The organism is Limnobaculum xujianqingii (assembly GCF_013394855.1).
GTDB classification, from domain to species: domain Bacteria; phylum Pseudomonadota; class Gammaproteobacteria; order Enterobacterales; family Enterobacteriaceae; genus Limnobaculum; species Limnobaculum xujianqingii.
Window position 1 is genome coordinate 114,581 of sequence record NZ_JABMLK010000002.1, and the last position, 57,671, is coordinate 172,251.

The following is a 57,671-nucleotide window of genomic DNA, read 5'->3' on the forward strand; positions in this document are numbered from 1 at the left end:
ATGTTATTACAAGGTTCTTATTAACGAATACTGTTATAAGTATCAATCGCGCTGTTAAAGTCTTTCACCAGATTATTAGCATAAGAGCCCGGTTTCTTTCTGGCATCGCGATAGGTACCGACAAATTTAACCAGACGGTCGTTAACGCGAGAGTAGCCTGAGTCGACTTTTTTACCTTCTTCTTTTGCTTTGTTGTATTCAGCAGTTTGCAGCTCTAATTTTTCTTCCAGCTCTGCCAGATACTTGTTTGCCTGATCAATTTTAGCTTTATCTTTATAATCTTTAAGGGTGGAGAATTGTCCCACGATAGAACGGGCTAGCTCCAGAGACTCTTCGGTATACAGCTCCAGCAGACGACCTTCTTTTTTATAATTTTCAATGCGTTTCTGTTTCATCTCTTCACTGGCAACGCGAATTTCAGCTTCCAGCGCTTTGTATTGTTCATTCACCTGATTAAAACCAGGGGTGAAGACCTCCATCAGCTCTTTACCTTTAGCGCCATTGTCATCTTCATACTTCTTCATTTTGTTGTACTTCTCAAGCTCTTCCCATACCGGAAGCAGCTTGTCGATAGAGGCCACAATGGCTTCAGCTTTAGGGTCAATATTGTCAATATTCACTTCAGTAACCTTCAGCGCTTTTTTCAGGTTATTGCTTAAGCTGCTGTAAGGACGAGAGCTGAAATAGAGCCAGGATTCGATAACGCGATAATCCTTTTTCTCAATACCGGCTTTGACCTTTTTCTCTTTGTCAGGCCAGGATGATGTACCGTCAAGAACCCCACCACCATAAGCATTGGTGGCTTTTACATAATAAGAGACTTTTTCAGATAGCTTATAAGCTGCCTTTTCATCGCTGATGGCAGGTTTTTTAGCTTCTGATTTATTGGCTTCTGGTGCAGACGATTTTTTAGCGGATGTTGAATTTTGAGTGGTTGGAGCGCCAGGTGAGGCTTTAGGTGCTTCTGGTTTGTCATCACAACCTGCCAGTAATGCAGTATTAAAAACCAGCGTACCAAATAGTAATGCTTTACCTATCTTTTTCATTATATTCCCTTATAAGTTACCAGCACTAAATTATTCAAGAATGAATTATTTAGTATTTTCCATTTAAATCAATGCGTTTTATGGTAATTATTTTGGGAGATTAAGTAAATGCTGAATTTTATGATTTTTCAGGATTATGGCGTGTTTGTGATTTTTATTTATTGATTTATATCTGTTTTTTATCCGGCCGGGATAGGTTTGTTATTGTCTGTGATCCAATACTTTTATGGTTATTATCGGTTGGTAATATAATCTTGTTACATCAGCCATCCTGTTAGTGTTTTTTTGTTTGGTGTTAGTTAATTATTAGGGGTAAATAGATATATCATGTTGGAAATATGATGTATCAATCTACATTGAATTTAATACTGTTAAATCGGGCGCTATTCGTCGCAGTATAAAGCACAGTATGTTGAATATTGCGGTGACCAAGATAATCCTGAATCAGACGCGTATCCTTTCCCGCATCCGCTAAAGAGAAGCCACAGGCATGACGTAACATATGGGGATGCGCCTTAATATCCAGCTTTGCTGCCATACCATATTTTTTGATTAATTCATAAAACTGCTGGCGGGATAGCGGGTTGCCATGTTGGGATAAAAACAGCCATTGGGTATCACTGTTAAGCCATGCTTTACGCTGTTTTAACCACAGACTAATGGCTTCCTGCTCGCATTTTTGTAAAGGATGAGTGGTGGATAACCCTCTTTTCAGACGAGAAATAAAAATATGTTCTCCTTGAATATCGGTAATTCTCAGGCGACATAATTCACTGGCCCGTAATCCGTGGAAATAACACATCATAATTAAACAACGATCGCGATAATAATTGGTGCCCTTAGGAACGGCGTTAATCATGGCTTCGACTTCGTTAGCACTCAGGTATTTTCTCTGTGACATTTTTTCACTCTCATTAAGGGTTCTTACATGTGAACCGGGAACGAGTTGCAATTTACAGGGGGAACTGGGCTAAGGGTATCCTCTATGGCGGAAACTCACTTTCTGGAAATAAGAAAGCGTTTTTTAAACAATGGACTATGATTTAAATATGTGTTTTTTCTTGCCGGAATAAGTATGCAATCAAAATTGGATCTAAATCTTGCCCGTATTCTTTATGAGATTATTGATAGTGGTTCAGTTTCTGCCGCAGCGGAAAGCCTGAAGATGAATATATCTGCTATAAGCACCGGACTAAATAAGTTGCGAAGCTACCATAATAATGTTCTTTTTTTCAGACAGGGAAATGGTATGCAGCCGACCGCATTAGCGTTGGAGTTATATAAGTTTTATCGACCAGCATTAAACCTGCTTGATGAGGCAGACAAACTAAAAAATAGTACCTTACAGGTAGCCACTTCACCAAAATTGCGCATTGCGACCATACCTTTGTTAGATCTATTTCTTGCGGATAAATTTCTTGATGAACCGAGTTTTTGTGATGGAAGTAACTGGGATATTATTTCAATTCCCCGAGATCCTGATATGCGCGTAGAACATTTACGTAGAAAGCAAATTGATATTGATATTGGCGTTGGATTGCCCAAAGATAAATCGCTTCTTAGTTACCTGCTTTTTGACTGTGGCTGGGTAATGGTATGTAAAAAAGATCATCCGCGAATTAAGCAACGAATAACATTGGAGCAATATAAGCAGGAATCGTTGTTAGGTTTAATTTCTGCAGGTGAAAAATTTGGCAAAGAGTTACCAATATTCCAGTATGAGGATGGTTCTCTCCTGATTAAACGTTTCCGTTCTTCCTCTATGGTTACTGTGCTGCTTCAGGTTTCTACCAGAGAACTTGTTACTGTAGTTCCTACGGTCTTCGCGCCCTGGGCTTGTAAAAGGTTTAATTTACGTACAGTTGAATATGATTTTTTTATTAATGATTTTGTCGCGATGTATGCATATATTCATCATTCAGAAAAAAACAATTTGATGTTAAAGAAAATAATTAAATTTTTCTCTGATTTAAAATAAATTTTATATTTGAATTCTTCTTCATTTGAAAAGTTCAAATGCATTTAATCATCTCCAGTATATACTTAATGAGTACGGAACAAGGTCATGCCTGTAAATGAGGTATGATTATCTATTGATATAAATAAGGATATTTACGCGCTCATACTGTTTTTATTGAAGAGGTCTCTATGACAAACCGCAAATATCTTACTGCCAGTGAGATTGAACGCCTGTTAGATGTATCCCGACAGGGTTCTAATCCGGAAAGGGATTATTGTTTAATCCGAATGTGTTTTATCCACGGCTGTCGAGTCAGTGAAATTAACAGCTGGCGTCTTTCAGATATTGATTTAGCCCATAACCGAATATTTATCCGGCGATTAAAGAACGGGCTTTCTACCATTCACCCCCTGTATGAACTTGAACGTGATGCATTATCTGCCTGGTTAAATGTACGCGCCCGGCATCGCTATACGGCTAAAGAGTGGCTGTTTTTATCGCAGAAGGGCAATCGACTTTCACGCCAACGAATTTATGAGATTTTGCGTGACTGTGGTCGCCGGGCAGGGTTGGATGTGAATGCACACCCGCATATGCTGCGGCATGCCTGTGGTTATGCCCTGGCAGATAAAGGTATGGATACGCGGTTAATACAGGATTATTTGGGGCACCGTAATATTCAGCATACGGTACTTTATACCGCCACAAATGCTCAGCGATTTCTGCGGGCCTGGTAATTAACTTAAAAGGAGAATACTAACTCGGAAGGTGTGTAAGCGTTTGTAACGCTCTGGACAAATTGTTCCAAACTGAACGCAATATTAATTACTAATAATTTTCTTGTCAATCTCCGCTATTTATCTAAATGTAGAAATATATTTATCAGTTATAAATCAATTCATTGTATCTGTTTCAGCCAATAACCCATTCTGTTTACCCACTTAATATTTTCATCTTTTTAACAAAGAGAAAATATTAGCTAGTGACTTTGTTAAAAATGAAATTGAAATAAAAAACTGTCTGCCCTTAAAAATACAGTCAAAAAAAACAGAGAATCACTAACTCATCAGGCTAATCCAGCGACAAACACCAAACCAGTCAATTTGGAGCATAATGACCAGTTAGTTGCTCATTTGTTAACCAGACAAACCAAGGAATATATGCATATAAATGCATATTTATCAAATAGATGCTTGCATCTTAATATAAAGGAAGAGTTAAATGAAAAAGAATCTGATTGTTGCTGCTCTGGTTGCTACTGTTTCAATGTCTGCTGTTTCTGCATTTGCTGCTGACAGTAAAATCAACTTTGTTGGTTCGATTACCGATGATGCCTGCACCATCGTTAACGACATGAGCAACCCACTGACCGTGACGCTGGGTACTGTATCCAGCAAATCGTTCAAAGCCGCTGGTGATGTTGCAGCACCAACCAAATTTACTATCGCTCTGAAAAACTGCCCGGCTACCGCAACTTCTGCAGTAGTGAAGTTTGACGGTACTGCTGATGCTAACGTGAATACCATTCTGGCCCTGACTCAGGAAACCGGCGTGGCAACTAACGTGGGCATTCAGTTAACTGACAGCAAAAACATCGTTGTTCCGTTATACACCGCATCTTCATCTTATCCGCTGAAGACGGGTGATAACAGCCTCGACTTCGTTGCCCGTTACTATGCTACTGCCGCCACGGTAACTGCAGGTCCGGCAAACTCTACCAGTAACTTCACTGTCGTTTACAACTAATCCGTTGTGGCTTCCCGTTCTTCTGGAATGGGAAGTTCTTTCTAACAGGCCAGCTTTGGCTGGTCTGCCTTTTTTGGAGCATTGCGTTTTTATGAATATCTGGTTTAAAGCCCTTTTTATCCCGCTGTTATTGAGCGGTACGCTGGTTCAGGCGGCCGAAACAGGTGGCGTTACCGTGGGTGGTACCCGCGTGATTTATAACGGTGGCAAAAAAGAGGCTTCACTAAGCGTCAGTAATACGGATACCAACCCTTATCTCATTCAGTCCTGGGCAGAAACCCAAACCAGTGGCGCTGAGAAAGCCCCTTTCATTATTACCCCTCCGCTATTTCGTCTGGAAGGGAACCAGCAGAACGTGCTGCGCATTGTACGCACCGGCGGCAACCTGCCGGAAGATCGCGAGTCACTTTACTGGCTTAACGTGAAATCAATTCCGGCTGGTAGCAAAAACGGTGCGGCGAATACCCTGCAAATTGCAGTGAAAACCCGCATTAAGCTGATTTATCGCCCACAGGATCTGAAGAGTGTACCTGAGGATGTGACTAACAAACTGACCTGGAGCCAGCAGGGGAACCAGCTGACCGTCAATAACCCGACACCGTTTTACATGAACTTTAATCAGGTGAAAGTGGGCGGGCGTGAAGTGAAAGACGTGACCTATGTGGCACCGATGAGTCAGGCCACCTTTACCGCACCGGCAGGCGCATCCGGCTCCGTAACCTGGAAGATTATTTCCGACTACGGCGGTGTGGGTGACGAACATTCTCCTGGAAAATAAATAAGTTAACCCTACGACAAGGAATAAGGGAAACCGCAGAGTTTTCCTCAGGCAACGGAGCAATTAAGGATGAAGAATACTAAAAGTGGCAGTACAGGACTGCGTTTAAGCAAAATAGCCTGTTTTGTCGCTGCCCAACTGGTATTGCCAGCAGGAACAATGATAGATGCTCAGGCACAGGATTACTTCAACCCTGCTCTGTTGGAGCTGGGTACGCAGGGGCAAAAGGCCGTTGACCTGTCAGCGTTTGAAAACAAAGGGGGGCAGATACCGGGTACCTATATGGTGGATGTCTACCTCAATAATGAAAGAATGGAAACCCGCAACGTTGAATTTCGCATGATTAAGGATGCGAAGGGCAACGAGAGCTTACAACCCTGTATTCCGGTGGACGATCTGGAGAGCTGGGGGGTATTAACCAAAAAGCATCCTGAAATTGGTGCGCCGGGCAGTGCCTGCGGTGACTTAACCGCTATTCCTCAGGCCAGCAGCGATTTTCGCTTTGATCGTCAACTACTGCTGCTGAGCCTACCTCAGTCAGCGGTGAACAACTCCGCCCGCGGCTGGGTGGATCCAAAACAGTGGGATCAGGGGATCCCGGCGATTTTGCTTAACTATAGCGTAAGCGGCGCCAATAACTATGCTAAAGACGGCAATGGCTCTGACAGCAACAGCCAGTACGTTAACCTGCGTCCGGGGGTCAATATTGGTGGATGGCGGCTGCGTAACTACACCACCTGGAGCCGTTCAGCCAGTGATGATGCCAACAGTGAAACCAAAGATAAGTGGGATACGGTGTATACCTATGCCCAGCGCGATATTACCGCACTTAAAAGCCAGCTGACGGCGGGAGACAGTACCGCGCCGTCCGATGTGTTTGACAGTATTCCGTTCCGTGGTCTGCAACTGGCATCCGATGATGACATGTTACCCGACAGTCTGAAGGGCTATGCGCCGATTGTGCGCGGTATTGCCCGTACTAATGCTCAGGTCACCATTCGCCAGAACGGCTATGAGATCTATCAAACCTATGTATCGCCGGGCAGTTTTGAAATTACCGATATGTACCCTACCGGCGGTTCCGGTGACCTGCATGTCACCATTAAAGAGTCTGACGGTAGCGAACAATTGCTGATTGTTCCTTATGCAGCACTGCCGGTTCTTCAGCGGGAAGGTCGCCTGAAGTACAGCATCACCAGCGGGGTATACCGCGCCTATGATTCAAGTATCGAACAAACGCCGCTGACAGAAGCCACCGCCATGTATGGCCTGCCAGCGGGATTTACCCTCTATGGTGGCGGTCAGTTCAGCAGTAAATATCAGTCGGTTGCGGTGGGTGTGGGTAAAAACCTGGGTGATTTAGGTGCCGTATCGGTGGATGTGACTCAGGCCTGGTCGCGCAGAAATGACCAACCGTGGTCGGCTTCAAATCAGGATCATAAAACCCGCGAAAGCGGTCAGTCATGGCGCATTCGCTACAGTAAAAACTTTGTTGAGACCGGCACTAACTTCGCCATTGCCGGTTACCGTTATGCCACCGATGGTTACTGGGGCATGCAGGAAGTACTGGATACCTACACCAGCGGCAGCAGCTATCGGGTGCAGGAACGTCGGCGCAATCGCGCTGAGCTGACCATGACGCAGGATCTGTGGCAGGGCGGCGGCAATATTGCATTAAGTGCAGTACGTGAGGATTACTGGAATACCGAACAAAAGATGGAGTCTTACGGTGCCAGCTATAACAACTCGTGGAACGGTATCAGCTATGGCCTCAGCTATACCTATAACCGAAATTCTAATGTCAATTATGGTGCAGACAACAGCAACGGCAAACGTATTTATGATAACGACCAACTGTTCGCTTTCAACGTCAGCATTCCGCTGAATTTGTTTGATAACAAACATCCGACCTATGTCAACTACATGCTCAATACCAGCAAAAATGGTAATACCACCAATAACGTCAGCGTGGGTGGCACCTTGCTGGAAGACAACAACCTGAGCTGGAGCGTTCAGCAGGGCTATGGTTCACAGGGGCAGGGTAACAGCGGCAACGTTAATGCCGACTGGCGGGCCACTTACGGTGAACTGACCGGCGGTTATGCTTATGACGATAACAGTCAGCGCCTGAACTACGGTTTACAGGGTGGCATCATTGCTCATGGCGATGGCATCACTCTGAGCCAGCCATTTGGTGAAACCGTGACGTTGGTTGCCGCGCCGGGCGCGCAGGGCGTGAATGTGCAGGGCCAGACCGGGGTGAAAACCGACTTCCGTGGCTACACCGTAGTGCCGTATGCCAGCCCGTACCGTAAAAATGATGTCACGCTGAATACCGAAACCTTTGGTGATGATACCGAAGTGGCGATTACCACTCAAACCGTGGTGCCAACCCGGGGTGCGGTCGTCAAAGCCAGCTATCAGACCAGCGTGGGTGGTCGGGTATTAATGACATTACTGAGAGCCAACGGACAGCCGGTGCCATTTGGTGCCATGGTGGTGGATTTAGCCGCTAAAAATGAGCAGGGCTTTATTGTTGGTGATGCCGGGCAGGTCTATCTGACCGGGTTGGATGAGAGCGGTCAGCTTAAAGTGCAGTGGGGCAGTGAGTCGGATGAACAGTGCCATGTGAGCTATAACCTGCCGCAGAATGAAAATGGCATTGTGAATATTAATGGACTGTGCCAGTGAGGAACAATGGAATGAGAAAAACATATATTATTAAAATAGTGATGCTTATTTTCTTTAGCATCTCTGGTCAATCAGTTTGGGCTTCTTGTACTTTTATGTCTTTATATAGCGCCAATATAAATTTAGGAAGCCATGTAGTACAACGAGACTTGCCTGTAGGTAGTATCATTGCCACTATTACCGATCCTGGCAATCCTTCCCAGTATATAGGGTACTGCGCCAGCAAATCAGGGGGAGCTTATAATTTATTCTCCTATCCAAATTCATCCCTTACAGGAATTAGTAACGTCTATTCAACTAATATACCAGGGGTAGGTATTTCAATATCAAATAGCACCGGAATCTATTATTCTAATCCACCAAGCTATTCGTATAATACGACTACATATGTATATCCATATCCCAGAATTATAAAAATAGTTAAAACAGGTCCAATTACATCAGGTTCTTTTCAATTGGGATTGCTTGGAAGAAGTTATTTAGATGGAGATGGACGAGATGCAATGCAATATCGTATTACAGGTGGAAGCGTTACACAGGTTGCATGCTCTATAACAACACCGAATGTTAATGTTCCTTTAGATTCCGTGTTAGCAAGTAGCTTTACCGGTGTTAACTCCACCAAAGGTGATAAACCTTTTACCATCGGCCTTAACTGTGATGCAGGCGCCCGTATTAATGCCTCATTAAGTTTCGACCAAAATACTGATACCTCTAACACCAGCGTTATCAAATTGACCGGTGCCGGTAGTGCTGGCATAGCCACCGGCGTTGGTATTCAGTTGTTATATGGCAGCACGCCATTGCAGCGTAATACCAATATTGTGCTTAAAACCTCCACCGGTGGTCAGGAATTTCCGACGGGATCTTTTACCGCCCGCTATTTCCAGACCAAAAGTACGGTGACCACTGGTGATGCTAACGCTACAGCAACCCTCAATCTGACTTATCAATAAACACAACTGGCCAATTAATTTAATTGGCCTACTAAACTACACGTTCAAAAATAAGGATATTTATTATGTCGACTTTATCTAATTATAAAAAAGGATTAATCACTCTGGCGGTTATTGGTGGATTAATCAGTAGTAACGCATTTGCCGATCCGGTAACCATTAATATTACCGGTAAGGTGACCGCAGCAGCCTGTACTATCGATAACAGCGGGACCTATAACGTGGTTATGCCTGATGTGACTGCTGCAACCCTTAGTAGCGCCAACACATATGGTGACTGGAAAACCTTTGATGTGACTTTGAGTAACTGCCCTGCCGGTACCACCTCAGTGACCGCCAAATTTAGCGGTACCGGCTATGCCACTAACGTATCGGTTCAGGTACAAAACCGTTCAGGCACCGCTGCCGATAAAGGTAATAACAGCACCATGACGGTGAATGTTGATGGTAGCAGAAAGGCGACTTTTGACCTGCAGGCACACCCATACAGCACATCAGGCGGCGCTACGGTAGGTAATATCAAGACCGTGGCATTAATGGATTTCACCTATAACTGATACTTCAGTTAACTGGCGGGAGAGCCATTATGTTAAAGCGCGTTTTTCTTCTCAATATGCTGCTTTCAGTCCTGGCTGTTTTATCGGGGCCGAAAGCATATGCCACCGATGTCAATATTAGCGGCAGGGTTACGGCCTCAGCATGTACCGTTAGCCCGATCCTTGCTGCCGGGCAGGAAGTTAATCTTGGCTCAGTGGGAAGAACGAAATTCCAGAATGCGAATGATACGGGCGACTGGAAAAGCTTTACCCTGAACTTAACCAACTGCCCGGCAGGTACCACCAAAAGCACAGTCACTTTTAACGGTACGCCGGACGGTACCGATAACACGCTGTTTGCCAATACCGAACCAGCAACCAGTGCGGCCACCCATATGGCCGTACAGCTGGCGCAAGATGCTGACCATAATGTCATTTTGTCCAACAACAGCACCATGACGGTCAACATTGACGCTGGTAGCGCGACATTTCCGCTGGCAGCCCGGTTGTATACCCCTTTGGGAACGGCTGGCGTAGGGCAGGTATCCAGCAGCGTGTTGGTTAATTTCACTTATCAGTAATGCACTAATACCGCTGGCAGGAGTCAGGCGTTTCCTGCCAGCGAGTACAGAAAGATTTAACAGGAACATGATGATGTCGTTAATAAAGAAAGATGCCGATAATTATGCTCACACCATTCTGGTACTGGAGCCTTGCGATCTGGCCTGGTTTGGTATTCAGCAAATGCTTCAGGCATTGCCAGAAAACAATATGATACTGATACGTATCCACGATACGGATAAACTGGCCGATGCGCTCTGTCAGCATCATGAGGCGGATACTTTACTGCTGACTAATATTGGTCGCGGCACCGATACTCTGGTGTTATTGCAACAGCTGACAACCATCGCCACCTGTGAGCAGAAAATTCATATCGCAGCCTATTTATCTGACACCGTCTCTTATCTGAAGGATTTATTAGTCGGATTTGGTGTTAATGAAGTGTTCAGTATGCCGGCCGGCCCGGAGGAGTTTGTTGAGAGCATTATGCTGCGTAACAAGAAAGGGAGAGCTGCGGTTCTTAGTCCTCAGGAACGTTATATTACACAGGCATTGCTGGCTGGGTTGAGTGTGGGAGACGTTGCCCAGCTATCTGGCAGGGATGTGCGCACTATCAGCACCCAAAAAAAATCGGTGATGAACAAGTTACATATGGCTAATCCCGGTGAGTTACAGGTATTAGGAGGACGAATGATGGCCAGAGAGATACTGATATAATGGAAAGTATTACCCCCGGTGGTAAAAAAAGGCATTGTAATGCACCCTTGCCCATTAGTTCGCCATGGACTACTGCATATTCTCAATACCTGTATGCCAGAGATAATCTTTCAGGCGGTAGAGTCTTTTAGCGTTATGGCTCGTACTCCCGGATTAGTTGAAGCGGATCTGGTGGTAAGCGATATTCGGGATAACGAAAAAGAGGCTATTGATGGCGTGGACTGGTTATTGTGGCTGCAGTCGATACGTAGTGATAAGCCAATGTTAGTTATTACAAATTTATTGTCTGATGAGCAGATTAATAAATTATGCAAACAGCCTTTGATATCGATGTTAGCGTTGCAAACGCCGGAAACACAATTGCGTCAGCAAATTGAGAGCGTGTTATCCGGAGAGCTGGTAATTAGCCCGCTGCTCTACATGTCATCGACAGTCGCCAGCATTGATTTGACCGTGGAACCGCTTACTGATGCAGAGCAACGAGTGCTAAAGCTGATGTATCAAGGATATAGCATTGTGCAGATAGCTGAGCAGCTATGCCGCAGTGCTAAAACTATCAGTACCCATAAATATCATCTGATGCGTAAACTGCGGGTCAGAAATGAAGTTGAACTATTTGCCCGAGTGGGGGCGTTGCATTAGTAAATTGTTTTTTGAAAGTGAGTATTTGCTTTTAAGTACATTCTGAATGTCCAAAAGCCGAAAATGCCATCAGCGAGGCACTGATGGGGTATTTTGCATAAAAAGTGAATAAGCAGAGAAAACTAATAAGACTTCAGTATGAGTTGTAATAGCAAAGGCAATTTACTTAACAAGTGACCTAAGGGATGTCACATTTTTGCCAAACTTGTTTCTCGTTGAAATATCTTGTCATTTTTATATGTGCCTGAGTTACAAAAAAGGCGTTTTAAAATCTGCTCAACTGAATAGACTGGTTCAACTTTTTCCCCTTTTCATTTTGAGACAGAAATATAAATTCAAATCATACAATTATGACACAAATTATACCTAACACCCTCTACAGTCTGTTTCGTTCCTCCATTGGAGGTATTATCTGCATTTTTATGCTATTCCTTTCTTTTAATGCCAATGCGGCTAATCATCATAAAGTCAGCAAAAAAGCACCGCTGGCAGCCCATGTGGTAATTAAAAGCAACAGTAAACGTAAACGCGTTTCATTAAATAACGCCAATAAGGCTTATCAACAATCTGATGAACAACAAGAAATTCTGGCGGGCAGTAATCCATTCCGCCAGCGCAATGTTGATGAGTTACGCATTACTGAAGGTATGCACCCGCAAATATCGACGGTGCAGAAAAACACCATGGTGACCGCTAAGCGCGAAGTGATCGCTAACTTAATGAAGCAGTTGGGCAAGCCTTATCGCTACGGTGGTATGTCGCCCCGTACCGGGTTTGATTGCAGCGGTTTAGTTAATTATGCCTATCGGGACCATCTGAAATCCACTCTGCCAAGAACCGCTAATAATATGTTTCATATGTCTGCCGATCAGGCGATAAAAGTTGAGAAACAGCAGTTGCACAGTGGTGACTTAGTCTTCTTTCGAACCCATAGCCGTAGCAAAGGTTATGCGGACCACGTAGGTGTTTATCTGGGAGATGGTGAATTTATTCAGGCGCCACGTACCGGTAAAGATATTCAGATTAGTCGATTAGATGACGATTACTGGCAGGACCATTATATTGGTGCTCGTCGGGTGTTATTGCCTTCAGCAGTACGATAATCGATAGCCTCGTTGATGTCTTGCATTACCGGGGCTGGTTAATCTTTGTCAAAAATGGCAATTGGTAAAACCAACGTTCAGAATCTCTCCGGCAATGAAGTTATCCCCCTCAGCTTGCCATCTTCCATGTGAATATAATCACCTTTTCTTAATTCTGACAGTACCAGCATTACATAGCTGCGTGATAATCCTGAGCGTTTAATAATGTAAGAAGCTACCGTTACCGAGGCTTTTACTTCGTCACTGGCTAAGTTTAACTCCTGTAACAACAGGCGAATAAAGGCGTAATTATTAGGGGTAATTGTTTTTTCATACATACGATAAAATTTGGTCATATTATTAGCTAATATGTAGTTTATTGACTGGTATAAATTTTGCTCAGCGATAACTCTTTGAGCTTCTTCTGTGGTCAAAGTATATATGGTGCTGGTTTGGCTGGGTTTAATATAAAAATAAATAGGGTTAGTATAATAATTAGTCAGGCCAAAGATGGCCTGACCCTCATAATAAGCCAGCAGTCGTTCACCTTCATGCATATAAATAGAAAAAAATCCTTTCTGAACACAATAAACATCATCAGTTATCAGGTATTTATTTCCTTTCGGAATGGTTACTTTTTGGGTTTTATCGCTCTTGATAAAAGCGTCCATTACCAGTTGAAGATGTTTTGTATAGCCAGGGAATATCTCAGGCATTATTTTGTACCTAAAGGGGAGGGGGCTTATTAATTATAGGATAAAAATAGAATGAAGGATCATCAGGTTATGCCCAATGATTTTGCAAAATAACAGTCAATTTCCCTGACCAGATATTTAGAATCTCTCCGGTAACGATGTTATCCCAGTCAATTTGCCATCTTCCATATGGATATAATCACCTTTTCTTAGCTCTGACAGTACCAACATCACATAACTACGAGATAGTCCTGAACGTTTAATAATATAAGAGGCTACTGTCACGGACTCTTTTACTGCATTGCTACTCTGATCTAAATCGATAAGCAGAGCGCGAATAAAAGCATAGTTACTGGAAGTGATGGTTCTCTCGTACATTTCAAAAAGTAAGCCTACATTATGCGACTGTATACAAATAAATGACTCATACAGATTTTCTTCTTTTATGATTCGGCGCGCTTCTTCGATGGACAAAGTCAATATGGTACTGGTTTTATTGGTCTTTATATAATGGTCAATTGTTGGGGTATAAAGATAAGCCAAACCAAAAATAGTAGGGCCTTCAGCATAACTCAATAAACGATCTTCACGATTCATATAGACAGGAAATACCCCTTTCTGAATACAGAAAACACGATCAGTAATGGGGTATTTGCTCCCTTTTTTAATTGTAACCTCTTCAATCTTATCGCTTTTTAGAAAAGCCTCTAACAGGACTTGAATATGCGTGTTGAATTCGCTGGATGGTGTGTACATTTTCTATACCTGCACAAGGATTTAGTTAACTATAGAATAAAAAATTGATGACAAGAAAATATTTTATAATATGAATTAATTGAAATTTAATTTCACTAAAAGTGATGTTAGCAGTTAATTAATCCATATAAATCGTGACTAATTTCATCTTCTTCATCAGGCTAAAAAGGATTGCTTTTATTTTTTACATGAAATTATTTTAATTCAAGGTGTTGTGATTTTTTCTTTAAATATTTATTGGATTTAATATCTTATAAAGCTATGCGCAATACATTGAACTGTGGGCTTTTATTATTTTGTTTCTAATCTATATTTATTATTAGATATGTTTCATATGGTAAAACATATTAACTTTATAGTTAATATGTTGATTATTAATATTTTAAATTTTAATGCTACTGCGGCGTTAGGATTCACTAACAAAATTGAATGGATGTTAATTTTGTTTCTTTACATAGAGATATAGGGATTTTATCTGTTTTCAGGAATATGTCGCCATCGGGCAGGTTCTTACCAGGATAAATCAAATGAACAAGAAACATAACATCAGAAACAGTTCCGAACACCGATTTAACTCTTTACATAAAGCGATAGTTCTCGCATTTCCGGCACTCTATTTAAGCCTATCCATGCCGATTCAGGCGGCAACCACGCTGACGGAAGGGCAGGATATTTATACTAATGGGCTGAATACCGGTGCGTATGATTTATTCCTGGGTGGCAACGTTAGCTGGAACACCATGTTTGCCATGAATAATGCGGCCAAAACGGTGATTACTATTGATGGCAATAACTACACCATAACCGCCAATGGCAGCAGTACTCAGCGCTTACTGGACATTACTCAAGTCAGCAACACTGTCTCTATCACCAATGCCACCATTACTTCTAAACCTTTCACCGGGCCACGTTACTCATTAATTCGGCTCTACCAGCTTAATGATAAAGTTGATATCAACCTTGAAGGCACTACGTTTCTGGATATCGGGCCGACGGATTACAACACTTATGCCTCTGCCGATTATGGCCCAATCTTATCGATTCGTGGCAGTACCGGTGGTGTGATGAATGTGGATGGTGGTACGGCCGGGGTACTGTTTAAAGGAAACCATGGACTGGCGGATCAGCCCGGTGTCGTCGGACTCTATTCAAATAACACCATGAATTTCACCGGCAAAGTGACCTTTGATAATAACTGGACTGCTAACTATGGTGGTGCGTTAACGGTCTTTGATATTGCCGGTAGTAAGATGAGTTTTGCCGGAGAGACTAACTTTACCAATAACCATTCCTCAGTGTTTGGCGGAGCTATCGATTTTTGGGGTGCCTCAGCGGTTATGGATTTCAACGGCCCCGCTACCTTTACTGGCAACTATGTTTACGGTACCACCACCAATTCTTTTGACTATCCCGATCATGTTGATGACCAGCATACCCGTGGGGGTGCAATCAACATTGGCTATCTGAGCCCGGGAGCCACTGGCCTTAATTTGAACTTTAATAACAACACTATCTTTAAAGGTAACTTTGTTATTGATCCTAAAACCAATTATAACGCGCTGGGTGGTGCGGTTAGTGCCTATGGTAATGGTGGTAACTATAACTATTTTATGAATTTTAACGGTGCCACCACGTTTGATGGTAACTACGTTTATTCATTAACCGGCTCCGGTTACGGTGGAGCGATTTATTATGATGCGGGTGCCGCGGCGACCTTAAATTTAGGGCAGGGTTCCAGTGTTATTAATAACTACGCCAAAACCCAGGGTGGCGGTATTTATCTGAAAACCGGGACGATTAACCTGAAAGCGAATGGAGGAGATATCCTCTTTCAGGGTAACCGTCAGGGGGCAAGTTTTGCTCTCATTGGTAGCGGACCGCTTTATGCGCCGGTTGTCGGTTCAGGAAATCCCAACGCTATCTATCTGGGCGGCACCGGAAGCCTGAATCTGGATACGTCTGCTGGTAATTTCATTCAGTTTTACGATCCTATTGCCTCGGTTTCTACCGCAACCATCACCGTGAATAAAACCGGAGCGGGTGAAGTTCTGTTTCATGGCAACAGTAGCAATCCGGGCGATCCGCTGTATAACTCCGATATTCAGACCAACACTAACGTTAACGGCGGGGCCTTCTCACTGACGAATGGCGTTAGCTATGGTAATTCCGGTTTTGGTATTTTTGCGGTCAATAATGGCGGTACGGTTCAGGGAAGTAACAACAGTATCCTGCAGGCGAAAAACATCAATATTAATTCTGGTGGTACGGTAGCCGCAAACGGTGGGATCTTTAACCTGAATGCAGGTACTGGCGGCGTGGTATCAACTGCCGGGCGATTTGGTGGATTTGGTACTATCGTTGCGCCAAGCATCTCGTTAAGCACCAGTGCAGCTAACGTTTCCACGGCAGATATTGCTGCGGGCAACACCTTAATTTTAGATAGCCTGTTAACCAATGCCGGGTCATTCAGTAAAGCGGGTGCCGGTACTTTAGTTCTCACTAAAACCAACACCTACACCGGTGCTACCAGCGTCAGTGAAGGTACATTACAAGCCAATAACACCAATGTTATTGCCGCCAGCTCCGGGCTAAATATAACCGGAGGTGTATTTAATTTAAACAACTTCAACCAAACGCTAAAAAGCCTGAGTGGTACCGGCGGTGCAATTACCACCGGTACCGGAGTATTAACGGTTAACAGCACTAATACTACAAGTTACGCCGGTACTATCAGCGGTAACGGTAATCTGCTCAAGCAAGGTACCGGAGGTTTAACCTTAACCGGTAATGTCACGCTTAATGCACCGGGCTCTGAGCTTCTGGTAACCGGCGGCAGTCTAAACATCAGCGGGGGTAGCCAGACTCAAATTACCAAAGGAACGGTGGATAGTAACGCGGCACTGAACCTCAGTGACACGGGTACCAACGTCCAGTTCAATGACTTGTATGTGGGTAATTCAGCCAGCAGTAGCAGCACCTTCTTCATTAACAGCGGCGCTCAGGCGCATATTAACAATATTCTGTATATAGGCTCACTGGCCAATTCGCAGGGTAGCGTGTTGGTTAACGGAGCCGGCACATTGCTGGATGCCAACAGCGTGTTGGTAGGGAATGGGGCAGGAGGTGGCACCCTTAATTTGAACAACTCCGGGGTGTTGTTAACCAGCAAACTCCAGCGAGGAACTGGCACCATCGGTGCGGTTGATTTTAACGGTGGAATTTTACAGGCTAAAGGTGACAGTACTGATTTTATCAGCGGGTTTTCTGAGGGTGAACTGACGTTAGGCGCGTCAGGAGGTACCATTGACTCAAACGGTTTTAATATCGCAACCGATAATATCTTTAACAGAACCGGCAGATTAACCAAGATCGGCAGTGGCACATTCACCTTAACCGGCGTTAACACCTATACTGGCGGCACCTCCGTATCAGGAGGAACACTACGTCTGACCGGAGTCGGTGCCGTTGGTTCTGGCGGTGTGAATATCGCTTCCGGTGCGTCAATGTTTGTTGATACACCTTCCTCTGGAAATTACAGCTTTAATAATGCCCTGACCGGCAACGGTTTACTTCAGGTGGGGTTACTTAACGCCAGTAATACTTTCCAGTTTGGTAGCGGAGCCGGTAATGCGTTTGCCGGTACGGTGCAACTGGGTAACAGCAGTTTTGCACTATCTGGTACTAATACCTCGGTACTAACCAATGCCACCTTACAGCTGGATAGTGGCAGCACCACCTCGGTAGGGGCTGGCACTCAGAATATTGGTGGATTGACGCTAAATGGCGGCTCGCTGATTTTTAATAATCTGGCGACTGGGGTGATTAACACCGGCGCGTTAACGCTGACTTCCGGAAGCGTCGCCATTGATCCCAGCGCGATTACTAATATTAGCGGTAATATTCTGGGTCAGGATGACGGCGTTGATTTTCGTTTAATTACCGCCAGCAGCGTAGCTGGCAGTGCTGCAAATCTGACGCTGACGGATCTTTCAGGTAATCCGGTGGTTGAAACCGCAGATGTTATTCAGAATAGCAATCTGGTTGCCATTGGCTCCTACGACTTCGCGCTGGGTGATGATGCTACCGGACTTTATACCCGCTACTCTCTGTCGCAGTTGGATTTGCAGAATGGGCAGACGTTAACGCTATCTGGCGATGCGACAGCGCCAACCGGTATGGATGAATTACATGCCAAAATCACCGGCAGCGGCAGCCTGCTAATCAATGCAACCAACAGTATTACCCTGAATAATCTGGCGAATGATTATAGCGGTGCCACCACGGTAGGTACCGGCTCGTTGATTCTTGGCAGTAATAATGCATTGGGGAATACCAGCGGTCTGACCATCAATAGTGGTGCTACCGCTAATCTGAATGGTAAAACTCAAACGATAGGTTTGCTAAACGGCGCAGGCAGTTTGAATGTTAATGCGGGTGATTTGGTTATTACTGGTGGTGGCTTCCTTAGCGGTGTTATCAGCGGTAGTGCCGGTAATCTTACCCTGCAAGGGGGGGATTTATTATTAACCGGTAATAACAGCTATACCGGTACCACCAATATTAATAGCGGCACAACGCTACAAATTGGCAACGGTAATACTACTGGGGATTATGCCGGAAATATTGCCAACAACGGTCAGGTTGTTTTTAACCGTAGCAATGCTTCATCCTATACCGGAATCATTAGCGGTAGTGGTTATCTGTCAAAATTTGGTACAGGTACGCTGACTCTGAGCGGTGTTAATACTTATCAGGGTGGTAGTCAAATCAGCTTCGGTACTGTGGTCGCTACTCAGGGTAACGCACTGGGAACTGGCACGGTTAACAATAATTCAACGCTGGAGTTGAATTTCGCCAGCGACAGTACACTCAGTAACGTTTTAACCGGGGCGGGTTATCTGGTAAAAACCGGTTCCGGTATAGCCACTCTGAACAGCCTTGGCTCCACCCAGGGCAATATTACGGTTAATCAGGGCACTTTAGCCTTCACCCAAGACGGCATATTTAATGCCACCAGTTTGACGACCGCCGATGGAGCAACAACCGATCTGGCAGGAGAGTCCATTCTAAACCTGAGCGGTGCATTAACTCAAAACAACACTTCCATATTAAATGTCGGCGTAGGCAGCGGCCAGACCGCAATTAACGCCGATACCGCCTCACTGGGCGGTACACTCAACATCACCGATTTCAATGCTAATGTACCGAATAACGCCAGTGCATTAATTGGTACTGAATTTACTGTTATTCATACCATCAATGGCATCACTAATGATTTTACTACCGTCGATCTGGATGGCGTGCAAAGTGATGTGGATTACCTGACGCTGGCCGGTCGGGTAGTTAACGGCGTGGACTACAATGTAGGTCTTCATTTGACCTGGCAGGCCGGTGCCTTATTAGGCAATGGGGTATTTACGCTGGGTGATGCCAGTGACCTGTTTAATGTGGATGTAGTACTGGCGGACCAGACCGGACCTTTTACCAGCAATTGGGATGGTAAAACGCTGACCAAAGAGGGCGCTGGTACCCTGCAACTCTCCTCGGTGAATACTTACACCGGTAGCACCCTGATTAATGGTGGCACCTTACAGACAGGCATTGCTAATGCCTTTGCTACCAGTAGTAATGTGACAGTGAATAGCGGCGCTACGCTGGATTTGAACAACTTTAATCAGCAAGCCAATAATCTGAGCGGCGGGGGAAGTATTACGCTGGGTAGCGCGGCATTAACCGCTAATAACAGTACAGATACCGCTTTTGGTGGTGTCATTAGTGGAACGGGTAATCTGATTAAAGACAGTACCGGAACCCTGACGCTGAGCGGTATTAATACCTATCAGGGGGGAACCACTATCAACACCGGTACCCTGAAGGTGACTCAGGGGGGGCTCTGGGAACCGGAGCCGTTAATAATAACGATATGTTGGAGCTGAATTTTTCCGGCATCAGTACATTAAGCAATGTGTTAAGCGGTACTGGTTATCTGATGAAAACCGGTACCGGTACCGCCATATTAGACAGTGTTGGTTCCAGCCAGGGCAATATTGTCGTTAATCAGGGGACTTTGGCTTTTGTTCAGGATGGGGTATTTAATGCCGACCATCTGACAACGGCTGACGGAGCCACCACCTCTCTGGCGGGAGAATCCATTCTGAACCTGAGTGGATCGCTAACCCAAAACAGTACTTCAGTATTGAATGTTGGTGTAGGCAGCGGTCAGACCGCGATTAATGCAGATACTGCCTCACTGGGCGGCACGCTTAATATTACTGATTTCAGCGTCAATGTACCAAATAACGCCAGTGCATTAGTCAGTACTGAATTTACTGTTATTCATACTACCAACGGCATCACCAATGACTTTTCTACTGTCGATTTGGGTGGCGCGCACAGCGATCTGGATTACCTGACGCTGGCGGGACGGGTAGTTAACGGCGTGGATTATAACGTTGGCCTTCACCTGACCTGGCAGGCCGGTGCTTTACTAGGCAACGGTATCTTTACGGTAGGCAATGCCAGCGACCTGTTTAATGTGGATCTCGTACTGGCGGACCAAACCGGGCCTTTTACCAGCAATTGGGATGGTAAAACTCTGACTAAAGAAGGCGCAGGCACGCTGCAACTCTCCTCGGTTAATACCTATACAGGTGACACTCTGATTAATGCAGGAACGCTGGAAACTGGCATTACTAATGCTTTTGCCACCAGCGGCAATGTAGTGGTGGCCAACGGCGCTACATTAAATCTGAATAACCTGGCTCAACAGGCTAATAATCTGAGCGGTGATGGGCATATCACATTAGGCAGCGCAATCTTAACAGCCAATAATACAGCAAGCAGTACCTTTAATGGTGATATTAGTGGTACCGGTAGCCTGGTTAAATCAGGAAACGGGACTTTGATATTGAGTGGGGTGAATAGTTACAGCGGCGGTACCACGATCGCAGAAAATGTTCTGGGGATAACTCAAGGAGGAGCGTTAGGTTCAGGTACGGTAATTAACCATGGTGAGCTAAACCTGTATTTTGTTACAGACAGTACATTAGCCAACGTTATAACCGGGGCTGGCAGTATAGCAAAAAATGGTGCTGGTAATGCGATATTAACCGGTGCTGGTGCAGATTTAGGCTTAGTAAACGTTAACGAAGGAACATTAACGCTCGCTTCCGGCGATACCATGAACATGACCGGGCTAAGGACCGCTGCCGGTGCCACAACGGCAGTCGAGGGTGATAGCTCATTAAATCTGACTGTTTCAGGATTGACTCAGGATAGTGGTGCCACGCTGAAGATAACAAAAGGTAGCTCCTCACTTCCGGTTATTCAGTCTGGAGGGGCCGTACTGAATGGCGCCCTGAATCTTAATGGTTACACTTTTACTGCTGCTGGTTCAGCCAGCGGGCTCGACGATGAGATGTACACCCTTATTCATACTACCGGTGGAATCAGTGGTGATTTCAGCAGTATTGATTTTGGTGCAACAAGTAGTGTGGATTACCTGACTCTTGGTGGTCGGATAGTTAACGGTATCGATTATCACGTTGGCCTGGGGCTCACCTGGTTGGCGGGTCCTGCATCGGGCAATGGTTTGTTTACTCTGACTGATGCCAGCGACATGTTTAATGTGGATGTGGTGCTGGCGGATCAAACCGGGCCATTTACCAGTACCTGGGATGGTAAAACCCTGACCAAAGATGGGTTAGGTACACTGATACTTTCATCGGCCAATACTTACACTGGCGATACTCTGATTAATGCGGGAACGCTGGAAACCGGAATCGCTAATGCCTTTGCCAGCAGCAGTAATGTGGTAGTGGGCAGTGGTGCTATGTTGAATCTGAATAGCTTTGATCAACAGGCCAACAACCTGAGCGGCGCTGGTAGTATCAAATTAGGTAGTGCAGCCCTGACGGCGAGCAACAACATTAATAGCACTTTTAGCGGCAATATTGTTGGTGATGGAACTGAACTTTGCTAACGACAGCACGCTGAATAACCTGTTAAGCGGTAGTGGTAGTCTGACCAAAACCGGCACCGGTATTGCTACGCTGAATGGTACGGGTTCAACGCAGGGAGCCATCAATGTCAATCAGGGTACGTTAAATCTGGCTCAAAACATGGAGCTTAACGGAACCAGTCTGACCACGGCTAACGGTGCGACCACTTCTCTTTCTCTGGATGCCCTGATTAACCTCAGTGGTGCATTAACTCAAAATAGTACAGCGACCTTAAATATTAATACCGGCGGTGCGCAACCGGCCATTACTGCGGATTCAGCATCGCTGGACGGTGCTCTGAATGTGACTGGCTTTACCACCAGTGCTCCAACCAGCGCCAGTGCATTACCGGGTACAGAATTTACTATTATCCATACCACTAACGGCATTATTGGTGACTTTGCTGCTGTCGATTTGGGCGGAGCGACCAGCAATGTAGACTACCTGACGCTGGCTGGTCGGGTGGTTAACGGTGTGGATTACAACGTCGGCTTTGGACTGACCTGGCTGGCTGGTGATGCGCTGGGCAACGGTACTTTCACTCTGATCAATGCCGGTGACCTGTTTAATGTGGATGTGGTACTGGCAGATCAAACCGGCACCTTTGCCAGCAATTGGGATGGCAAGAGCCTGACCAAAGAAGGGCTGGGCACCCTGCAACTCTCTTCGGTGAATACCTACACCGGCAGTACCCTGATTAATGGTGGAACGCTGGAAACCGGTATCGCCAATGCGTTTGCTACCAGTAGTAATGTGGTGGTTGCCAGCGGTGGTACGCTGAATCTGAATGGTTTTAATCAGCAGGCGAATAACCTGAGTGGCGCAGGTAACATTACATTGCGTAATGCGGTACTGACCGCCAACAACAATGCTGATACCGCCTTTGACGGCGAGATCGGTGGTGCAGGCAGTCTGATTAAAACCGGTACCGGCACCCTGACCTTAAGCGGGATGAATATCTATCAGGGTGGCAGTACCCTCAGTGGCGGTACACTGGTTGCGACCAATGGTTTGGCGTTGGGAAGCGGCGACATTGAGAATAACGCGACGCTGGAGTTAAATTTTGCCAGCGACAGCGATCTGGGCAATGTACTGAGCGGTAGTCTGGTGAAAACTGGAGCCGGTGTTGCTTCGCTAAGTGCGGTTGGCTCAGCTCAGGGGGCGGTGAGCGTTAATCAGGGAACATTAAGTTTCACTCAGGATGGCATCTTTACTGCCGACAGCCTGACCACTGCCAATGGTGCTACTACCTCACTGGCAGGGGAATCTATTTTGAACCTGAGCGGTGCATTAACCCAAAACAGCACGGCGGTGCTAAATGTTGGGGTGGGTACCGGTCAGACGGCAATTAATGCAGATACTGCTTCGCTGGGCGGTACCCTCAATATTACTGATTTCAATACTAATGTGCCGAACAGTGCCAGCGCCCTAACCAGTACTGAGTTTACCGTTATTCATACTACCAACGGTATCACTAATGACTTTACCAGCGTTGATTTGGGTGGAGCGCAGAGCAATGTGGACTACCTGACGCTGGCGGGACGGGTGGTTAACGGTGTAGATTACAACGTCGGCTTTGGCCTGACCTGGTTGGCAGGTACTGCGCTGGGCGACGGTACCTTTACCCTGAGTGATGCCAGCGATCTGTTTAATGTAGACGTAGTATTAGCAGACCAAACCGGGCCGTTTACCAGTAACTGGGATGGCAAAACCCTGACTAAAGCCGGACTGGGTACGCTACAACTCTCCTCGGTGAATACCTACACTGGAGACACTCTGATAAATGGCGGCACTTTGCAGACGGGTATCGCCAATGCCTTTGCTACCAGCGCTAATGTGACAGTTGCCAGCGGCGCTACGTTGGATCTGAATAATTTTAATCAGCAGGCGAATAACCTGAGTGGCGCAGGCAACATTACACTGCGTAATGCAGCACTGACAGCCAATAACAGCAGTGATACCACTTTTGACGGCGAGATCGGTGGCGCAGGCAGCCTGATTAAAACTGGCACCGGTACCCTGACCTTAAGTGGAGTGAACAGCTATCAGGGTGGTAGTACCCTCAGTGGCGGTACACTGGTTGCGACCAATGGTTTGGCATTGGGGCTCGGCGACATTGAAAACAATGCGACGCTGGAATTGAATTTTGCCAGCGATAGTGCGCTGGATAATCTACTGAGTGGCAGCGGTAGTCTGGTGAAAACCGGCAGCGGTATTGCCACCTTAAGCGCGGTTGGCTCAACTCAGGGCGCGGTGAGTGTCGATCAGGGCACATTAAGTTTCACTCAAAACGGCGGTTTTGGTGCAACCAGCCTGACCACCGCCGATGGTGCCAGCACTTCACTGGCAGGTGACGCAGTTCTGAACCTGAGCGGTGCGCTAACGCAAAACAACAGCGCAATACTCAACGTTGTCGTGGGTAACGGTGTGACCGCAGTGAATGCAGATACCGCCTCATTAGGTGGCACTCTTAATATCACCGGTTTTAATACCACGTTGCCAGGCAGCGCCAGTGCTTTAACCAGCACGGAATTTACCGTTATTCATACCGTTAACGGCATCACTAATGACTTTGCGCAGGTGGATTTAGGTGGTGCTGAAAGCGATGTGGATTACCTGACGTTAGCTGGCCGGGTAGTTAACGGCGTAGATTACAACGTAGGTTTTGGCCTGACCTGGCTGGCGGGAACGTCACTGGGCAACGGTACCTTTACCTTAACTAACACCAGCGACCTGTTTAATGTCGATGTGGTATTAGCCGATCAAACCGAGCCGTTTACCAGCATCTGGGATGGTAAGAGCCTGACCAAAGCGGGTTTGGGTACATTACAACTCTCCTCCGTCAATACCTACACAGGTAGTACTCTGATTAATGCAGGTACTCTGCAAGCTGGCATTGCCAATGCCTTTGCCTCCAGTAGTGATGTTGCCGTAGGTAGCACCGCCACGCTGGATCTGAACAACTTTAATCAACAGGCTAATAATCTCAGCGGTAGCGGTAGTATTCTGCTGGGCAGCGCAGAGTTAACGGCTAATAACAGTGCTGATACTACCTTTAGCGGTGTAATTGAGGGTACCGGCAGTCTGAGCAAAACTGGCACTGGTACATTGATTCTGAGTGGTGAAAATACTTATGAAGGTGGTAGTAGCATTAGCGCAGGTACGCTGATCGCCACCCAGGGTAATGCACTGGGGACGGGAGACATCAATAACAGCGCTACGCTGGAGCTTAACTTCCTGACGGACAGCACTCTGAGCAATCTTTTGTCAGGCAGTGGAACACTGATTAAAAGTGGAGCAGGTATAGCAACGCTAAATGCCGTTGGTTCTGAACAGGGCAATGTTGAGGTTAACAATGGCACGCTGAATTTTGTTCAAACCGGCGCGTTCACAGCGGCAAACCTGACTACGGCGGCAAATGCCACCACTATGCTGGCAGCGAATGCCACATTAAATCTCAGCGGTGCGTTAACACAAAATACCGATTCAATTTTAGACGTTACTCTGGGCATCGATTACCCAATTATTAGTGCAGCGACTGCTGCTCTGGATGGTTCACTCAAAGTATCAGGTATTGATACCAGCACGATGCCAGTCAATGCCAGCGACCTGAATGGCACCAATTTTACTATTATCCACACCACCGGAGGGATTAGTGGTGATTTCAGCTCTGTGGATTTAGGTGGTGCCAGCAGCAGCGTGGACTATCTGACTCTGGCTGGCCGGATAGTTAATGGTGTGGATTATAATGTGGGCCTTGGTCTGACCTGGCAGGCGGGTAACGCGTTGGGCAACGGTACCTTTACGCTAACTAACGCCGGTGACCTGTTTAATGTGGATGTGGTGTTAGCCGATCAAACCGGGCCATTTACCAGCAACTGGGATGGCAAGAGCCTGACCAAAATGGGGCTGGGCACATTACAACTCTCTTCTGTCAATACTTATCTTGGAAGTACCCTGATTAATGAGGGTACCTTGCAGGTGGGCATTGCCAATGCTTTTGCCATCAGTCGCGATATCACTGTAGCCAGTGGTGCCACGCTGGATCTGAACAACTTTGACCAACGGGCTAATAACCTGAGTGGCGCAGGTAATATTCTGTTAGGCAGTGCAGTGTTAACCGCCAACAACAGTGCGGATACCACCTTTAGCGGTGTGATTGATGGTACCGGCAGTCTGAGCAAAACCGGGTCCGGTACCCTGACCTTAAGTGGTGTGAATGGCTATCAGGGGGGCAGTGATTTCCTTGATGGTAAAGTTATTGCTACTCAGGGGAGTGCGTTGGGAACCAGTGATATTGGTAGTGCAGGAACACTGGAACTGAACTTCGCAACTGACAGCACGTTGAGCAACAGGATACATGGTGGGGGTAGCCTGATAAAATCTGGTGCAGGTGTTGCTACATTGAGTGGTATTGGTTCGACCCAAGGTAACATCGATGTTAATCAGGGCACGCTGAATTTTGCCCAGATTGGTGCATTTAACGGTTTCAATATGACAACGGCTAATGGTGCCAGCACTTCGGTTGAGGCTAACGCTTTGCTGAACCTGAGTGGTGTATTCACACAGAACGCAACGTCTACATTAAATGTCGCTGTAGGTAGCGTTCAGCCGGTGATTACCGCCGATACCGCAGCGCTGGATGGTACGTTAAATATCACCGGATTCACCAGCGGAGCCCCAACCAGTGCCAGCGCATTAGCCAGTAGTGATTTTACGATTATCCATACCCTCAACGGTATCACCGGTGACTTTACGACAATTGATTTAGGCGGAGCTGCCAGTACTGTGGATTATCTGACCTTAGCTGGTCGGGTGGTGAACAATGCTGATTATAACGTCGGCTTTGGCCTCACCTGGCTGGCAGGAAGTTCACTGGGCAACGGGACCTTTACCCTGGCCAATTCCGGTGACCTGTTTAATGTGGACGTGGTGTTAGCCGATCAGACCGGTCCATTTACCAGCACCTGGGACGGCAAGAGCCTGACCAAGGCAGGATTGGGTACGTTACAACTCTCTTCCGTCAACACTTACACCGGCAGTACGTTAGTGAATGGCGGCACCTTACAGACCGGTATCGCCAATGCCTTCGCCACCAGCAGTGATGTAACGGTGGCCAGTGGAGCCACGTTGGATCTGAATGATTTCGCACAACAGGCCAATAACCTGAGCGGCGCGGGCAGTATCTTATTAGGCAGCGCGGCGTTAACCGCTAACAATATTGCCAGTACTACCTTTAGCGGTGTGATTGATGGTGCAGGCAGCCTGAGCAAAACCGGTACCGGCACGCTGACATTAAGCGGGGCCAATACCTATCAGGGTGGCAGCACCCTCAGCGCCGGAACGCTGGTGGCAACACAGGGTAGCGCGCTGGGAACCGGCGCTATCGATAATGGCGCCACGCTGGAACTGAACTTTGCCAGCGACAGCACATTAGCCAATGTATTAAGCGGCAGCGGTAGCCTGAATAAAACCGGCACGGGTATTGCCATTTTGAGTGGCGCAGGTTCGACGCAGGGCGCCATCAACGTCAATCAGGGCACGCTGAACTTTGCCCAGAGCGGGGTATTTAACGGCAGCAGCCTGACCACTGCTAATGATGCCAGCACCTCGGTGGTGGCAGATTCCTCACTGAATCTGAGCGGGGCGCTGACGCAAAATGCCACTTCCACCCTGAATGTGGCGGTGGGCAGCGTCCAGCCGGTGATCACCGCCGATAGTGCCGCATTAAGCGGCACGCTGAATATCACCGGATTTACCACCGGAGCCCCAACCAGCGCCAGCGCCTTAACCAACACTGAATTTACCGTGATTCATACCACCGGAGCCGGTGGTATCAGCGGTGACTTCACGACGATTGATTTAGGCGGGGCCGCCAGTACTGTGGATTACCTGACCTTAGCCGGTCGGGTGGTCAACAACGCAGATTATAACGTGGGCTTTGGCCTCACCTGGCTGGCAGGAAGCTCGCTGGGTAACGGGACCTTTACGCTGACGAACGCGGGCGATCTGTTTAATGTGGATGTGGTGTTAGCCGATCAAACCGGACCGTTTACCAGCAGCTGGGACGGCAAGAGCCTGACCAAAGCGGGGCTGGGCACATTACAACTCTCCTCCGTCAATACCTACACCGGCAGCACGCTGGTTAATGGCGGCACCTTACAGACCGGTATCGCCAATGCCTTCGCCACCAGCAGTGATGTAATGGTGGCCAGCGGAGCGACGCTGGACCTGAATGGTTTCGCTCAACAGACCAATAACCTGAGCGGCGCGGGCAGCATTCTGTTAGGCAGCGCGGCGTTAACCGCCAACAATATTGCCAGTACTACCTTTAGCGGTGTGATTGATGGTGCAGGCAGCCTGAGCAAAACCGGGGCCGGCACCCTGACATTAAGCGGGGCCAATACCTATCAGGGTGGCAGCACTCTCAGCGCCGGAACGCTGGTAGTAACTCAGGGTAGCGTGCTGGGAACCGGTACTATCGATAATGGTGCTACGCTGGAGCTCAACTTTGCCAGCAACAGTACATTAGCCAATGTCCTGAGCGGCAGCGGTAGCCTGAATAAAACCGGCGCGGGTATTGCCACCCTGAGTGGCGCAGGTTCGACGCAGGGTGCCATCAACGTCAATCAGGGTACGCTGAATATCACCGGATTTACCACCGGTGCGCCAACCAGCGCCAGCGCCTTAACCAATACTGAATTTACCGTGATTCATACCACCGGAGCCGGTGGTATCAGCGGCGACTTCACGACAATTGATTTAGGCGGGGCTGCCAGCACTGTGGATTACCTGACCTTAGCCGGTCGGGTGGTCAACAATGCAGATTACAACGTCGGCTTTGGCCTGACCTGGCTGGCAGGAAGCTCACTGGGCAACGGGACCTTTACGCTGGCAAACGCGGGTGATCTGTTTAATGTGGACGTGGTTCTGGCGGATCAAACCGGACCATTTACCAGCAACTGGGATGGCAAGAGCCTGACCAAAGCGGGGCTGGGCACATTACAGCTCTCCTCCGTGAATACCTACACCGGCAGCACATTAGTGAATGGCGGCACTTTACAGACCGGTATCGCCAATGCCTTCGCCACCAGCAGTGATGTAATGGTGGCCAGCGGAGCCACGCTGGACCTGAATGGCTTCGCTCAACAGGCCAATAACCTGAGCGGCGCGGGCAGTATCTTATTAGGTAACGCGGCGTTAACCGCTAACAATATTGCCAGTACTACCTTTAGCGGTGTGATTGATGGTGCAGGCAGCCTGAGCAAAACCGGTACCGGCACCCTGACATTAAGCGGGGCCAATACCTATCAGGGTGGCAGCACTCTCAGCGCCGGAACGCTGGTAGCAACTCAGGGTAGCGCGCTGGGAACCGGCACTGTCGATAATGGTGCCACGCTGGAGCTCAACTTTGCCAGCAACAGTACATTAGCCAATGTCCTGAGCGGCAGCGGTAGCCTGAATAAAACCGGCGCGGGTATTGCCACCCTGAGTGGTACAGGTTCGACGCAGGGCGCCATCAACGTCAATCAGGGTACGCTGAACTTTGCCCAGAGCGGGGTATTTAACGGTAGCAGTCTGACCACCGCTAACGGTGCCAGCACTTCAGTAGTGGCAGACTCTTCACTGAATCTGAGCGGCGCGCTGACGCAAAATGCCACTTCCACCCTGAATGTGGCGGTGGGCAGCGTCCAGCCGGTGATCACTGCCGATAGTGCCGCGTTAAGCGGTACGCTGAATATCACCGGATTTACCACCGGTGCACCAACCAGCGCCAGCGCTTTAACCAACACCGAGTTCACCGTGATTCATACCACCGGAGCCGGTGGTATCAGCGGTGACTTTACCACGGTCAATCTGGGTGGAGCTGCCAGCACTGTGGATTATCTGACCTTAGCCGGTCGGGTAGTGAACAACGCAGACTATAACGTCGGCTTTGGCCTGACCTGGCTGGCAGGAAGCTCGCTGGGTAACGGGACCTTTACGCTGACTAACGCCAACGACCTGTTTAATGTGGACGTGGTTCTGGCGGATCAAACCGGGCCGTTTACCAGCACCTGGGACGGCAAGAGCCTGACCAAGTCAGGATTGGGCACATTACAACTGTCTTCCGTCAATGCCTTCGCCACCAGCAGTGATGTAACAGTAGCCAGCGGAGCCACGCTGGATCTGAATAACTTCGCCCAACAGGCCAATAACCTGAGCGGTGCGGGCAGTATCTTATTAGGTAACGCGGCGTTAACCGCTAACAATATCGCCAGTACTACCTTTAGCGGTGTGATTGATGGTGCAGGCAGCCTGAGAAAAACCGGTACCGGCACCCTGACATTAAGCGGGGCCAATACCTATCAGGGTGGCAGCACTCTCAGCGCCGGAACGCTGGTAGCAACTCAGGGTAGCGCGCTGGGAACCGGCACTGTCGATAATGGTGCTACGCTGGAACTGAACTTTGCCAGCGACAGCACATTAGCCAATGTATTAAGCGGCAGCGGTAGCCTGAATAAAACCGGCGCGGGTATCGCCACCCTGAGTGGTGCTGGCTCGGCTCAGGGCGTCATCAACGTCAATCAGGGCACGCTGAACTTTGCCCAGAGCGGGGTATTTAACGGTAGCAGTCTGACCACTGCTAATGATGCCAGCACCTCGGTGGTGGCAGATTCCTCACTGAATCTGAGCGGTGCGCTGACGCAAAACGCCACTTCCACCCTGAATGTGGCGGTGGGCAGCGTTCAGCCGGTGATGGACGGGTAATCAAAGATGGCAGCGGCAGCCTGACTCTGAGTGGTGTTAGTACTTATACTGGCGGCAGCAGTCTTAATTCCGGCACCACCATTATTACGCAGGGTCAGGCATTGGGCAGTGGCACAGTGACTAACCATGCGACACTGGAGCTCAATTTTGCCAGCGATAGCACATTAAGCAATGTGCTAAGCAGTAGCGGTAGCCTGAATAAAACCGGTAGCGGTGTGGCAACACTGAACGGCGTAGGATCGACTCAGGGAGCTATTAACGTCAATCAGGGCACGCTGAACTTTGCTCAAAGTGGTGACTTCAATGGTACCAGTTTAACCACCAGTAATGGTGCGACTACTTCACTGGCTGAAGACAGTACGCTAAACCTTAGTGGGGCGCTGGTGCAGAACAGCGGTTCAACGCTGTCAGTTCTGTTAGGTACCACTCAACCGATAATTCAGGCGGATACCTCCACGCTGAGTGGAACGCTGAAAGTCATTGGCATCGATGCTGATGCCGATCCAACTAAGGCCAGCGACCTGCCTAATACCGAGTTCACTATCATTCATACCGCTAACGGTATCACTGGTGATTTCACCACCGTCGATCTGAACGGTGTCTCCAGCGCGGTAGATTATCTGACGGTGAGCGCCGGAAAGAGCATAGACAATAAGGATTATAATGTTGGTTATGGTCTGACCTGGTTAGCCGGTGCTACTTTAGGTAATGGTACTTTCACTTTAACCAATACCAACGATACCTTTAATGTGGATATCATACTGGCCAATCAGGCAGGATCGAGTACCGGATGGAATGGTCAGAGCCTGACGAAAGAAGGGGATGGAACTCTGATTCTGTCATCAGTTAACACCTATACCGGTGATACGCTGATTAACCACGGTACTTTACAGACTGGTATTGCCAATGCATTTGCCGATAGTGCGAACGTAGTTATTGCTAACGACGGCATTCTGAGCCTGAATGGTTTCGATCAGTCAGCCAATAATCTGAGTGGTAGTGGCGGCGTTCTGCTGGGCAATAGTGATTTGACCGTTAACAGCCTGACAGATACTACGTTTAGCGGTTCTATCAGCGGTAACGGCGGATTGATTAAATCAGGTGCAGAGACCTTCACCCTGAACGGAGTTAACTTCTACAGCGGCTCTACTACCATTAATCAGGGTCGTCTGGTGGGTACCAGAGGCGTGTCGCTTGGTCTGTCAGATATTACTAACAATGCGCAACTGGAGTTAGCATTTGCTCAGAATAGCGCACTGATAAATCAGTTAAGCGGTAACGGTGAACTGATTAAAACCGGTGCGGGTATGGCGACCTTAACCCATGCGGGTTCCTCTCAGGGAAGCGTTTCAGTGGATGAAGGAACCCTTAAGCTGGCGCAAAATGGCGCATTTAATGCCGGTGATTATCAGACAGCTGTTGGGGCTACCACCTCCATGGCTGCTGATTCATCTTTAGTCGTTGCCAATCAGTTTAAATCAGAGGGAACGCTGGATGTGATTGCCGGTAATACCTCTCCGGTTGTGACCGCAGATACGGCAGAACTTGGCAGTAGCTCGGTATTCAATCTGTCAGGCTATTCTGCACCAGAAACCACCAGCGCCAGTCAGTTAGCCAATAACCAGTTTATGGTGATTAATACCTCGGCACCGGGCAATCTGACTGGTGACTTTGCCTCATTTAACTTAGGTGGTTCTTCCAGCCCAGTCGACTATCTGTCGATGACAGCAATTCATGACAGCCAGAATTACAGCATTGGTCTGGCACTGTCCTGGTACAGTTCATATAGCGCTACACCTGAACGTGCTCACGGTACCTTTACCTTAAGCGGTGCCAGTGAATATTTCGATCTGGATGTGGTGTTAGCGGATCAAGCTGCAAATGCCATTACCGGCTGGGATGGTAAAACTCTGACTAAAGCGGGTGAGGGTACGCTGCAACTCTCTAAAGCGAATAGTTATACCGGTGCTACTTTGATTAATGGCGGTACGTTACTGGCCGGAAAAGCCAACATTATTGCCAATAGTTCACAGCTCTCTATCGCTGAAGGTGCGACCTTTGATTTGAATAACTTCAATCAACAGGTTAATAACCTTAACGGTGGCGGTAACGTGGTATTGGGAGAGGCTGCTCTGACCACCAATCACAGCGTAGATAATACCTTCAGCGGAGTTATTAGCGGCGCGGGCAGTCTGAATAAAACCGGCAGTGGCACCTTGCTGTTAACCGGAGATAATATCTATGCAGGCGGTACTACCATCTCCAGCGGAACCTTACAACTGGGTAATGGCGGCACCAGCGGTAGTGTTATAGGAAATATTACTGATAACGGCACATTAGTCTTCGACCGCAGTAATGACCACTTATATAACGGCGTGATTAGCGGCAGTGGTAATGTGATTCAGCAAGGTTCTGGCACGTTGTTTATCGATAATAACCAGACTTATCAGGGAACTACGGATATTAACGCGGGGGCGCTGGTTCTGATTAAAGATTCAGTGCTGACAAGCACTAATACCGTTACGGTTGCTTCAGGTGCTGAGCTGGGTGGTTATGGTGGTGTTAATGGCAGCGTGAACAATAATGGCCTGCTGGCCGTAGCGGATGCGGCAATTGGATTTGTTGATGCTCCGGCGGGTAATTTCACTATCGGCGGTAGCCTGACTAACTCCGGTGAAGTGCGCATGGCCAGCCCGGACCCCCGCAGTCAGTTAATTGTTAAGGGTAACTATATTGGTAACAATGGGTTACTCACCATAAGCACTATTCTGGCAGGCGATAACTCAACAACCGACCGACTGATAGTGGCTGGTGATACCTCCGGAACGACGCGTCTGGTGGTGAACAATTCTGGCGGAGCCGGAGCACAAACGGTTAACGGTATTGAGGTGGTCAGCGTTGGCGGTCAGTCAAACGGTCAGTTCACGCTGGCTAATCGAGTGGTTGCCGGTGCTTACGACTATAGCCTGTATCAGGGATTACCGGATGTAGCGAACGGAAACTGGTATCTGCGTTCATAAGGACCGGGGGAAGCGCCTCAATGGCGTCCGGAAGCGGGTATCTATCTGGGGAACCAGTCGATGGTCAGCCAGTTGCAAATACAAACCCTGTTTGACCGTCAGGGCAGTCAGTTCAGAAGCGCCGACAGCAGCAGTTGGGGGCGCATCATCGGTGGTCGGGTAGACAGTAAAGCTGCCGGTGGTGATATTGATATGAGCAGTGACTATACGTTGGTTCAGGTCGGTAGCGATTTATTCAGTTATAACTTTGGTGATTCTGGTCTGGTTGCCGGGGTTATGGGAAGTTGGGGTGATGTGGATTCTGACTCAACCGGCAATGCAGATTTGAACGGAACCCATCACAGCGCCACCGGTACCGTTGAGGGCTTTAGCTTAGGGGTGTATGCCACCTGGTTTGCCGATGCCAAACAGCAAACCGGAGCCTATATTGATAACTGGTATCAGTATGGTTGGTATGACAACCACGTCAGCGGTGAAGGTATGGCAACGGATAGCTATGATTCCCGTCCGTTTGCTGCATCGTTGGAGACGGGATATAGCTTTATTCTTAATGATGATAGCAAGAACCAATGGCGTCTGATTCCTCAGGCTCAGGTGGTGTACAACAAATATTCTGCCGATAGTTTTGTTGATTCCAGCAATACCAAAATTGCCGGACAGAATAATGAAATATGGAGTACCCGCTTAGGTACCCGTCTGATCGGTAATATACAGGGCAAGGGCTACAACCATCATCCATTTGCGGAAGTTAACTGGTGGTACAGCAAGCAGGATGCTTCTGTCACCTTCGACGGTATGCACATCGATCAGGATATGCCGAATAATCGTGCCGAGTTGAAACTGGGTCTTCAGAGTGAGTTTGATAACAACTGGAGTACCACAGTCAGCGTAGGTGGTCAGGTAGGCGATCAGAGCTATCACAGCATGCAGGGAAGCATTAACGTTCGTTATGCGTTCTAATTAAAACTGACGAAGTAATGCAATCAAAAACGGCGTATCAGTAGTGACACGCCGTTTTTTTATAACAATTAAACCAAAACTGCCAGACTTCTCGCATTAAGACGTCAATATTCTGATTTATAATAGTTGTTTACCATAGTCAGGTAGTCTACCTGACTGTTTTGCATGACCTCACAACGTTTAATCATCCTCGAATGTTCAATCATCAAAGGAGATCGTTATGCTGGAAAATGAAAAAATCTGTCTATCCTGCAGCATGCCGTTAAGTTTCCCCGAAGCAAAAGGCCCCAGTGATATTTACTGCGTTCACTGTACGGATAAAAATGGCAACCTGATTCTTTGGGAAGACGCAATAGCCGGTACCGCCGCTTATCTGGACAGCTGGCAAAACGTCGGACTGGAAGAATCCCGCCGCAGAGCTATTCTCTACCTCTCCGCCATGCCCGCCTGGGCCGACCGAAAAGCCTACAAGGACCTGTAATAAAGCCCCGGCCCCTGGTTTTTATCTTTATCTTTTTGTTCTTGTTCTTTCTATTGAGCACTGGAATTCAGCCGACAACTGAGAGAGGGTAGCACGCCAAACATGGATGTTTGGCGAGGCACTGCTTCGCCGGACAAAATTGCAGGAGCAATTTTGAACAGCACAACGTGCTGGCCCCGTAGGGGTGAGCCTCATGGATGAGGCGAATAAACCGAATCAGTGCCGGTGCGTAAGCCCGAACGAAGGCGGAGGGAAGTCGCGTAGCGACCTGGATTCGTGTGCGAAGGCGCGGAGGTGCAGGAGGCGCTCGCCCAAGCGCCTCTTGCTCGGCCGCCGCACAATAGTTGAGTAAAGCACTACTTTATTTGCGGACGAAATATCTCTCAATCCTCATCCTTATGGTTATAAAACCACGCTTTCCTATCGCGATATATCCCAATAACCAAATAAAACCACCAGATTTAAAACAAATAATCAAAATAAATATCGTAAATCTCAATGCAAGAAGCACATCACAAAATCAAAACTATCCTTAAAATGTAAAAAAGTATGTTGATATTTATCAATATGTAACTACCCCATAAGTGGTCAAACTTAGCGCCGTAGTTTGGTACCGCGTTCAATCAAAATAGAAAGTGGCACCGTTGCCACTAACAGAAACGTTTATATAAGCCTCGCTTGAAGGAATTTTTATATGAATACGATGTTCGATACATTTTTTGATAGTGCTCACCAAAAATCGCTTATAACCAATAAAAAACAGGGAAAAACCACCAGGTTGACTAAGTCTGCGGTGGCTTTGGCTATTACGGCGGCAACGTTATCCATGTCCGGTGTTGCTACTGCCGCCTATACCGAACCCGGACAAATTGGTGATAAAACCAGCTGGGAAACCGGGGAATACAGTCAGGACTGGGGACTGAAAGCCATGAAAGCCTCAAGTGCCTATGCGCTGGGTTATTACGGGCAGGGTGTCAGAGTTGGCGTAATGGACTCCGGAGCGTTGCTGTTTAAACATTCAGACCTGAATGGCGATCGCTTTCATGCGGTGCACGCCTCCGGAGTATACGGGTCTTCTGGTCTACGCTATCCACAAGTGGCAACGGAAGGCCAGCAGGGTGCTTATGAAAAGGGTGAATCCTTTGATATCACCGGTGAATGGGTGTTGGGCCTTAACGATGGACACGGCACCCACGTAACCGGTACCGTCGGAGCTAACCGCGATGGTGAAGGTATGCACGGCGTCGCCTGGGGTTCCGATATTTATGTCGGTAACAACGGGGGTACTGATAGCAATAACTATGGCCCATTCCAGGATTACCAGTATTTCTATACCGGCTGGAAAGCCATGGTGGATGCGGGTGCGGAAGTCATCAATAACAGTTGGGGTACCAATATCCGTATCGTTGATCGAGGTACCACCGGTAGCGACAACGGCAATACCGGCGTTCACCTGCCAGCGGATAATATCAACCAGTCAGAATATGAGTATTTCTATTTCAACAAAATGTACGGTAATAATCCGTCATTTGTTGATGCAGCTTATGACGCGGTGAAAGGCACCTCTGTGGTACAGATCTTTACCACCGGCAACCGTGATTTTGCTAACCCCTTTTACCGCGCCCTTTACCCCTATTTTAATCCGGAGGCTGAACAGCACTGGATTGCAGTAGCCGGATTACAACGCGTAACCGGAACCGATAACTATGCTCTCTCCTATACCTGGAACGAAGCGGGTGATGCTAAGTGGTGGACGGTAGTGGCTCCGGGCAGTGTGATTTACTCGACGACAGTCAATTCAACCACCGGCGAAGCTGGCTGGGGGAACTCGTCCGGTACCTCTATGTCTGCCCCACACGTGGCCGGGGCGATGGGGGTGCTGATGTCCCGCTATCAGGATATGAGTGCAATTCAGGTGCGTGATGTAATGTTTACCACCGCTAACCACCTGAATCCGGACGGTAGCGTATTAAACGGCTGGACCGCAGCCGATGGCGTTCCGGATATTCGCTAGGGCTGGGGGATTCCGGATCTGGACAAGGGAATGTACGGCCCGGGCCAGTTCCTGAGTAAATTTGAATACAACATGGCGACCACACCGCTGGATGTCTGGAGTAACGACATCAGCCAGAAAGGGCTGGATGCGCGTCAACAAGAGGATCTGGCGTGGCTGCAAGCCTATCAGGCCAATGGAATTGCTGCCGGTGGTGATTACGAGCTGGGAGATGACTTTGTCGTCAGTGATGGCAATAGCGATCCTACCGATCACATTATCGATCTGGCGGATGCAGAAAAATGGCGTCAGGAATACTACGACAAACGCGCCGCGGCGATTCAAGCCAAAATCGATGCTGGTCTTTATACCGCTTCGCTGGTGAAACAGGGCGCAGGCACACTGGTGATGACCGGCGATAATACCTATGCCGGAGGCACTACGGTTGAAGGCGGCACACTATATGGCTTCACCGAATCATTTGGTGATGGCAAAGTGATGGTCAATGGTGGCCAGTTTGGCGTGATTTCCAGCTATAACGACAGCTTTACGCTAAAAGGTGAGCTGACCTCAACGGAAAGCCATAAAGCCAATATTGAAGTTAATGCTGGTGGTACCTACGTGATTAGCGCAGAAGAAAGTGTCAACGTAGGCGCGCTAACCTTTAACGATGGCTCAATGATTACCGTCGGCTCTACCCGCAGAGATGTGTTTAACGATGCCTATTTACATGGTATTACCGCAACGGGAAGTGTAACCGCAGAGACCTTAACCGATGCGAATAAAGCGATAATCACCCCGGATTACGCGTTCTTTAAGACCGATCTGGCGATTTCCGATAACACCATTACCGCTACGTTTGGTCGTAATAGTGATGTTTCATTCGCCACCTATGGTAATCACAGCAACGGCCGGGCAATTGCGCGGGCTATTGAGGCCTCTGGCGCTATGCCGGTGGCATCACGTTCAGTAACCGCTGCTGCTCTGAGCTCCGGCAGTCTCTACGACAAACTGTTAACCGCAACGAAAGATGAGGTTCGCAATACCTTTAATTCCCTTGGCAGCGATATGTACCTGAACACGCGCAATGCCAGCATAATTAACTCCATGACCACTACTCAAGTGGTTAAAGATCAGGCCGCAGGCACCGGTAACGGTCGCAAAGTGGAAATGGCAGATGGCTCAGCACGTCTGTGGATGACCGGTATCGGCAGTTGGTCTGAGGTGGATTACGGTCAGTCTAATATGGATGTGGATTTCTACGCGGCTCTGGTTGGTGTGGAAGCAGATATTGCTGCCAGTACTAAGATGGGCATGTTCTTTGGTACTGGTTCTACCAAGTTTAAGGGTGGCGTGCATGGCAAAGTGGACAGCAACGATATGCACCTTGGCCTGTACGGCATTACCAACTTCGCTGAAGTCGCTTCACTGAGTTATGGTTTGATGTACACCCATCAGGATGCGGATGCAAAACGCAACTTAGTGGTGGTGAACGAGATTGGTAGCAACTCGGTTTCTGCGGATGCCGATATTGCCCAGATTTTCACTGAAGCCGCTTATCTGGGGCTGAATACCAGTAGTTACTCTATCGAACCTCATCTGGGCTTTAGCTGGATGCATATCAAATCGGATGATTACACTGAAACCGTTAGTGATATGGCATTCAAAACCAAAGTTGACGATCAGGATCTGCTGGTAACCACGTTCGGCGTTCGCGGCGGCCTGCCATTCACCGTTGGTGAGCTTCCAATGACGGTGAAGGCCGATATCTATGGCATGCACTTTGCCGGAGATAACACTGCCGAAGCCACCATGTATCTTGCAGATACTGGTGCGGCAAACATCAAGGGCGGTAAGCTTTCGACTATGGCGGGAGCAGCTCTCGGTGTTGAAGCGCAAATTACCAAATCTGCCTCATTCGGCGTGTCATATACCGGAGCCTATAACAGCGATATCACCTCAAATGGTGTATACGCTAAGTTGAAAATTGACTTCTAAACCTTAACCCACCCGATTCACGTATAGAGAGTTAATCTCTGTACGTGGATCGACTTAATAGCCTTGTCAGGTGAGTTTCGATAATTAAATAGTTTACTTTAGATGGATGACCAACGCCTGATGGTTTGGTCTTGCATTTTAAACTAGCTAATCGTCGGGAGGGGCTGCCGTTGGGGTCGTAGCAGCTTTAGCTGCCGGAGTGCCCCTAGGCAGACCAGGCCCGACACGCACCGAAGCTAAGTACAAGCTGTCTTCCGGTCGAGCACAACGCCAATATAATCACATTAGATTTTACGACCGGAATATCCACAAATGCTAATTTACCGAATTAAGCCTTACTTCAATCTCTCACAAAGATAATCAACAAACACCCTAACCTTTGGCGCCAGATGACGATTCGATGGCCAAATCAGGCTAAAGCGAGTAGGGCCTTCAATATAGTCACCCAGTAAACTACACAGGGTTCCGTCTGCTAATGCTTCTGCCACCATAAAATCAGGAATACAACCAATACCAAGCCCGCCGATCGTGGCAGAACACAAGGCATCAACATTATTGCAGGTGATAATATGCTTCATTCGCAGTGAGTGTTCGTCATCCGGCGTTTTTAATGGCCAGTGCTGCATTCTGCCGCTGTTGGGAAAGCGAAACCGAATAGCACAATGTTGTTCAAGCGCCTGCGGATTGCCAGGAGTACCGTAACGTTCAAGATAGTCTGGCGAAGCACAGAGCAGTAACTGGAATGAATGCAGTGGCCGGGCCATCAGACGGGAATCTGACAGCTCCCCACCACGAATGGCCACATCAATTCGTTCATCAATCAGATCGACCATGCGATCGTTAAAGTCCAGTTCCAGCTCTATTTCCGGATAACGCTGAATAAATTCAGGCAAAGCGGGTAGCAGCAAATGATAACTGACATTAGGGGCACTGATGCGCAACACTCCTCTGGGTACTTCCTGAGTTTGTGTCAAAGCGGCATGAGCATCATCCAGATCGTCAAGGATCTTACGGCAGCGCTCAAGAAACAGATCGCCTTCATCGGTTAATCGAATACTGCGGGTAGAGCGCTGAAACAGACGCACGCCAAGCTGCTGTTCCAGCCGACTGACGGCTTTACCCACAGCTGAAGGGGTAAGCCCCAGCGCACGACCTGCGGCAACAAAGCTACCCAGCTCAGCAGTACGAACAAAAGCGTTAAGTGCACTTAGCCGGTCCATTTTCGTTCTCCCTTATCTTGTTTCTATTCGAGCGTTTTATTCCATTATATATGGAAACTAGTGCTGATTATTATTGAATGAGAGAAAGTTATAATGCCAACCTGTTTCACAGATAGCAGTGGGAAATTGCAGCACTGCTATTATCCGTTCTGCATAAGGAGACTCTCTTGCAAACTTTACTCCCATTTGATCAGGCTGTTCGCGCCCGTCACTCGGTTCGTCATTTTTTAGCTAAACCTCTGGCTCAGGAAACATTAATCAGCATTGCAAACGATGCTCAACTGGCTCCTTCAAACTGTAATACTCAGCCGTGGAACGTTCATATTGTTTCCGGTGATAAAAGAGAAGCCCTTAGCCAGCGCCTGTTGCAGGCTGATGAACAGGGGTTACACTCGCCAGACTTTAGTTTTGATATGAAGGCATTTGGTGGAGCCTATGGTGACAGAAGAAAAGAACAGGGCAAAACCTACTATCAATCTATCGGTATTGCCCGTGACGATCTGGAAGCCAGAAGGGCGGTAGTGAAAAATAACCTGAATTTCTACGGCGCGCCTCATGCGGCTTTTCTGTTTATGCCATCGTTTGGCGATAACGTACGTACCGCCGGTGATATTGGCATGTATGGGCAAACCTTTTTGCTGTCGTTAGCCGCCCGTGGCTTAGCCGGTATTCCACAAACCATTCTGGGCTTCTATGCCGATACTATTCGCGAGTTTCTGAATATTTCGCCAGAATATAAATTACTGTTTGGCATCTCATTTGGTTATGAAGACCAGAACGCTCCTGCCAATCAATTTAAGATGGGACGCGCACCGCTAAATCAAAGCGTCACTTTTCATGATTAAAGTCATACCCGACATTTATTGATAAATGTTTAGTGATAATTAGATTTTAATGGCTGATTTTCAATAGAGCATCTTAATACACTGAACCCATTCTATTTATTGTTGACAGTATTAATGGAATGGGTTTTTTATTGCGGACTAATAAAATATATCGCGAAAATAGGAATACTGCTAACTATAAGGTATGTATAGATTATGGCTGATGGTTGTATTTGATATTTGAATTTTTTCTAGTCGATTGATTTTAATTTGTATTTAAATTTACTTTAATTATTAACCACTAATTAGTGGTTGTTGTCTTTCTTTTCACCATCCAATTAATAGGTTCTGATGATGTTTTTTAGTTATTCTGTTTTTATTTGATCTGCTATAACTAAAATATATTAATACTATGGTTTTATAATTGTTCAAACAGGTTTGGTTTTTTCATTATATTGAAAGTCACGAGTAAATTAGGTAGTTGATAATTTAAACCCTGTATTTAATATGGTTATCAAAGAAAGAGGCAAGATGCATCACTTAAGTACGGATATTTGTAATTATTTATACTCGTTAGCCGATGAGCAGAATGGTAACAATGTTTCCCTCGAGCTCAATGGCGTTCCCACTTTGATTGTTCAAAACAGAGAGGATGCCGAGTATGTTTTACGCCGTAACTACATGAACTATGAAAAAAACATGGCCTGGTTTAAACAGGCTTTAGGCGCATCTCGTTTTTTTGAGAATGGTCAGGTCTGGAAACTGCATAAAAACTTAACCCAGCCATTCTTAAATCGTTTTGACGATCGGCAAACGGTCGAACTTTCCATTTACCACGCACAACGGGGCGTGGCGCAGTTAATTAACGATAGCCGTGCAGGTCAGACAACCCTGGATGATGGCGTATTTCGTAAGATGGCCATGGCGGTATTTCTTGAGAATTTCTTTCCGGTTTCGCTGGAAGAGTCCGGTATCAATATTGATAGTATCGCGGAGCTGATGGAGTTCAGCTCTGAGTTCTCTTTTATACCAGCAGGTACATTGAATACTCAGCATCGTAGGCGACTGGTTAAACTCAGGGCATTGCGTCGTCAGGTGAATGCACAACTACAAATATTCAGAGATCCTAAGCATACCAATCCGCTACTGGAACGTATTCTTAAGGCGGAAACCGAACCGGAAAATCAGGTGGTACTGGAAGACGAGCTGATGGCATTTTTAGCGGCGGGCTCGGAATCAACGGCAGCGACCATGAGTTGGGTGTGCTATTTACTGGCAAGTCATCCCGAACAGCAGGAAAAGCTTTATCAGGAAGTCATTAATCATCCTCATCCGACGAACTGGCAACAGCTTAGCCAAATGCCGGGGCTAATGACTTTTATATCTGAAGCATTACGCCTGTATCCACCGATACCTATCATTATTCGACAGGCATTGGGTAAGGATAAGATTGGTGATGCCGAAATTATCGAGCGGCAAAACATCATCATTTCGTTTATTGGGATCATGCGTAACCAAAATGTATACCGGAATCCGGCTGAGCTGAATCTTCGCGATGACAGCTACTCTCCCCTTAACGATAAAGACAGCGGCATTGGTATTTCATTTAGCCACGGGCCTCGCATATGCGGTGGTAAAGATTTTGCGTTAGTGGAGCTGGCAGGATTTGTGTATACCTTCCTGCAACAGGCTTCATTTACCCTTACCTCTGATTTACCACCTCGTTTTTACTGGAAATCCCAGATGATCAATCAGGGCGGACAACCGGTTAGCGTTAAGCCGCGTACGAAGTAGGGAATAGATAAAGTGCCATCATAAGTCACCCATAGAATCCGATCTCGGTAGGGGGACGTGGTGAATGGCACTATGTTAATCGTGAAGTGGTACTTTATATTTTTTCAGCGAGATTTTTCATGGCTGACTGCCCGATCAAAGCTCTTGTTGGGTAGGACGGAATAGAATTTCATTAATATCGACATCCTCCGGTTGACTGATAGCAAAGGCTACTACGTTGGCAAATGAGTCTGCGGAAATAGCCGTTTGGTCATAGAATTGCTTAATGTTTGCCGCGACATCGGCTTCGGTGATGCTATCTACCAGCTCGCTATGTACGGCTCCGGGAGAAATGATGGTGGTACGGATATTATAAGGTTTTACTTCTTGCCGTAGCCCTTCGGAGATAACGCGAACTGCGCTTTTGGTCGCAGCATAAACGGCACTGCCCGGGCGAACTTTATGACCAGCAACTGAAGAAGTATTGATAATATGACCGCTTTTCTGAGCTTGCATATAGGGCAGGGCAGCAGCGATTCCATATAAAACGCCTTTTAGATTTACATCGATCATGGCATTCCAGTCATCGATTTTGGCAAGCCCCAATAATGAATGGGGCATTAGCCCGGCATTATTCACCATAACATCAATACGACCATATAATCTGATTGCCTGATCAACCAAGGCTTGTACCTGATCCGGATGAGTGACATCGGTTTTTACCGTCGCATCAGCGGGCAAATTCAGTTCGCTGGCCAGTTTTTTCAGTCGATCTTCACGCCGGGCACCAAGTACCAGTTTTGCTCCATCTTTTACCAGACGTCGTGCCAGCGCCTCACCTAGACCGCTGCTGGCTCCGGCAATAACGACCACTTTACCTTCAATACCCTGGTTCATAGACTCTCCAATATTATTTACTGTATTGTTGATGAGTAACCTGTTCCATCCACTCAACCACGCTGCCGTTCAGGGATTCTGCAATGGCAATATGGGTCATTGCAGTGTCAGGAGTTGCGCCATGCCAGTGTTTAACACCTTCAGGGATCCAGACGATATCACCTTGATTTATCTCCCGGATTTCACTACCCCATTCCTGTACCCAACCACGTCCTTGAGTGACAATCAGGGTTTGCCCTAGCGGGTGAGTATGCCAGGCTGTACGGGCACCGGGTTCAAAGGTCACTGTTGCACCGCCTATACGCGCGGGCTCTGTACCCTGAAATGGCGCATCAATACGTACTTTTCCGGTAAAATAATTTTCTGAACCCGGCTGTGAAGGCTGGGAACCAGCAGGTGTAATTTTCACTTTTCTCTCCAGTTCAGCAAAAGCTGTTGGTGTCAGCATTGATAAGATGATGGTGGAGGGGGTTAATAACGGTATCCTGATACCCTCCAGCGTTAAAGTTTAGCGGATCAACAGGATCTCGCTTTACCCGTGGTATAAACCACGGGCATTTATCAGAGGCCGGTCAGCTTTTCTAATGCTTCCGGATAGCGTTCTCCCACCAGCTCAACTTTTGCTGCCGCACGGTCGATTTCTTGCAGATCGGTGGGGCTTAGCGTCACATTAACTGCACCAATATTCTCTTCCAGACGCTCCAGTTTACGAGTGCCGGGAATAGGAACAATCTACGGTTTTTTAGCCAGTAGCCAGGCTAACGCAATTTGTGCCGGAGTGATGGCTTTTTGCTGTGCGATATCCTGTATCAACGTAATAAGCGCCTGATTGGCTTTCAGTGCCTGTGGTGTAAAACGAGGCAGCGTATTGCGGAAATCACTGCTGTCGAACTGGGTGTTTTCATTGATTTTACCGGTGAGATAGCCTTTGCCCAGTGGGCTGTAAGGCACCAGTCCAATACCTAACTCTTCCAGCAGGGGTAATATTTCCTGCTCTGGTTTCCTCCACCACAGTGAGTATTCACTCTGCAATGCACTTACCGGTTGAACGGCGTGTGCGCGGCGAATCGTCCCGGCTCCTGCTTCTGACAAACCAAAGTGTTTCACTTTGCCTTCTTTGATCAGGTCCTGAACCGCACCGGCCACATCTTCAATAGGGACATTTGGGTCAACACGATGCTGATAGAACAGGTCGATAGCATCGATTTTCAGGCGTTTGAGTGACGCTTCAGCCACTTTCTTAATGTGCTCCGGCCGACTGTTAAGGCCAATCCATCTTGGTCCACCGTTCGGGTCAGGCTGAAAACCAAATTTGGTAGCAATCACTACTTTATCCCGCAGCGGCGACAGCGCCTCTCCTAACAGTTCTTCATTGGTGTAAGGGCCATATACCTCAGCGGTATCGAAAAAAGTCACGCCGAGGTCAACCGCTTTATGCATCAGGGAGATCATCTCCTGCTTATCTGTTGCAGGACCATAACCGAAGCTCATTCCCATACAGCCTAAACCAATAGCGGAGACTTCCAGGCCACTGTTACCGAGTTTACGTTTTTGCATTTTCTATACTCCTGCGATGAATAGGTGAGTCGTGACTTGTCATGTCGGTGATAGAAAGGTAGCAAATGATTAGTCTGATGATTAGATAGATAAATGCGCATGTGTATATGAATTAAATTCATCAATCGATATAGTGAGTAAATACTCACGGATAAATAGCCGGGTGCCATAATGCTAAAAGAGAATTTTAACGACCTGATCTCATTTCTGGTGGTAGCCAGAGAACGGAGCTTTACCAAAGCGGCGGCTAAACTGGGCGTATCTCAATCTGCCCTGAGTCATGCTATTCGCGGGTTGGAGGAGCGACTGGAAATTCGTCTGCTGACCCGTACCACTCGCAGCGTGGCACCAACCGAAGCGGGTGAGAAACTGGTAGACAGTCTGGGGCCAAAGTTTGCTGAAATTGAAAACGAGCTTGATGCGCTGAAGGAGATGCGTGCACGTCCGGCAGGGAATATTCGCATTACCGCCGGTGAGCATGCGGTTGATTCCATACTCTGGCCGGTGCTGCGCACATTTCTGGTGGAGTATCCGGATATCCATGTGGAGATCACCGTCGATAACACCCTGACTGATATCGTTGCCGGACGCTTTGATGCTGGTATTCGCTTAGGTGAACAGGTAGCAAAAGACATGGTGGCGGTGCGCATCGGTCCGGATGTCAGGCTGGTAGTAGTGGCTTCCCCCTCTTATCTGGAAAAATATGGTACGCCTGCCACGCCACAAGAGTTACAAAATCATCGCTGTATCAATATGCGCCTGCCAACCATGGGGGACTCTATGCCTGGGAGTTTGAGAAGCAGGGGAGGGAGCTAAAAGTTCGGGTTGATGGACAATTAACCTTTAACACCCTGCGCCAGCGTATTGAAGCGGCGGTTATTGGTCTGGGGATCGCTTTTGTTCCTGAAGATTCGGTTAAATATGAAATCGTTAATGGCAGTCTGGTTAGCGTGCTGGATGAATGGTGTGCCCCTTTCTCTGGTTATTATCTCTATTATCCAAGCCGTCGGCAGCATACCACTGCCTTCTCATTGCTGATTGAGGCGTTGCGTTATAAGTCGTAATTTATTCAGAAATAGTAGGGTCGTGTCGGTTTGGTACAATCTTATTAGCCGAACAAACCATAAAGTTAGCGAGTCATCACTAATATGGAGATAGCTCAATGACTGATGTATTTAAAGCAGCATTTATTTTTACCGCACCTGACGCAGATCCACAAACCAATAGTGCATGGGTAAAAACGCCAAAGATTCACCTGAAAACTATCGCTGTCAGCAGCTATCAGCAGGCTTGCGATCTGTTAGATGAATTGCATCAAGAGGGTATCAGTGCCATTGAATTATGTGCCGGATTTGGCCATCAGGGTGTGGCGCGAGTGGTTGAGGCTGCCAGAGGGCGGATGCAAATCGGCGTGGTGCGTTTTGATACCCACCCAGGCCTGGGATTTCGCAGCGGAGACAGTTTGGATGAACAGACCATTGCGGCTAATGCCAATCGGGCATAGGCCAATATGTTAAGGCAAACGCTAGCCCCTTGTGATGCGTTATCCCCATGGATAGCGCATTACTGGCATTGGCATCTGCCAGCGAATATTGCATTACCAGAACTGTTTCCCGGCACCGGTGGCGAGCTGTTATTTAATTTAGGCGGTGATTTACGGCTGGATGTTATTACTGCGCAAAGCGGTGTTGCCGCCAGCTACCTGATTAAAACCGGTGATATGGTGTTGCTTAGCCCACGTCGCTGCCGTTTGAGGCTTAGTCTGGTTGCGGGGCAGCCAGAGGTTAGATTTATTTCAACCCGTCTGCGCTGTGGTACGGCATTCCCACTGCTTGGCTTATCGTTGGAAGAACTGAGTGATAACCCGCTATTTTTAGCGGATATTCGATTAAAACATTCGACTCCGCTGCTGTTGGATATCCCTTTTGTCAGTCAGGTTCACCGGCTGGAACAGTGGTTGATGCAGATGTTAGGGGATAATCTGACGAATCTTCCCTATATGACACAGGCAGCGAATCGCCTTTATTACGGTGAGAATGTTTCTACCGTTCGTGAAGCGCTGGCTCTAAATCCTCGTACCATGGAGCGGCGTATCCGTCATTTTATTGGCGTTGATGCCCGCTACTTCTGCCGCACCGCACGTTTTCAACATACTCTACGTCAGATATTGGCCGGACAGCCGGTGCTGGACAGCGCTCTGGAACAGGGCTACACCGATCAACCTCACTTTATTAAAACCTGTCGTTTCTTTACCGGCCTGACGCCGGGGGAGTTGTTTACTGCTGAGTATCAAGCGTTGAATTATTATGTGATGTTGGATGAATAAGTTAATGGCGTAGCTAATACACCATTAGTCGATATTATCGGTTTGTCTTTTGTCTTTTGTCTTTTGTCTTTTGTCTTTTGTCTTTCTATCAGAGCACTGGAATTCAGCCGACAACTGAGAGAGGGTAGCACGCCAAACAGGGATGTTTGGCGAGGCACTGCTTCGCCGGAGCGAATCAGTGCCGGTGCGTAAGCCCGAACGAAGGCGGAGGGAAGTCGCGTAGCGACCTGGATTCGGGTGCGAAGGCGCGGGGGTGCAGGGGGCGTTCGCCTTTTAACGCCCCTTGCTCGGCCACTCGCACGACTGCTAATCCAGACACTATACTGTTAGTGGACGAAATTTACTCAAATCTAAATTATGGTTGCTTTGATTATTCTTTAAACCAAAAAGAAAATCACTGTCAGCACCAAAAACAACGGTATCAATATTCCAAACGACCACTTCATATAACCGAAGAAGCTCGGCATTTTAATGCCGCTTTGAGTGGCGATACTCTTCACCATAAAGTTTGGTGCATTACCGATATAGGTCAGGGCGCCCATAAATACTGAACCCATTGAGATTGCCAGCAGTGTTTGTTGCATTGGTCCCATCAGGGTTGCGGCATCACCGGCGGCCAGATTAAAGAACACCAGATAGGTCGGTGCGTTATCCAGAAAGCCAGACAGCGCGCCGGATAGCCAGAAGTACATCGCATTGATTGGCGCACCCTGAGGATCGGAAACCAGCGATACTAAGCCCGCCATATGGCCTGCGTGACCGGCACGTAAAATCGCTAATACCGGGCCAATAGTGATAAAGATACCGGCAAACAGTTTGCCCACTTCCAGAATAGGCTCCCAGTTAAACTGATTGGCGGAACGGATCTGTTTAGCGGTCAGCATCATCGATAGTCCAGCAATCACTAACAGCAACAGATCACGGGCGATGTTTTGCAGTTCAATATGTACACCCAGCACCGTGAACTCTATGCCCGGTTTCCAGAAGCCGGAAAGCAATACGCTGGCTACCACACCAAGCAGCAGAATAAAGTTCACTTTACCGTAGAGGCGTAGTTTAGAGTCGGGTGTTGGATCCTGTGGTTGTATCTCATCTTCACGCTTGTAGTAATAGCTATCCACCAGATAGAACAGCGTCAGCAGCACCAGCGTACAAATCAGTACCGGCATGAGCATATGTCGGGCGGTCCAGAAGAAATCTACTCCCTTCAGGAAACCGATAAACAGCGGTGGATCGCCTAATGGCGTCAAACCACCGCCAATATTGGCCACCAGAAAGATAAAGAAAATAATTACGTGTACCCGGTGCTTACGGTTGTCATTGGCGCGAATCAATGGACGAATCAGCAGCATGGCGGCCCCAGTGGTTCCCATGAGTGAAGCCAGCAGGGCACCAATGGCCAGTAATCCGGTATTCAATGCCGGAGAACCATGCAGGTTACCTTTTACCAGAATACCGCCGGAAACGGTAAACAGTGAAAACAGTAAAATAATAAACGGGATATATTCAGCAAACATGGCATGGGCAACCAGCCCCACGCTGTTATCCATGCCAAAAGTCATGGTGAATGGAATCAGGAATAGCACTGACCACAGAGCAGTAATTTTACCAAAATGGTGGTGCCAGATAGTGGGAATAAGCAGCGGACAAAGGGCTATGGAGAGCAGAATACCAACAAACGGGATCCCCCATGCCAGGCTGAGGGTTGAACCATCGATATCTGCCGCAAATCCGGCAACGGGCGTTAATAACCCAAACGAAAGACATAATAGTTTTAATAATGATGGGTGGGACATCCGATGTTACTCCAGGAGCGGATAAAATTAATTTAATAAAGGAATCAGTAATTGCATAAAAATTTAGCTATTCTGTTAGCAAAATGGCGCAGTTATAATTCTTTTTATTAAGAGATACGCTGAGTCTGCAGCAGAAAATCATAGAATTTATGACTTATTTTTGACAACGCTTTATCTCTTTTCTTAATAATATAGATTTCACGGGTTAAATTTCCGCCGCTAATTGGTTTAACTAAAATATCCGGATGCTGAAACATATATAATGTTAACTCAGGAAGGAAGGTAATTCCGGAATTAGAGAGCAGCAGACCGAATAAAGTACTTAACTGTTCTATCTCAATATATTCAACACTTTCATTATTAATTATATCAACATGCAAAGATTGATAAATACTGGTAGTTGGCCCAAATCGAATGATGGTGTTGTTATGACTGATATCATCTAACGTTATGGTTGATTTTTTGGCCAACGGGTGATTTTTGTTAAAGACGATAAAATACTTTTCCGTATGAATTTTATGGCTTTCAACGTTTGGGTCTTTAGGCAAAAAGCCGACTATTCCCAGATCTACAGCCTCGTTGATGACTGCCGATACACAATAGTCTGAAGGTAAGTCCTTGACTTCAAAAGTGGCTTTAGATTCGATCTGATTAAAGTATTCAATATAATCCGGCAACAGTTTAACGGTAATAGAGGGTAGCGCAGCAACGGATATTTTAAATTGCTCACTATTAATATGGTCGTGCCAGCGTGACAGCCCCAGATTAAACTCACGCATCATATCGGCAGCAATGTTTTGAAATACGACACCGTCCGCGGTTAACTCTACGCGTTTAGTATTACGGTCAAATAGCCGTACGCCCACAGCCTTCTCAATAGAGTAAATCAGGTGGCTAAATGCCGGTTGCGAAAGGAATATTGATTCCGCCGCCCGGGTAAAATTACGGTATTCGCACAGAGCTAAAAAAGCCCGAAACTGTTTGATTGATAAATTCATAGGTGTTGTTTTCTCCTGGGCGGTATTATATATGATATCTGTCTTTGTTATATTGTGATGAATACCTCATTCCTATTTAATTAACCATTCAACTTTTGGATGCCACTATCTGTTTATTGAATTTCCCTGTTTTTTTATTACCGCTAGTATGTTGGAAACAATAATGAATTAATTCCAATAATTATTTACCTCTTTGTTTCCTCATAATAATAAGGATAGGAGATCATCTATGATCGCTCTGTTTGGCCTACTCACTATTCTTGCCGTACTGGCAGTAATAATGACCAAGAAAATGTCCCCGATGGCGGCACTGATCGCCATTCCTATCGTCATGGCTCTGCTGGCGGGTTTTGATGTTTCAGCCGTCAATAAGTTCGCGGTAGGCGGGGTAAAAAATATTGCCCCGGTTATCGGTATGTTTGTGTTTGCTATCCTGTTTTTCGGCATTCTCACCGATGCCGGCATGCTGGACCCGATTATCGATAAAGTATTGAAAGTGGTTGGCAATAAGCCGTCCCGCATTACGCTGGGTTCAGCGGTGTTGGCTTCCATTGTTCATCTGGATGGCTCTGGCGCAGTCACCTTTCTGGTGGTTATCCCGGCAATGTTACCGCTGTATAAACGCCTGAAAATGGACCCTCGGGTTCTGGCCTGTTCGGTCGCGATGGCGGCAGGGGTCTGTAATATGCTGCCATGGGGTGGACCAACCCTGAGAGCCGCTTCATCACTGCAAATTCCGGTGATGGATCTGTTCCTGCCGGTATTACCGGTGATGCTGACCGGCCTGACGTTTGTGTACGTTTGCGCCTGGTTGCTGGGTAAACGTGAAGAGCGCCGTCTGGGTTATAGCAAAGGTATGGCTCCGGCAGAAGAGTATCAGCATCAGGGTACTCAACTGACGGATGAAGAGCTGGCTATCCGCCGTCCACATCTGTTTCTGGTGAATATTGGTCTGGTGGTTATCGTTCTGGGCTCGATGATCAGCGGTAAAGTTGACCCGATTATCTGCTTTATGTTGGGTACCATTATTGCGTTGCTGATTAACTATCGTAAACAGGACCAGCAAAAAGCGCGTATTGATGCCCATGCCAAATCAGCATTGATGATGGCAGGAATTCTGTTTGCTGCAGGCATCTTCACCGGCGTGATGAAAGAATCAGGCATGCTGAAAGAGATGGCATCCTACGTGGCTACCCACATTCCTGCTGAATCAGCTTCTCACTTCCCATTTATTATCGGCCTGTTCGCTATGCCGTTAAGCATGATCTTTGACCCTGACTCCTTCTACTTCGGCATTCTGCCAGTGATGGCAACGGCGGGTCAGGAACTGGGTGTTCCGGTTATTGAAATGGGTCAGGCCGCTATTCTGGGTCAAATGACCACCGGCTTCCCGGTGAGTCCATTAACGCCAGCCACCTTCCTGTTGGTAGGTTTAGCGGGCATCGATCTGGGAGAACACCAGAAGTTCTCCTTCTTCTTCCTGTGGGCGGCATCAATAGTGATGACGCTGGCAGCGGTAGTGATTGGCATATTCCCGATTTAATTAAATAGTCAGATTAGGTGTAGTGATATGAAAACAATAAGAATTGGTGGCGGAGCCGGCTATGCCGGTGACCGTATCGAACCTGCAGTCGAACTGGCTCAGAAAGGTGACATTCAGTATCTGGTATTTGAATGTTTAGCGGAACGTACTATCGCTATCGGTCAGAAACAAAAGGCGGCGGACCCAACCAAAGGCTTTAATGAATTACTGGCAGACCGTATGCATGCTGTGCTGCCAACCTGTATTGAGAAAGGGATAAAAATTATTACCAATATGGGTTCGGCAAATCCGTTATACGCAGGAAAACTGGTGGCAGAAATCGCCCGTTCGCTGGGGGCGAAGCAGCTCAAAATTGCGATAGTCAGCGGTGATGATGTGCTGGATATGGCCATGAATAGCGATGTGAAACTGGATGAAATTGGCAAACCAATTTCTCAGTGCAACAAGCAGATTATCTCTGCTAATGCCTACATGGGTGCTGAAGCCATGGTGCAGGCGCTGAACAACGGCGCGGATATTGTGATTGCCGGTCGGGTTTCTGATCCCTCTCTGTTTCTTGCGCCAATGATGTATGAATTTGGCTGGCAGCCGGATAATTGGGAAATGCTGGGCAAAGGCACCATTATTGGCCACCTGCTGGAGTGTGGAGGCCAGATTACCGGTGGTTATTATGCAGACCCGGGATTTAAAGATGTTCCTGGTCTGGCGCGCCTTGGCTTCCCGATTGCGGAAGTGGACGAACAGGGTAATGCGACTATCACTAAAGTAGCGGGTTCCGGCGGCAACGTAACGGTAGATACCTGCAAAGAGCAGATGCTGTATGAAATTCATCAACCGGATCGCTATCTGACACCGGACGTGGTGGCTGACTTCTCCCATGTAACCTTTACTCAGGCCGGTCCGGACAGAGTTGAAGTTCGCGGTGGTAATGGTTTTGAGCGTACCAATACCCTGAAAGTATCCGTAGGTTATCAGGATGGTTTTATCGGCGAGGGAGAGATCTCTTACGCGGGTCCGGGGGCAGTAGCGCGCGGCAAACTGGCGCTGGAAATTGTAAAAGAGCGTTTTGCTTTGTGCGGTTTTGAACCGGAAGAGACGCGTTATGACCTGATCGGGGTTAACTCACTGCATGGCGATACCTTATCCCAAAGCAGTCAGCCTTATGAAGTCCGTGCTCGTGTAGCGGCTCGTTGTACTACCAAAGCACAGGCGGCCAAAGTAGGGAATGAAGTCGAAACACTGTATACCAACGGCCCGGCAGGGGGCGGCGGAGCAACCAAATCGGTTAAAGAGATTCTGGCGATGGATTCAACCCTGATTTCACGCGACTTAGCCACTGCTACCGTTGATTATCTGGAGATCTAATCATGAAATTACGCGAAATTGCTCATTCCCGTACCGGTGATAAAGGGAACACCTCAAATATCTCGCTGATTGCCTACTCTCAGGATGATTATCAAACCCTGAAAAACGCGGTTACGGCGGAAAAAGTAAAAGCCTATTTTGCCGATATTGTTAAGGGGGAAGTGGTGCGTTACGAACTGCCTGCCATTGGCGCGCTGAACTTTGTGATGTATGGCGCACTGGGCGGCGGTGTGACCCGCTCTCTGGCGCTGGATATGCATGGCAAAGGATTAAGCTCAGCCATCATGGACATGGATATCTAATCAGTTTTAGTCAACGGCGATGCGGTATTCACTGTTAACTGCACCGTCGTAACATCCGTTAATAAAGATAGTTAGCACCTGAAATGCCCCTATTCGTCTGAGTGGGCAAAGGGATCGCTGTTGTCGTTATTCAGCAGGAGAATAACCATGAATAACAAATTGATTAATGCCGCAACGTTTCGCGACGGCTTACGTGATGGCATGACCATCATGTTTGGCGGCTTTATGGGAATAGGTACTCCGGCACTGCTGGTGGCGGAAATTCTCAAGTCGGGAGTTCGCGACCTGACGATTATTGGTAATGATACCGGTTTCACCGAGACCGGCGTAGGCCCGCTGATTGTCAGCGGTCAGGTGAAGAAAGTGATTGCTTCCCACATTGGTACTAACCCGGAAACCGGGCGCCGTATGATTTCCGGGGAACTGGATGTGGAGCTGGTTCCTCAAGGGACGCTAATTGAGCGTATTCGCTGCGGCGGTTCCGGGCTGGGTGGATTCTTAACCCCTACTGGTGTTGGCACCGTGGTAGAAGAAAACAAACAAAAGATGGTGATTGATGGTGTCACCTACCTGCTGGAGTTACCGCTGCGCGCAGATTTAGCGATCTTGCAGGCGGCAAAATCTGACCGTATGGGCAATCTGCTGTACTCGTTAACCGCACGTAACTTCAACCCGATTATGGCGCTGGCCGCCGATAAAGTGATTGCTCAGTGCGACCAGTTAGTCGAGGTTGGCGACATTGAACCAGACTTCGTTATGACACCTGCGGCTTTAGTGGACCATCTTTACCAAGGGGATAACTGATGAATGCGAAAGAAATTATTGCCCGTCGCGTAGCTAAAGAGCTGAAAGATGGTGATGTGGTGAATCTGGGTATTGGTTTACCTACTCAGGTGGCGAATTATTTACCGGATGATGTACACGTAACGTTGCAATCGGAAAACGGTTTTCTGGGCCTTGGTCCGATAACTCAGGAAGATCCTAATCTGGTGAATGCCGGAGGACAGCCTTGTGGTATGTTGCCGGGCGCAGCCATGTTTGACAGCGCATTTTCATTTGCTTTGATTCGCGGTGGTCATGTGGATCTTTGCGTGTTGGGCGGCTTACAGGTTGATGAGCAGGCGAATCTGGCAAACTGGGTAGTACCGGGAAAAATGGTACCGGGCATGGGCGGTGCGATGGATCTGGTGGTAGGTGCCAAAAAAGTGATTATCGCCATGGAGCATAATGCCAAAGACGGTGGTGCCAAACTGCTGCATCGCTGTAACTTCCCACTTACCGCGCAGGGCAAAGTCAGCATGGTGGTTACTGAACTGGCGGTATTCAGCTTTATCAATCAGCAAATGGTACTGATCGAAATCAGCGATGACACCACGGTTGATAAACTGCGTGAGCTGACGGAAGCCAACTTTACCGTTTCCCCTGAATTGCGGCCAATGCAGGTTAACTGAGGAGCATTAAGATGAAAGATTCTGTTGTTATTGTTCAGGCTAAAAGAACCGCCATTGGTAAATTTGGCGGTACTTTAGCCCCGGTGCCTGCCGTGGATTTAGGTGCAACGGTTATTGCCGATTGCCTGAGCAAACTGCCTGATGACCTGAATGTTGATGAAGTGATTTTGGGGAATGTTTTGCAGTCAGGATTGGGGCAGAACCCGGCTCGTCAGGCCTCGGTTAAATCAGGATTACCGATTGAAGTACCGGCGTTTAGCGTCAATAAAGTATGCGGTTCCGGTCTGAAAACCGTAGCGTTAGGTGCTCAGTCGATTCTGGCTGGCTGTAGTTCGGTGATGGTGACCGGCGGCATGGAAAACATGAGTGCGGCTCCTTATTTGTTGGAGAAAGCAAGACAGGGTTATCGCATGGGCAACGGCACTCTGGTTGACTCAATGATTAAAGATGGCCTGTGGTGTGCTTTTAATGATTATCACATGGGCATCACGGCGGAAAATATCGCTAAGCGTTATGGCCTGACCCGAGAGGAACAGGATGCCGTTGCCATGGCCTCTCAACAAAAAGCGGTAGCGGCGATTAACAGCGGTCGGTTTGCTGCGGAAATTACACCTGTTGAGATCAAAAGCCGCAAAGGAACCATTCTGTTTAATCAGGATGAATACCCGCGCGGCGAAACTACCATCGAGTCACTGGCTGGCTTGCGTCCGGCATTTCTGCCAGACGGCACGGTAACCGCAGGTAACGCTTCCGGCATCAATGATGCGGCTGCGGTACTGGTTCTGATGCGTGAAGATGAAGCGAAAGCGCGGGGTATTCCTGCACTGGCACGTATTCGCGGCTGGGCTTCTGCCGGTGTGGAACCTGATGTTATGGGGCTGGGTCCGGTTCCGGCTACACGCAAAGCGCTAAAAATGGCAGGCGTAGAACTGGCCGATATCGACCTGATAGAAGCTAATGAAGCCTTTGCCGCTCAGTTCCTGGCGGTGGGGCGCGACCTTGGTTTCGATCGGGAAAAAGTAAACGTCAATGGTGGCGCCATTGCCCTTGGTCATCCGATTGGCGCCAGCGGTGCGCGTATTCTGGTGACGCTGACTCATGCATTACATAGCTATGACAAAGGATTGGGGCTGGCAACGTTGTGTATCGGTGGTGGGCAGGGTATCGCGATGGTTATTGAGCGAGCCTAGATTTGCAGTTTTATATCTGAAATAGTGGTTTTGACGTTGGTCATCCTGATGGTTGGGATGACCAATTGCTTTTTATATTGAGGTATTGTTTAGTCCGGTCAATTGTTAAAAAACAGGTTATATGTAACGTTTATTGCCACGGCTGGACACTTTTTTCCCTTTAAATACATAAGGACCATCCATCGTCAGGGTGAGTTCATCGCCCGTTCGGGTAAGCCATGGTGTAGATTCGCTGCCTGCTCTGGAGGTTACGCCAGAGGGTTTCAGGATAATATTATCCCGATCAATTTCAATAATACCAATCACATAGGTATAAACCATACTGTTGAAGAAGCCTTTTTTAAATTCAAAGGCGCAGTCAACGATTTGATCGCCATATTCCATACGCATAGTGGGCTTGAGTGAGGCGACGGCAACAATGCCATTGCTGAGGGCTGAGTACACACTGCACACCAGAGCAACTTTCCCGCCCATTAAGCGAGAGATTTCCGGATTAATTTCAACGGTTTCACATCCTGGCGCTGAAACGCTGGCAGTGACCACATCACCGGTATGAAATACAAAAGGATCGGCATTGAATGCGCCGCTTTTGTCGGGAGCCTGAATAATCGACATTTGCCCATCAGGACGAAGAATACCCACTCTGAGATCCAGATCGTCATTATCTTTTCTGCCATCACCATTATCAATCCAGGTTGCACTAACGCGGATACTTTTAGGTGCGGAGGGACCTTTATGCAGTGAGATTTTATGACTGCTATCTGGCTTGGTGAGAGTGACCAGCTTCTTTTCCATGTTCACCGGAGGGGGAGCTACAACGGCTACCGACATTGGTTCTTCTACTTCGATACCGTAAAGATTGCACAATCCGGCAAGACCGGATGCAAACCCCTGCCAAACGGCACGGGCTTTGTTCTGTCCGTTCCGGACATACAGTTCCAGTACAATAATTCCCGTTTCTTGCGAGAATATGCCGGGAGCTAATTCCAGAGTGCTGCCAGCCGTTAACACCTGAGCGCGCAAGTTATTGACGGTAGAGAAGCCACCCGCGCTGCCATCC

Annotated in this window: 37 protein-coding genes and 3 pseudogenes (1 of these 40 cut by a window edge); 29 read left to right on the top strand and 11 right to left on the bottom strand. The window is 47.6% G+C overall.

Annotated elements, in window-relative coordinates:
• Positions 1-20: 20 nt before the first annotated feature.
• Entirely contained in the window at positions 21-1,046 is a 1,026-nt protein-coding gene (locus GOL65_RS14455; RefSeq protein ID WP_140920335.1) for a DUF3829 domain-containing protein, read from the bottom strand.
• Between the two features lie 346 nt (positions 1,047-1,392).
• Positions 1,393-1,947, bottom strand: coding sequence for a tyrosine-type DNA invertase (locus tag GOL65_RS14460; RefSeq protein ID WP_179038425.1), 555 nt, complete (start codon positions 1,945-1,947; stop codon positions 1,393-1,395).
• Positions 1,948-2,121: 174 nt separating this feature from the next.
• Between GOL65_RS14460 and GOL65_RS14465 the strand changes: the two genes are divergently transcribed.
• The 11 genes from GOL65_RS14465 (at position 2,122) to GOL65_RS22455 (ending at position 12,736) form a co-directional block, all read left to right on the top strand.
• Positions 2,122-3,024 carry a LysR family transcriptional regulator gene (locus tag GOL65_RS14465; protein ID WP_140920333.1) on the top strand — a complete coding sequence of 301 codons (903 nt, stop codon included), beginning with the start codon at positions 2,122-2,124 and terminating at the stop codon, positions 3,022-3,024.
• 170 nt (positions 3,025-3,194) lie between these two features.
• Complete coding sequence (locus tag GOL65_RS14470; protein ID WP_140920332.1) at positions 3,195-3,743, top strand: tyrosine-type DNA invertase; 549 nt, start codon at positions 3,195-3,197, stop codon at positions 3,741-3,743.
• 484 nt (positions 3,744-4,227) lie between these two features.
• Positions 4,228-4,752 (top strand): fimbrial protein, encoded by a 525-nt coding sequence (locus GOL65_RS14475; RefSeq protein ID WP_140920331.1) that lies wholly within the window; start codon positions 4,228-4,230, stop codon positions 4,750-4,752.
• Between the two features lie 91 nt (positions 4,753-4,843).
• The gene (locus tag GOL65_RS14480; protein WP_140920330.1) at positions 4,844-5,530 is read left to right on the top strand and encodes a fimbrial biogenesis chaperone; all 687 of its coding nucleotides are present in this window, start codon (positions 4,844-4,846) and stop codon (positions 5,528-5,530) included.
• Between the two features lie 69 nt (positions 5,531-5,599).
• Positions 5,600-8,221 carry a fimbria/pilus outer membrane usher protein gene (locus GOL65_RS14485; protein ID WP_140920329.1) on the top strand — a complete coding sequence of 874 codons (2,622 nt, stop codon included), beginning with the start codon at positions 5,600-5,602 and terminating at the stop codon, positions 8,219-8,221.
• Between the two features lie 11 nt (positions 8,222-8,232).
• Entirely contained in the window at positions 8,233-9,177 is a 945-nt protein-coding gene (locus GOL65_RS14490) for a fimbrial protein (protein WP_140920328.1), read from the top strand.
• A gap of 65 nt (positions 9,178-9,242) precedes the next feature.
• A complete protein-coding gene (locus GOL65_RS14495) occupies positions 9,243-9,734 on the top strand; it encodes a fimbrial protein (protein WP_179038426.1) in 492 nt (163 codons plus the stop codon).
• A gap of 29 nt (positions 9,735-9,763) precedes the next feature.
• A complete protein-coding gene (locus GOL65_RS14500; protein ID WP_140920326.1) occupies positions 9,764-10,294 on the top strand; it encodes a fimbrial protein in 531 nt (176 codons plus the stop codon).
• Between the two features lie 73 nt (positions 10,295-10,367).
• Positions 10,368-10,991, top strand: coding sequence for a LuxR C-terminal-related transcriptional regulator (locus GOL65_RS14505; protein ID WP_179038427.1), 624 nt, complete (start codon positions 10,368-10,370; stop codon positions 10,989-10,991).
• A 39-nt stretch (positions 10,992-11,030) separates the two neighbouring features.
• A complete protein-coding gene (locus tag GOL65_RS14510) occupies positions 11,031-11,633 on the top strand; it encodes a response regulator transcription factor (RefSeq protein ID WP_140920324.1) in 603 nt (200 codons plus the stop codon).
• A gap of 350 nt (positions 11,634-11,983) precedes the next feature.
• Positions 11,984-12,736 carry a C40 family peptidase gene (locus tag GOL65_RS22455; RefSeq protein ID WP_140920323.1) on the top strand — a complete coding sequence of 251 codons (753 nt, stop codon included), beginning with the start codon at positions 11,984-11,986 and terminating at the stop codon, positions 12,734-12,736.
• A gap of 77 nt (positions 12,737-12,813) precedes the next feature.
• Here GOL65_RS22455 and GOL65_RS14520 read toward each other — a convergent pair whose 3' ends face one another.
• Positions 12,814-13,431, bottom strand: coding sequence for a helix-turn-helix domain-containing protein (locus tag GOL65_RS14520; protein ID WP_140920322.1), 618 nt, complete (start codon positions 13,429-13,431; stop codon positions 12,814-12,816).
• A gap of 117 nt (positions 13,432-13,548) precedes the next feature.
• The gene (locus GOL65_RS14525; protein WP_140920321.1) at positions 13,549-14,166 is read right to left on the bottom strand and encodes a helix-turn-helix domain-containing protein; all 618 of its coding nucleotides are present in this window, start codon (positions 14,164-14,166) and stop codon (positions 13,549-13,551) included.
• A gap of 527 nt (positions 14,167-14,693) precedes the next feature.
• Here GOL65_RS14525 and GOL65_RS14530 point away from each other — a divergent pair.
• The 7 genes and pseudogenes from GOL65_RS14530 (at position 14,694) to GOL65_RS22275 (ending at position 39,369) form a co-directional block, all read left to right on the top strand.
• Complete coding sequence (locus GOL65_RS14530) at positions 14,694-20,102, top strand: autotransporter-associated beta strand repeat-containing protein (RefSeq protein ID WP_179038428.1); 5,409 nt, start codon at positions 14,694-14,696, stop codon at positions 20,100-20,102.
• Positions 20,090-22,147: an autotransporter-associated beta strand repeat-containing protein gene (locus GOL65_RS14535; protein WP_179038429.1), complete on the top strand. Its 2,058-nt coding sequence runs from the start codon at positions 20,090-20,092 to the stop codon at positions 22,145-22,147. Before GOL65_RS14530 ends, GOL65_RS14535 begins: the two co-directional genes overlap by 13 nt.
• Positions 22,128-30,917, top strand: a complete 8,790-nt coding sequence (locus GOL65_RS14540; protein WP_228723186.1) for an autotransporter-associated beta strand repeat-containing protein — start codon at positions 22,128-22,130, stop codon at positions 30,915-30,917. Before GOL65_RS14535 ends, GOL65_RS14540 begins: the two co-directional genes overlap by 20 nt.
• Positions 30,917-34,897 (top strand): annotated as a pseudogene (locus GOL65_RS14550) (autotransporter outer membrane beta-barrel domain-containing protein). Before GOL65_RS14540 ends, GOL65_RS14550 begins: the two are co-directional and overlap by 1 nt.
• Before the next feature lie 220 nt (positions 34,898-35,117).
• Positions 35,118-35,378, top strand: coding sequence for a hypothetical protein (locus tag GOL65_RS14560; protein WP_140920317.1), 261 nt, complete (start codon positions 35,118-35,120; stop codon positions 35,376-35,378).
• 694 nt (positions 35,379-36,072) lie between these two features.
• On the top strand, positions 36,073-37,392 hold the full coding sequence (locus GOL65_RS22270) for a S8 family peptidase (protein ID WP_228723125.1): 1,320 nt from the start codon (positions 36,073-36,075) through the stop codon (positions 37,390-37,392).
• Positions 37,393-37,422: 30 nt separating this feature from the next.
• On the top strand, positions 37,423-39,369 hold the full coding sequence (locus GOL65_RS22275) for an autotransporter family protein (protein WP_228723126.1): 1,947 nt from the start codon (positions 37,423-37,425) through the stop codon (positions 39,367-39,369).
• A 335-nt stretch (positions 39,370-39,704) separates the two neighbouring features.
• Here GOL65_RS22275 and GOL65_RS14570 read toward each other — a convergent pair whose 3' ends face one another.
• Positions 39,705-40,589, bottom strand: a complete 885-nt coding sequence (locus GOL65_RS14570; protein WP_140920316.1) for a LysR family transcriptional regulator — start codon at positions 40,587-40,589, stop codon at positions 39,705-39,707.
• A 167-nt stretch (positions 40,590-40,756) separates the two neighbouring features.
• Between GOL65_RS14570 and GOL65_RS14575 the strand changes: the two genes are divergently transcribed.
• A complete protein-coding gene (locus GOL65_RS14575; protein WP_140920315.1) occupies positions 40,757-41,434 on the top strand; it encodes a nitroreductase in 678 nt (225 codons plus the stop codon).
• 510 nt (positions 41,435-41,944) lie between these two features.
• Positions 41,945-43,207 carry a cytochrome P450 gene (locus tag GOL65_RS14580; protein WP_179038432.1) on the top strand — a complete coding sequence of 421 codons (1,263 nt, stop codon included), beginning with the start codon at positions 41,945-41,947 and terminating at the stop codon, positions 43,205-43,207.
• 135 nt (positions 43,208-43,342) lie between these two features.
• Here the strand turns inward: GOL65_RS14580 and GOL65_RS14585 are convergent, their stop codons facing one another.
• The 3 genes and pseudogenes from GOL65_RS14585 to GOL65_RS14595 all read right to left on the bottom strand — a co-directional run bounded on the left by GOL65_RS14585 (position 43,343) and on the right by GOL65_RS14595 (position 45,640).
• Positions 43,343-44,083 (bottom strand): SDR family oxidoreductase, encoded by a 741-nt coding sequence (locus GOL65_RS14585; RefSeq protein ID WP_140920313.1) that lies wholly within the window; start codon positions 44,081-44,083, stop codon positions 43,343-43,345.
• A 13-nt stretch (positions 44,084-44,096) separates the two neighbouring features.
• On the bottom strand, positions 44,097-44,531 hold the full coding sequence (locus GOL65_RS14590) for a (R)-mandelonitrile lyase (RefSeq protein WP_179038433.1): 435 nt from the start codon (positions 44,529-44,531) through the stop codon (positions 44,097-44,099).
• A gap of 113 nt (positions 44,532-44,644) precedes the next feature.
• Positions 44,645-45,640: pseudogene (locus GOL65_RS14595) on the bottom strand (aldo/keto reductase).
• A gap of 171 nt (positions 45,641-45,811) precedes the next feature.
• Between GOL65_RS14595 and GOL65_RS14600 the strand changes: the two are divergent.
• The 3 genes and pseudogenes from GOL65_RS14600 (at position 45,812) to GOL65_RS14610 (ending at position 47,966) form a co-directional block, all read left to right on the top strand.
• Positions 45,812-46,704: pseudogene (locus tag GOL65_RS14600) on the top strand (LysR family transcriptional regulator).
• A gap of 98 nt (positions 46,705-46,802) precedes the next feature.
• A complete protein-coding gene (locus GOL65_RS14605; RefSeq protein WP_140920311.1) occupies positions 46,803-47,144 on the top strand; it encodes a DUF6506 family protein in 342 nt (113 codons plus the stop codon).
• Positions 47,145-47,150: 6 nt separating this feature from the next.
• Positions 47,151-47,966 carry a helix-turn-helix domain-containing protein gene (locus GOL65_RS14610; RefSeq protein ID WP_140920310.1) on the top strand — a complete coding sequence of 272 codons (816 nt, stop codon included), beginning with the start codon at positions 47,151-47,153 and terminating at the stop codon, positions 47,964-47,966.
• 377 nt (positions 47,967-48,343) lie between these two features.
• Here the strand turns inward: GOL65_RS14610 and GOL65_RS14615 are convergent, their stop codons facing one another.
• On the bottom strand, positions 48,344-49,762 hold the full coding sequence (locus GOL65_RS14615) for a sodium:proton antiporter (RefSeq protein ID WP_140920309.1): 1,419 nt from the start codon (positions 49,760-49,762) through the stop codon (positions 48,344-48,346).
• A 107-nt stretch (positions 49,763-49,869) separates the two neighbouring features.
• Positions 49,870-50,760 carry a LysR family transcriptional regulator gene (locus GOL65_RS14620; RefSeq protein ID WP_140920308.1) on the bottom strand — a complete coding sequence of 297 codons (891 nt, stop codon included), beginning with the start codon at positions 50,758-50,760 and terminating at the stop codon, positions 49,870-49,872.
• A 229-nt stretch (positions 50,761-50,989) separates the two neighbouring features.
• Between GOL65_RS14620 and GOL65_RS14625 the strand changes: the two genes are divergently transcribed.
• The 6 genes from GOL65_RS14625 to GOL65_RS14650 all read left to right on the top strand — a co-directional run bounded on the left by GOL65_RS14625 (position 50,990) and on the right by GOL65_RS14650 (position 56,611).
• Positions 50,990-52,303 (top strand): CitMHS family transporter, encoded by a 1,314-nt coding sequence (locus GOL65_RS14625; RefSeq protein ID WP_140920307.1) that lies wholly within the window; start codon positions 50,990-50,992, stop codon positions 52,301-52,303.
• 27 nt (positions 52,304-52,330) lie between these two features.
• A complete protein-coding gene (locus GOL65_RS14630; RefSeq protein WP_140920306.1) occupies positions 52,331-53,668 on the top strand; it encodes an acyclic terpene utilization AtuA family protein in 1,338 nt (445 codons plus the stop codon).
• Between the two features lie 2 nt (positions 53,669-53,670).
• Positions 53,671-53,970 (top strand): AtuA-related protein, encoded by a 300-nt coding sequence (locus tag GOL65_RS14635; RefSeq protein ID WP_140920305.1) that lies wholly within the window; start codon positions 53,671-53,673, stop codon positions 53,968-53,970.
• A gap of 147 nt (positions 53,971-54,117) precedes the next feature.
• Positions 54,118-54,774: an acetate CoA-transferase subunit alpha gene (gene atoD / locus GOL65_RS14640; RefSeq protein ID WP_140920304.1), complete on the top strand. Its 657-nt coding sequence runs from the start codon at positions 54,118-54,120 to the stop codon at positions 54,772-54,774.
• A complete protein-coding gene (locus GOL65_RS14645) occupies positions 54,774-55,421 on the top strand; it encodes a 3-oxoacid CoA-transferase subunit B (protein WP_140920303.1) in 648 nt (215 codons plus the stop codon). The genes atoD and GOL65_RS14645 overlap by 1 nt, the downstream gene beginning before the upstream one ends.
• A gap of 11 nt (positions 55,422-55,432) precedes the next feature.
• Positions 55,433-56,611, top strand: coding sequence for an acetyl-CoA C-acetyltransferase (locus GOL65_RS14650; protein WP_140920302.1), 1,179 nt, complete (start codon positions 55,433-55,435; stop codon positions 56,609-56,611).
• 117 nt (positions 56,612-56,728) lie between these two features.
• Here the strand turns inward: GOL65_RS14650 and GOL65_RS14655 are convergent, their stop codons facing one another.
• Positions 56,729-57,671: the 3' portion of a TerD family protein gene (locus tag GOL65_RS14655; RefSeq protein WP_140920301.1), read on the bottom strand. The gene runs 299 nt beyond the window's last position; the window shows 943 of its 1,242 coding nt (coding positions 300-1,242); its start codon lies beyond the right edge, outside the window; the stop codon is at positions 56,729-56,731.

Coding starts and splice junctions, on each gene's coding strand:
- GOL65_RS14455 (WP_140920335.1), bottom strand. CDS start 1,046: ATGAAAAAGATAGGTAAAGCATTACTATTTGGTACGCTGGTTTTTAAT.
- GOL65_RS14460 (WP_179038425.1), bottom strand. CDS start 1,947: ATGTCACAGAGAAAATACCTGAGTGCTAACGAAGTCGAAGCCATGATT.
- GOL65_RS14465 (WP_140920333.1), top strand. CDS start 2,122: ATGCAATCAAAATTGGATCTAAATCTTGCCCGTATTCTTTATGAGATT.
- GOL65_RS14470 (WP_140920332.1), top strand. CDS start 3,195: ATGACAAACCGCAAATATCTTACTGCCAGTGAGATTGAACGCCTGTTA.
- GOL65_RS14475 (WP_140920331.1), top strand. CDS start 4,228: ATGAAAAAGAATCTGATTGTTGCTGCTCTGGTTGCTACTGTTTCAATG.
- GOL65_RS14480 (WP_140920330.1), top strand. CDS start 4,844: ATGAATATCTGGTTTAAAGCCCTTTTTATCCCGCTGTTATTGAGCGGT.
- GOL65_RS14485 (WP_140920329.1), top strand. CDS start 5,600: ATGAAGAATACTAAAAGTGGCAGTACAGGACTGCGTTTAAGCAAAATA.
- GOL65_RS14490 (WP_140920328.1), top strand. CDS start 8,233: ATGAGAAAAACATATATTATTAAAATAGTGATGCTTATTTTCTTTAGC.
- GOL65_RS14495 (WP_179038426.1), top strand. CDS start 9,243: ATGTCGACTTTATCTAATTATAAAAAAGGATTAATCACTCTGGCGGTT.
- GOL65_RS14500 (WP_140920326.1), top strand. CDS start 9,764: ATGTTAAAGCGCGTTTTTCTTCTCAATATGCTGCTTTCAGTCCTGGCT.
- GOL65_RS14505 (WP_179038427.1), top strand. CDS start 10,368: ATGTCGTTAATAAAGAAAGATGCCGATAATTATGCTCACACCATTCTG.
- GOL65_RS14510 (WP_140920324.1), top strand. CDS start 11,031: ATGCACCCTTGCCCATTAGTTCGCCATGGACTACTGCATATTCTCAAT.
- GOL65_RS22455 (WP_140920323.1), top strand. CDS start 11,984: ATGACACAAATTATACCTAACACCCTCTACAGTCTGTTTCGTTCCTCC.
- GOL65_RS14520 (WP_140920322.1), bottom strand. CDS start 13,431: ATGCCTGAGATATTCCCTGGCTATACAAAACATCTTCAACTGGTAATG.
- GOL65_RS14525 (WP_140920321.1), bottom strand. CDS start 14,166: ATGTACACACCATCCAGCGAATTCAACACGCATATTCAAGTCCTGTTA.
- GOL65_RS14530 (WP_179038428.1), top strand. CDS start 14,694: ATGAACAAGAAACATAACATCAGAAACAGTTCCGAACACCGATTTAAC.
- GOL65_RS14535 (WP_179038429.1), top strand. CDS start 20,090: ATGTTGGAGCTGAATTTTTCCGGCATCAGTACATTAAGCAATGTGTTA.
- GOL65_RS14540 (WP_228723186.1), top strand. CDS start 22,128: ATGGAACTGAACTTTGCTAACGACAGCACGCTGAATAACCTGTTAAGC.
- GOL65_RS14560 (WP_140920317.1), top strand. CDS start 35,118: ATGCTGGAAAATGAAAAAATCTGTCTATCCTGCAGCATGCCGTTAAGT.
- GOL65_RS22270 (WP_228723125.1), top strand. CDS start 36,073: ATGAATACGATGTTCGATACATTTTTTGATAGTGCTCACCAAAAATCG.
- GOL65_RS22275 (WP_228723126.1), top strand. CDS start 37,423: ATGTACGGCCCGGGCCAGTTCCTGAGTAAATTTGAATACAACATGGCG.
- GOL65_RS14570 (WP_140920316.1), bottom strand. CDS start 40,589: ATGGACCGGCTAAGTGCACTTAACGCTTTTGTTCGTACTGCTGAGCTG.
- GOL65_RS14580 (WP_179038432.1), top strand. CDS start 41,945: ATGCATCACTTAAGTACGGATATTTGTAATTATTTATACTCGTTAGCC.
- GOL65_RS14585 (WP_140920313.1), bottom strand. CDS start 44,083: ATGAACCAGGGTATTGAAGGTAAAGTGGTCGTTATTGCCGGAGCCAGC.
- GOL65_RS14590 (WP_179038433.1), bottom strand. CDS start 44,531: ATGCTGACACCAACAGCTTTTGCTGAACTGGAGAGAAAAGTGAAAATT.
- GOL65_RS14605 (WP_140920311.1), top strand. CDS start 46,803: ATGACTGATGTATTTAAAGCAGCATTTATTTTTACCGCACCTGACGCA.
- GOL65_RS14610 (WP_140920310.1), top strand. CDS start 47,151: ATGTTAAGGCAAACGCTAGCCCCTTGTGATGCGTTATCCCCATGGATA.
- GOL65_RS14615 (WP_140920309.1), bottom strand. CDS start 49,762: ATGTCCCACCCATCATTATTAAAACTATTATGTCTTTCGTTTGGGTTA.
- GOL65_RS14620 (WP_140920308.1), bottom strand. CDS start 50,760: ATGAATTTATCAATCAAACAGTTTCGGGCTTTTTTAGCTCTGTGCGAA.
- GOL65_RS14625 (WP_140920307.1), top strand. CDS start 50,990: ATGATCGCTCTGTTTGGCCTACTCACTATTCTTGCCGTACTGGCAGTA.
- GOL65_RS14630 (WP_140920306.1), top strand. CDS start 52,331: ATGAAAACAATAAGAATTGGTGGCGGAGCCGGCTATGCCGGTGACCGT.
- GOL65_RS14635 (WP_140920305.1), top strand. CDS start 53,671: ATGAAATTACGCGAAATTGCTCATTCCCGTACCGGTGATAAAGGGAAC.
- atoD (WP_140920304.1), top strand. CDS start 54,118: ATGAATAACAAATTGATTAATGCCGCAACGTTTCGCGACGGCTTACGT.
- GOL65_RS14645 (WP_140920303.1), top strand. CDS start 54,774: ATGAATGCGAAAGAAATTATTGCCCGTCGCGTAGCTAAAGAGCTGAAA.
- GOL65_RS14650 (WP_140920302.1), top strand. CDS start 55,433: ATGAAAGATTCTGTTGTTATTGTTCAGGCTAAAAGAACCGCCATTGGT.